Origin of the sequence: Streptosporangium sp. H16, assembly GCF_051918855.1 — a bacterium.
GTDB lineage: Bacteria > Actinomycetota > Actinomycetes > Streptosporangiales > Streptosporangiaceae > Streptosporangium.
Genome location: NZ_JBPXMD010000029.1, coordinates 1 through 56,121, shown reverse-complemented (window position 1 = coordinate 56,121; position 56,121 = coordinate 1). Strand labels below are relative to the sequence as shown.

General features: G+C 72.4%; 50 protein-coding genes (1 of these 50 only partly in view). 18 read left to right on the top strand and 32 right to left on the bottom strand.

The genetic code is table 11. The annotated features are described in order from the left end of the window. Nucleotides 1-445: the 5' end (the start) of an ROK family protein gene (locus ACTOQ2_RS34270; protein ID WP_440104973.1), read on the bottom strand. Its footprint begins 515 nt before the window's first position; 445 of the gene's 960 nt are visible here — the first part of the coding sequence; the start codon lies at nt 443-445; the stop codon falls past the left edge of the window. A gap of 283 nt (nt 446-728) precedes the next feature. On the opposite strand from ACTOQ2_RS34270, the gene pgm reads away from it, so the two are divergent. Continuing rightward, a complete protein-coding gene (gene pgm, locus ACTOQ2_RS34265; RefSeq protein ID WP_440104972.1) occupies nt 729-2,366 on the top strand; it encodes a phosphoglucomutase (alpha-D-glucose-1,6-bisphosphate-dependent) in 1,638 nt (545 codons plus the stop codon). A gap of 96 nt (nt 2,367-2,462) precedes the next feature. Here pgm and ACTOQ2_RS34260 read toward each other — a convergent pair whose 3' ends face one another. The 7 genes from ACTOQ2_RS34260 to ACTOQ2_RS34230 all read right to left on the bottom strand — a co-directional run bounded on the left by ACTOQ2_RS34260 (nt 2,463) and on the right by ACTOQ2_RS34230 (nt 9,301). Then, nucleotides 2,463-3,338, bottom strand: a complete 876-nt coding sequence (locus ACTOQ2_RS34260) for a diacylglycerol/lipid kinase family protein (protein ID WP_440104971.1) — start codon at nt 3,336-3,338, stop codon at nt 2,463-2,465. 23 nt (nt 3,339-3,361) lie between these two features. Next, on the bottom strand, nt 3,362-3,907 hold the full coding sequence (locus ACTOQ2_RS34255) for a hypothetical protein (RefSeq protein ID WP_440104970.1): 546 nt from the start codon (nt 3,905-3,907) through the stop codon (nt 3,362-3,364). A 187-nt stretch (nt 3,908-4,094) separates the two neighbouring features. Beyond that, nucleotides 4,095-4,673: an NADPH-dependent FMN reductase gene (locus ACTOQ2_RS34250; RefSeq protein WP_440104969.1), complete on the bottom strand. Its 579-nt coding sequence runs from the start codon at nt 4,671-4,673 to the stop codon at nt 4,095-4,097. Nucleotides 4,674-5,030: 357 nt separating this feature from the next. Next, nucleotides 5,031-5,723, bottom strand: a complete 693-nt coding sequence (locus ACTOQ2_RS34245; protein ID WP_440104968.1) for a mycothiol-dependent nitroreductase Rv2466c family protein — start codon at nt 5,721-5,723, stop codon at nt 5,031-5,033. Between the two features lie 102 nt (nt 5,724-5,825). Next, the gene (locus tag ACTOQ2_RS34240) at nt 5,826-6,188 is read right to left on the bottom strand and encodes a gamma-glutamylcyclotransferase family protein (protein WP_440104966.1); all 363 of its coding nucleotides are present in this window, start codon (nt 6,186-6,188) and stop codon (nt 5,826-5,828) included. A gap of 304 nt (nt 6,189-6,492) precedes the next feature. Then, a complete protein-coding gene (locus ACTOQ2_RS34235; protein WP_440104964.1) occupies nt 6,493-7,641 on the bottom strand; it encodes an anhydro-N-acetylmuramic acid kinase in 1,149 nt (382 codons plus the stop codon). Between the two features lie 40 nt (nt 7,642-7,681). After that, nucleotides 7,682-9,301, bottom strand: coding sequence for a glycoside hydrolase family 10 protein (locus ACTOQ2_RS34230; protein ID WP_440104962.1), 1,620 nt, complete (start codon nt 9,299-9,301; stop codon nt 7,682-7,684). 366 nt (nt 9,302-9,667) lie between these two features. On the opposite strand from ACTOQ2_RS34230, the gene ACTOQ2_RS34225 reads away from it, so the two are divergent. Together ACTOQ2_RS34225 and ACTOQ2_RS34220 are read left to right on the top strand one after the other, a co-directional pair. Further along, nucleotides 9,668-11,173 carry a glycoside hydrolase family 3 protein gene (locus ACTOQ2_RS34225; RefSeq protein WP_440104960.1) on the top strand — a complete coding sequence of 502 codons (1,506 nt, stop codon included), beginning with the start codon at nt 9,668-9,670 and terminating at the stop codon, nt 11,171-11,173. Nucleotides 11,174-11,200: 27 nt separating this feature from the next. Then, the gene (locus ACTOQ2_RS34220; RefSeq protein WP_440104959.1) at nt 11,201-12,100 is read left to right on the top strand and encodes a MurR/RpiR family transcriptional regulator; all 900 of its coding nucleotides are present in this window, start codon (nt 11,201-11,203) and stop codon (nt 12,098-12,100) included. Nucleotides 12,101-12,314: 214 nt separating this feature from the next. Here the strand turns inward: ACTOQ2_RS34220 and ACTOQ2_RS34215 are convergent, their stop codons facing one another. Both ACTOQ2_RS34215 and ACTOQ2_RS34210 read right to left on the bottom strand, forming a co-directional pair. After that, nucleotides 12,315-13,625, bottom strand: coding sequence for an FAD-binding oxidoreductase (locus ACTOQ2_RS34215; protein ID WP_440104958.1), 1,311 nt, complete (start codon nt 13,623-13,625; stop codon nt 12,315-12,317). Then, nucleotides 13,622-14,521, bottom strand: a complete 900-nt coding sequence (locus ACTOQ2_RS34210) for an LLM class flavin-dependent oxidoreductase (RefSeq protein WP_440104957.1) — start codon at nt 14,519-14,521, stop codon at nt 13,622-13,624. The genes ACTOQ2_RS34215 and ACTOQ2_RS34210 overlap by 4 nt, the downstream gene beginning before the upstream one ends. Before the next feature lie 64 nt (nt 14,522-14,585). On the opposite strand from ACTOQ2_RS34210, the gene ACTOQ2_RS34205 reads away from it, so the two are divergent. Beyond that, nucleotides 14,586-14,969 (top strand): winged helix-turn-helix transcriptional regulator, encoded by a 384-nt coding sequence (locus ACTOQ2_RS34205; RefSeq protein ID WP_440104956.1) that lies wholly within the window; start codon nt 14,586-14,588, stop codon nt 14,967-14,969. 355 nt (nt 14,970-15,324) lie between these two features. Here ACTOQ2_RS34205 and ACTOQ2_RS34200 read toward each other — a convergent pair whose 3' ends face one another. The 8 genes from ACTOQ2_RS34200 to ACTOQ2_RS34165 all read right to left on the bottom strand — a co-directional run bounded on the left by ACTOQ2_RS34200 (nt 15,325) and on the right by ACTOQ2_RS34165 (nt 24,747). After that, the gene (locus ACTOQ2_RS34200; protein WP_440104955.1) at nt 15,325-16,407 is read right to left on the bottom strand and encodes a serine hydrolase domain-containing protein; all 1,083 of its coding nucleotides are present in this window, start codon (nt 16,405-16,407) and stop codon (nt 15,325-15,327) included. 138 nt (nt 16,408-16,545) lie between these two features. Further along, entirely contained in the window at nt 16,546-17,475 is a 930-nt protein-coding gene (gene murQ, locus ACTOQ2_RS34195) for an N-acetylmuramic acid 6-phosphate etherase (protein ID WP_440104953.1), read from the bottom strand. Between the two features lie 127 nt (nt 17,476-17,602). After that, on the bottom strand, nt 17,603-18,523 hold the full coding sequence (locus tag ACTOQ2_RS34190; protein WP_440104952.1) for a GNAT family N-acetyltransferase: 921 nt from the start codon (nt 18,521-18,523) through the stop codon (nt 17,603-17,605). Next, nucleotides 18,520-19,530 carry an ABC transporter ATP-binding protein gene (locus ACTOQ2_RS34185; protein ID WP_440104951.1) on the bottom strand — a complete coding sequence of 337 codons (1,011 nt, stop codon included), beginning with the start codon at nt 19,528-19,530 and terminating at the stop codon, nt 18,520-18,522. Before ACTOQ2_RS34185 ends, ACTOQ2_RS34190 begins: the two co-directional genes overlap by 4 nt. Continuing rightward, on the bottom strand, nt 19,527-20,909 hold the full coding sequence (locus ACTOQ2_RS34180) for an ABC transporter ATP-binding protein (protein ID WP_440104950.1): 1,383 nt from the start codon (nt 20,907-20,909) through the stop codon (nt 19,527-19,529). Before ACTOQ2_RS34180 ends, ACTOQ2_RS34185 begins: the two co-directional genes overlap by 4 nt. A 4-nt stretch (nt 20,910-20,913) precedes the next feature. After that, on the bottom strand, nt 20,914-21,870 hold the full coding sequence (locus tag ACTOQ2_RS34175) for an ABC transporter permease (protein WP_440104949.1): 957 nt from the start codon (nt 21,868-21,870) through the stop codon (nt 20,914-20,916). A gap of 64 nt (nt 21,871-21,934) precedes the next feature. Next, nucleotides 21,935-22,942: an ABC transporter permease gene (locus ACTOQ2_RS34170; protein WP_440104948.1), complete on the bottom strand. Its 1,008-nt coding sequence runs from the start codon at nt 22,940-22,942 to the stop codon at nt 21,935-21,937. Next, a complete protein-coding gene (locus ACTOQ2_RS34165) occupies nt 22,939-24,747 on the bottom strand; it encodes an ABC transporter substrate-binding protein (protein ID WP_440104947.1) in 1,809 nt (602 codons plus the stop codon). Before ACTOQ2_RS34165 ends, ACTOQ2_RS34170 begins: the two co-directional genes overlap by 4 nt. Nucleotides 24,748-25,048: 301 nt before the next feature. Between ACTOQ2_RS34165 and ACTOQ2_RS34160 the strand changes: the two genes are divergently transcribed. Both ACTOQ2_RS34160 and ACTOQ2_RS34155 read left to right on the top strand, forming a co-directional pair. Further along, nucleotides 25,049-26,326 carry a M20/M25/M40 family metallo-hydrolase gene (locus tag ACTOQ2_RS34160; protein WP_440104946.1) on the top strand — a complete coding sequence of 426 codons (1,278 nt, stop codon included), beginning with the start codon at nt 25,049-25,051 and terminating at the stop codon, nt 26,324-26,326. Then, nucleotides 26,323-27,156 (top strand): GNAT family N-acetyltransferase, encoded by an 834-nt coding sequence (locus ACTOQ2_RS34155; RefSeq protein WP_440104944.1) that lies wholly within the window; start codon nt 26,323-26,325, stop codon nt 27,154-27,156. Before ACTOQ2_RS34160 ends, ACTOQ2_RS34155 begins: the two co-directional genes overlap by 4 nt. A gap of 168 nt (nt 27,157-27,324) precedes the next feature. On the opposite strand, the gene ACTOQ2_RS34150 is transcribed toward ACTOQ2_RS34155, so the two are convergent. Then, nucleotides 27,325-28,311: a LysR family transcriptional regulator gene (locus ACTOQ2_RS34150; RefSeq protein ID WP_440104943.1), complete on the bottom strand. Its 987-nt coding sequence runs from the start codon at nt 28,309-28,311 to the stop codon at nt 27,325-27,327. Between the two features lie 114 nt (nt 28,312-28,425). Between ACTOQ2_RS34150 and ACTOQ2_RS34145 the strand changes: the two genes are divergently transcribed. The 3 genes from ACTOQ2_RS34145 (at nt 28,426) to ACTOQ2_RS34135 (ending at nt 29,648) form a co-directional block, all read left to right on the top strand. Then, nucleotides 28,426-28,590 carry a hypothetical protein gene (locus ACTOQ2_RS34145; RefSeq protein ID WP_440104942.1) on the top strand — a complete coding sequence of 55 codons (165 nt, stop codon included), beginning with the start codon at nt 28,426-28,428 and terminating at the stop codon, nt 28,588-28,590. 33 nt (nt 28,591-28,623) lie between these two features. Beyond that, complete coding sequence (locus ACTOQ2_RS34140) at nt 28,624-29,337, top strand: sensor histidine kinase (RefSeq protein ID WP_440104941.1); 714 nt, start codon at nt 28,624-28,626, stop codon at nt 29,335-29,337. Between the two features lie 170 nt (nt 29,338-29,507). Further along, a complete protein-coding gene (locus ACTOQ2_RS34135; protein ID WP_440104940.1) occupies nt 29,508-29,648 on the top strand; it encodes a cellulose binding domain-containing protein in 141 nt (46 codons plus the stop codon). 31 nt (nt 29,649-29,679) lie between these two features. On the opposite strand, the gene ACTOQ2_RS34130 is transcribed toward ACTOQ2_RS34135, so the two are convergent. Beyond that, on the bottom strand, nt 29,680-30,246 hold the full coding sequence (locus tag ACTOQ2_RS34130) for a ferritin-like domain-containing protein (protein ID WP_440070803.1): 567 nt from the start codon (nt 30,244-30,246) through the stop codon (nt 29,680-29,682). 137 nt (nt 30,247-30,383) lie between these two features. Between ACTOQ2_RS34130 and ACTOQ2_RS34125 the strand changes: the two genes are divergently transcribed. Beyond that, a complete protein-coding gene (locus tag ACTOQ2_RS34125; protein ID WP_440104939.1) occupies nt 30,384-31,436 on the top strand; it encodes a YihY/virulence factor BrkB family protein in 1,053 nt (350 codons plus the stop codon). Nucleotides 31,437-31,513: 77 nt separating this feature from the next. On the opposite strand, the gene ACTOQ2_RS34120 is transcribed toward ACTOQ2_RS34125, so the two are convergent. From ACTOQ2_RS34120 to ACTOQ2_RS34100, 5 genes are read right to left on the bottom strand one after another with little or no spacing between them, the layout of a single operon-like run. After that, the gene (locus ACTOQ2_RS34120; RefSeq protein ID WP_440070799.1) at nt 31,514-32,398 is read right to left on the bottom strand and encodes a Gfo/Idh/MocA family protein; all 885 of its coding nucleotides are present in this window, start codon (nt 32,396-32,398) and stop codon (nt 31,514-31,516) included. Further along, nucleotides 32,395-33,621: an ROK family protein gene (locus tag ACTOQ2_RS34115; protein ID WP_440104938.1), complete on the bottom strand. Its 1,227-nt coding sequence runs from the start codon at nt 33,619-33,621 to the stop codon at nt 32,395-32,397. Before ACTOQ2_RS34115 ends, ACTOQ2_RS34120 begins: the two co-directional genes overlap by 4 nt. A 21-nt stretch (nt 33,622-33,642) precedes the next feature. Beyond that, nucleotides 33,643-34,509 carry a carbohydrate ABC transporter permease gene (locus tag ACTOQ2_RS34110; RefSeq protein WP_440070797.1) on the bottom strand — a complete coding sequence of 289 codons (867 nt, stop codon included), beginning with the start codon at nt 34,507-34,509 and terminating at the stop codon, nt 33,643-33,645. Further along, nucleotides 34,506-35,519 carry a carbohydrate ABC transporter permease gene (locus ACTOQ2_RS34105; RefSeq protein ID WP_440070796.1) on the bottom strand — a complete coding sequence of 338 codons (1,014 nt, stop codon included), beginning with the start codon at nt 35,517-35,519 and terminating at the stop codon, nt 34,506-34,508. Before ACTOQ2_RS34105 ends, ACTOQ2_RS34110 begins: the two co-directional genes overlap by 4 nt. 34 nt (nt 35,520-35,553) lie before the next feature. Beyond that, on the bottom strand, nt 35,554-36,954 hold the full coding sequence (locus ACTOQ2_RS34100) for an ABC transporter substrate-binding protein (RefSeq protein WP_440104937.1): 1,401 nt from the start codon (nt 36,952-36,954) through the stop codon (nt 35,554-35,556). Nucleotides 36,955-37,101: 147 nt separating this feature from the next. Between ACTOQ2_RS34100 and ACTOQ2_RS34095 the strand changes: the two genes are divergently transcribed. The 4 genes from ACTOQ2_RS34095 to ACTOQ2_RS34080 are packed head-to-tail and all read left to right on the top strand — an operon-like array spanning nt 37,102 to nt 42,423. Continuing rightward, nucleotides 37,102-38,148, top strand: coding sequence for a zinc-dependent alcohol dehydrogenase (locus tag ACTOQ2_RS34095; protein WP_440104936.1), 1,047 nt, complete (start codon nt 37,102-37,104; stop codon nt 38,146-38,148). A gap of 14 nt (nt 38,149-38,162) precedes the next feature. Then, complete coding sequence (locus tag ACTOQ2_RS34090; protein WP_440104935.1) at nt 38,163-38,981, top strand: TIM barrel protein; 819 nt, start codon at nt 38,163-38,165, stop codon at nt 38,979-38,981. After that, nucleotides 38,978-40,387, top strand: a complete 1,410-nt coding sequence (locus ACTOQ2_RS34085; RefSeq protein WP_440104934.1) for an MGH1-like glycoside hydrolase domain-containing protein — start codon at nt 38,978-38,980, stop codon at nt 40,385-40,387. Before ACTOQ2_RS34090 ends, ACTOQ2_RS34085 begins: the two co-directional genes overlap by 4 nt. After that, nucleotides 40,384-42,423, top strand: a complete 2,040-nt coding sequence (locus ACTOQ2_RS34080; RefSeq protein ID WP_440104933.1) for an amylo-alpha-1,6-glucosidase — start codon at nt 40,384-40,386, stop codon at nt 42,421-42,423. The genes ACTOQ2_RS34085 and ACTOQ2_RS34080 overlap by 4 nt, the downstream gene beginning before the upstream one ends. A 92-nt stretch (nt 42,424-42,515) precedes the next feature. Here the strand turns inward: ACTOQ2_RS34080 and ACTOQ2_RS34075 are convergent, their stop codons facing one another. Further along, entirely contained in the window at nt 42,516-42,974 is a 459-nt protein-coding gene (locus ACTOQ2_RS34075; RefSeq protein ID WP_440104931.1) for a hypothetical protein, read from the bottom strand. 7 nt (nt 42,975-42,981) lie between these two features. Between ACTOQ2_RS34075 and ACTOQ2_RS34070 the strand changes: the two genes are divergently transcribed. The 3 genes from ACTOQ2_RS34070 to ACTOQ2_RS34060 all read left to right on the top strand — a co-directional run bounded on the left by ACTOQ2_RS34070 (nt 42,982) and on the right by ACTOQ2_RS34060 (nt 45,864). After that, nucleotides 42,982-43,146, top strand: a complete 165-nt coding sequence (locus tag ACTOQ2_RS34070) for a hypothetical protein (protein ID WP_440104929.1) — start codon at nt 42,982-42,984, stop codon at nt 43,144-43,146. Between the two features lie 227 nt (nt 43,147-43,373). Continuing rightward, entirely contained in the window at nt 43,374-44,408 is a 1,035-nt protein-coding gene (locus ACTOQ2_RS34065; RefSeq protein ID WP_440104927.1) for a LacI family DNA-binding transcriptional regulator, read from the top strand. A gap of 619 nt (nt 44,409-45,027) precedes the next feature. Then, on the top strand, nt 45,028-45,864 hold the full coding sequence (locus ACTOQ2_RS34060; RefSeq protein WP_440104925.1) for a VOC family protein: 837 nt from the start codon (nt 45,028-45,030) through the stop codon (nt 45,862-45,864). Between the two features lie 93 nt (nt 45,865-45,957). Here ACTOQ2_RS34060 and ACTOQ2_RS34055 read toward each other — a convergent pair whose 3' ends face one another. Beyond that, a complete protein-coding gene (locus tag ACTOQ2_RS34055; RefSeq protein ID WP_440104923.1) occupies nt 45,958-47,574 on the bottom strand; it encodes an FAD-dependent oxidoreductase in 1,617 nt (538 codons plus the stop codon). Between the two features lie 349 nt (nt 47,575-47,923). On the opposite strand from ACTOQ2_RS34055, the gene ACTOQ2_RS34050 reads away from it, so the two are divergent. Beyond that, entirely contained in the window at nt 47,924-48,622 is a 699-nt protein-coding gene (locus tag ACTOQ2_RS34050; protein WP_440104922.1) for a neutral zinc metallopeptidase, read from the top strand. A gap of 332 nt (nt 48,623-48,954) precedes the next feature. Here the strand turns inward: ACTOQ2_RS34050 and ACTOQ2_RS34045 are convergent, their stop codons facing one another. The 5 genes from ACTOQ2_RS34045 to ACTOQ2_RS34025 all read right to left on the bottom strand — a co-directional run bounded on the left by ACTOQ2_RS34045 (nt 48,955) and on the right by ACTOQ2_RS34025 (nt 56,023). Beyond that, complete coding sequence (locus tag ACTOQ2_RS34045) at nt 48,955-49,164, bottom strand: hypothetical protein (protein WP_440104921.1); 210 nt, start codon at nt 49,162-49,164, stop codon at nt 48,955-48,957. A 251-nt stretch (nt 49,165-49,415) separates the two neighbouring features. Beyond that, a complete protein-coding gene (locus tag ACTOQ2_RS34040; protein WP_440104920.1) occupies nt 49,416-50,831 on the bottom strand; it encodes a hypothetical protein in 1,416 nt (471 codons plus the stop codon). A gap of 334 nt (nt 50,832-51,165) precedes the next feature. Beyond that, complete coding sequence (locus ACTOQ2_RS34035) at nt 51,166-51,306, bottom strand: hypothetical protein (protein ID WP_329082214.1); 141 nt, start codon at nt 51,304-51,306, stop codon at nt 51,166-51,168. 209 nt (nt 51,307-51,515) lie between these two features. Further along, nucleotides 51,516-54,275: an AAA family ATPase gene (locus ACTOQ2_RS34030; protein ID WP_440104918.1), complete on the bottom strand. Its 2,760-nt coding sequence runs from the start codon at nt 54,273-54,275 to the stop codon at nt 51,516-51,518. Nucleotides 54,276-55,246: 971 nt separating this feature from the next. Further along, the gene (locus ACTOQ2_RS34025) at nt 55,247-56,023 is read right to left on the bottom strand and encodes an RNA-guided endonuclease TnpB family protein (protein ID WP_440104916.1); all 777 of its coding nucleotides are present in this window, start codon (nt 56,021-56,023) and stop codon (nt 55,247-55,249) included. Between the last annotated feature and the right edge of the window lie 98 nt (nt 56,024-56,121).

Below are 56,121 nucleotides of genomic sequence, written 5' to 3'. Positions count from 1 at the left end.
ACACCACGATGCCCAGCAGGGCCCGGGAGCACGAATGCCCGCCCCGCCACCACTCCCCCAGCGCCATGCACTGCGCGTCTCCCGCGAGCGCGACGGGAAGGCCGGGAAGGAGCTCGCTCACCGCGCCGACCAGCGGGAAGTCACGCCAGGCGGGGATGTTGACCGGGCTGACCGTACCGGCGACGGCGTCGAGGGGACCGGCCGAGCCGATGCCGACCCCGGTCAGATCTCCCAGGTCCCCGGCCTCTCCGGCGGCGCCTGCGCCGGTGGCGCCATCGGTGTCACGAACGCCGGGGACCTCGCGGATGTGCCGGACGAGCGAGACCAGCGTCGCCTCGGGATCCGGGCCGACCGGCAGTTCCGCCCTGCGTGCCACGGTCCCGTCCGGCCGGACCAGCGCCGCGGCGAACTTGGTGCCGCCGATGTCGATCGCGAGGGCGGTCATCGGCCGGCCTTTCCTGCGCGCCGGAACCCGGAGGGACGGCAGGCGGCCACCGGGGCCACCACGCGGCTGTGCAAGGAGATCCTCCGCTGGTCAATGACACAAAGGGTGCGATACCCAAGTATCCGGGCAAACAGGGTGAAGGTATGACGTTTATGACAACGTTGTCAACGGCATACGGGGGGTGCGGGGTCACCGGTCCACCACAAGCCTTCCATGAGTTGTGCAGGCTTATCCGATTTAGGGGCAGATACGGTTAGCTCAGGTGTGATGTGAGGAGACTGCGATGACGCACGAACACGCGGGACAGCCCGCCAGGCCGTCCGACCTTGTCGACGTGGCCCGCCTGGTGACCTCCTACTACGCCCTGCATCCCGACCCGGGCGAGGTGGGCCAGCGGGTGGCGTTCGGGACGTCGGGACACCGGGGCTCCTCGCTGAACGTCGCGTTCAACGAGGACCACATCCTCGCGACCAGCCAGGCCATCGTGGAGTACCGTGCGGCGCAGGGGATCGACGGCCCGCTGTTCCTGGGCGCCGACAGCCACGCGCTGTCGGAACCGGCACAGGTGTCGGCGCTGGAGGTCTTCGCGGCCAACGGGGTGACGGTCATGGTCGACAGCCGGGACGGCTACACCCCGACCCCCGCGGTCTCCCACGCGATCCTGGCCCACAACCGGGGGCGCTCCTCGGGACGGGCCGACGGCGTGGTGGTGACCCCCTCGCACAACCCGCCCGGCGACGGCGGGTTCAAGTACAACCCGCCGCACGGCGGCCCGGCCGACACCGACGCCACCTCGTGGATCCAGGACCGGGCCAACGCGCTGATCGCCGACGGCCTGAAGGAGGTCAGGCGGATCCCGTACGCCAGGGCGCTGGCCGCCGACACGACCGGCCGGTACGGCTTCCTCGGCCACTACGTGGACGACCTGCCCTCGGTGCTGGACCTCGACGCCGTCCGGGAGGCGGGGGTGCGCATCGGCGCCGACCCGCTGGGCGGGGCGAGCGTCGCGTACTGGGGGGAGATCGCCGAGCGGCACCGGCTGGACCTGACGGTGATCAACCCGCTGACCGATCCGACGTGGCGGTTCATGACGCTGGACTGGGACGGCAAGATCCGGATGGACTGCTCGTCGCCGTACGCGATGGCCTCGCTCATCGCGGGCCGCGACGCCTTCGACGTCTCCACGGGCAACGACGCCGACGCCGACCGGCACGGCATCGTCACGCCCGACGGAGGGCTGATGAACCCCAACCACTACCTCGCCGTGGCGATCTCCTACCTCTACTCCCACCGGCCCGGCTGGCCCGCCGCCGCCGGGATCGGCAAGACGCTGGTGAGCAGCGGCATGATCGACCGGGTGGCGGCCGACCTGGGCAGGCGGCTGATGGAGGTCCCCGTCGGGTTCAAGTGGTTCGTGCCGGGCCTGCTGGACGGCTCGCTGGGCTTCGGCGGCGAGGAGAGCGCCGGGGCGTCGTTCCTGCGGCGCGACGGCTCGGTGTGGACCACCGACAAGGACGGCCTGATCCTGGCGCTGCTCGCCTCGGAGATCATCGCGACCACGGGCCGTTCGCCGAGCGAGCACTACGGCGACCTGGTGGCCCGGTTCGGCGACCCCGCCTACGCCCGCGTCGACGCCCCCGCGACCCGGGAGGAGAAGGCGGTGCTCGCCAGGCTCTCGGCCGAGCAGGTCACCGCCGGCAGCCTCGCCGGGGAGGAGATCACCCAGGTGCTCACCTCGGCCCCCGGCAACGGCGCCGCCCTCGGCGGGCTCAAGGTCTCCACCGAGAGCGCCTGGTTCGCCGCCCGCCCCTCGGGCACCGAGGACGTGTACAAGATCTACGCCGAGTCCTTCAAGGGCCCCGAGCACCTGGCGCGGGTGCAGCAGGAGGCGCGCGACCTGGTCTCGGCGTCCCTGGGCTGACGGCGACGGCGCGCGACCGGCGGGCACCTCCCGAAGTGGCCGCCCGCCGGGCGGCCGGGCTCTCGCGAACCGGCCTCGGGCGGAGCGGGAGCGACCTCAGGTGAACATGCGCCAGGCGGCGGGCACGACCGTCCAGCGGCGCCGGGCGATCCGGCCGGTCAGCTCGCCGTCGGCGTTCACCGGGACGGGGCCGCCCTCCACGGTCACCTCCCCGCCGCGAGTGGTGATCACGTCGCGCAGGCCGAGGTGGGTTCCCCTGCGCAGCCGGAGGGCGTAGACGAGCCTGTCCAGCGGACCGGTCATCAGCGAGACGACGACGTCGGCCATGCCGTCGTCGGGCCTGGCCCTGGGGGCCAGCGGGGTGCCGCCGCCGATCGTGACGCCGTTGCCGATCCCCACCATGAGCGCCGGGCGCCCGTCGCCGACGGAGCGGCCGTCCACGGTGACGCGCAGCCGCCAGCCGGGGCTGCGCACACCCGCGAGCAGCGCTCCCACCGCGTAGGCGAGCCGCCCGAGGACCGGCTTGAGCGGCGTGGCGCCCTCGGACGCCTCGGCACCGATGCCGAGGTGGACCATGTTGACGATGACCCCGCCCTCGTCGTCCACCAGGAGGTCGAGCGGCCGGGGCCGTCCGGCGAGCACGACGCGGGCCGCGACCGGCGGCTCCAGCGGGATGCCCAGGCCGCGGGCGAAGTCGTTGCCGGTGCCCAGCGGTACGAGCCCCACCGTGCGGGCGTCCAGCTCGCCGCGCCGGTGCAGGGTGGCGACCACCACGTGCAACGTGCCGTCGCCGCCCAGCACGACCACGTCCCTGCCGGGACAGGCGTCGAGCATCTCGTCCAGGTCCTTCTCCCCGGCGGGCGCCTCGATCACGTCGGCGCCACCGCCGCGCAGCGTCTCGAGGGCGGTGGCCCTGGCCTCGTCGTCGGCGCTCCCCGCGCTCTCGTTGTAGATCGCCAGCAACTCGGCCATGTCGTTCCTCCAGGTGGTCGTCCCTACGGTCCCTGCCCACCGGAATCACGATCACGCGGTTCCCTGTCCATCCGCCACCAGCGCAGCGACACCCAGAGCCCGGTTCCGATGCCGATCAGCGCGGCCAGGACGTACACCGCGCCGATCGTCGTGTCCGAGATGTAGCCGTTGCCGGCCACGAGGACGGCCATGAGCAGCGCGGCCAGCAGCCCCACGCCCGCTCCCCCTGCGAGACCGAGCAGGCCCACCTTCAGCGCGCGTGACAGGCCTCCCGCGCGGCGCGGCACCGGCGTCATGACGGTCATGAGGCGGCCCACGACGAGGGCCGGGTCGTCGTCGACCCCGCCGGCGACGAGCTGGACGGTCACCCCGCCCCGCTCGGGCTCGCTCAGGCAGATCCAGTGGCGTTCCTCGAGGAAGACGGTGGCGCCTCCCGCGCCGGGAACGGTCAGCCACAGGAACGGCGTGCCCTCGGGGAACGTCCTGACGCCGTGCCTGGCCGCCGGGGCGTGCACATCGAGCGCCGCGCCGAGGGCTCGCAGCGCCACCTCCTGGCCGGATCTCCCCACGGCAACCTCCCTTCCTCATCCCTACGCGCCTTCGTGGCGCACGACGCGGCGGTCGCCTCCCGGCGGGGACCGCTCGGCGGGTCGAGGGGCACTCGGAGGATCGGGACCGTACGGCGGGATCGCGGACGCCGTACGGCGGATCCTGAGGACCGGGGCCCGAGGGCCCCGGCGAGCGGTCGGGCGGGCCTCACACGGCGGACCTGCCGAGAGAACCGGCCCCGGCGAGGGACGGGGAACAGATCTCGTCCAGCACGTCGCGGAGCCGGCCCCGGGAGTCCTGGTCGGCGAGCCTGCCGGCGGCGTCGAACCGGTCCGGGGCCGGGGAGACGGCCAGTTCCGCGCCGCACACCACCGCCCCCGCCGCGCCGAGGGCCCTGCGCAGCTGGATCTGCGTCCACATCCCCTCGTGGGCGCGCGGGCAGGCGGTCACCACGCCCACCGGCTTGCCCACCAGGACCGCGCCGCCGCGCGCGGACGAGATCCAGTCGAGCGTGTGTCCCAGCTGTGCCGGGAGCGCGCTGTGCGCCGGCGCGGTGATCAGCACACCGTCCGCGGTGGAGAGGCGGTGCCACAGATCGGCGACCGGCCCCGGGAGCTCGCCGTCCTCGAAGGACGGCACCTGGTCCAGGCCCCGCCAGATCTCGAAGTCCACCGTCGCGGGCAGTTCCCGTGCCGCCGCCTCCAGGAGCCTCCAGACGTACGCCCCCGGGCGAAGGCTTCCCGCGATCCCAACGATCCTCATTCCCGGCCCCATCTCTGTCGCCATACCGCGACGTTACGAGTGAGGGAGGTCCCGCCTTCGGTCACGCGGTCGCGGCCGCCGGCGGGGGCGCTCCCCCGAACTCACCGACAAAAACCGCTACTCGACGCCACCGTGACGCGGAGAGAGTGGTCCGCTCGCGGTACCGGTCGAGCCGCCCCTTTCACGAACCCCGGAACGGCGATCACGCTTCCGCTGGCCGGCACCGCGACGGCGGTGCCGACGAACCTCACGCTCCATCACACTCGGGGGCCTGCCCTCAGCGAGGGGTGACGAACATGATCAAGCGTATCGTTCACGAAAAAAGCGGTTATTTCTCCGTCAAGCGCGGCGAGGACGCCGGCAGGGAGGCCTCGTCCCGCGTTATGGGGCCTGCGGCCAGGTGCGGGGAACCGCCCGGTCGGTGACCCGCTTGAGCTCGAAGAACGCCTCCTCGGTGGCGAGCACCTTGAACGCGTCCCAGAGCCGCCCGGCCCGCTCGCCGGTCGGGATCTCGCTGATGACCGGGCCGAACTGCCCGGCGTGCCCGTTCACCGAGATGGTGGGGACACCGATCAGCGACGGGTTCCGCTTCCCCGCGGGCACCAGGGCGTGCGAGGCGTGGATCGCCTCGTCCCAGGCGCCGTCGGTCCTCGCGGCGAGCAGCCCGGCGGGCAGCCCGGCGTCGGCGAGCGCGGCGGCGATCACCGGTTCCAGGGCCTCCATCACGGCCCGCCGGCCCGCGAGACCGCCGTCCGGCTTCGTGTCGCGGGACCGCTGGAACAGGCCGTCCTCGCCGTGGTAACGGGTGCCGAGCGTGGTGTAGAGGTCGCCGACGGCGGCGTCCCCGGCCGCCGCGCGCGCCGCCGCGAACACCCGCATGGTGCCCCGGCCGATCTCGACGATCTCGCGGTACTCCTCGGGCAGGTCCTGCTTCTCGTTGAGCACCGCCAGGCTCATCTCCCGCCAGTTGACCGTGATGGGACGCACCTCGCGCACTTCCAGGATCCAGCGGGAGGTGATCCAGGCCCAGGGGCAACCGGGATCGAACCAGAAGTCGACCAGATCCTCGCTCATGGGAGTCCTCTTTCCTCGGGGGTCCCCCCAGGATGCGACCTCAACCACGCTCAAGGTCAAGCCCGGGCGGCCACCCGGCCGGGGCACGGTTCCCCCGCCGGTTCAGGAGGCGATGTAGACCCAGGCGCGCACGCCGGAGGCGAGCGTCACCGACACCCGGCTGTAGTCGGCCACCTCGTAGCCGTCGGCGGCGGCCAGCTCCGCGCCGGTGATCTCGAACACCGTTCCCTCGACCCCGTCCGAGGGATCACCGGTGGCCCGCACGATCGGATGGCGATCGGCGCCGCTGACCGCGACGACGTCCGGATCGGTTATCGCCACCGTCGACAGCGTGTGGCCGGGCAGCAGATCCGGCCTGCCGTCCAGTTCCCGGCCGAAGGTGGACAGCTGCACGTCGCGCTGCCGCAGGGTCCCGTAGGAGAACAGGTACGTGCGCCCCTGTGCGACCTGGCCGTCCTCGGACAACGAACACCCCTCCCGCGCGGACGTGGACTCCCTCACCGAAGTCTAGAACGCGCCGGTTCCCGGCCCCCCGGCGGGGAGACCGCCCTGGCGGCCGGTCCGAGGCACAGGCCCTTCGGTGAGCTCCCGCCCGTCCTCACACGTGCCGGCCCTGCGCGGCGGACGGCAGGCGAACGCCGGGTGAGCGGATCCCGCGTTTTACGGGCGTCGTGGCGGGCCCCTTTTCAACCGCCACGACGCCCGCCCCCTCCCCCCCTCCCCCTTCCGGCCCGGGTGCGGCGAGCCACCGGAGGGACGCCTTCACGACCTATCCGGCCGCCCCCGCCGCGGTGAGGCGCAGGCGGCGAGGTCCCTCGTCGAGGGGTTCCGGCAACCTCAGCGCCCCGGCGCCGGGAGTGATCGCGCCGAGGAGGCGGGGGCCGGACGCGCCCGTGCAGCCGGGGACCGTCGCGGGCAGCCCGTGCGCCGCCAGCCAGCCGAGGAGCGAGAAGGCGATCGCCTCCTTGGCGCCGGCGGGGACGCCGAGCTCGTCGCTCGGCACGATGCGCGCACCCCCGGACCGCGCGGCCAGCATCGCCATCAGCACCGGATTGCGCACCCCTCCCCCGGAGACGACCACCGTCTCGAGGCGGTGGCGCCGGATCTCCGCCGCGGCGGTCTCCGCGGTGAGCGCGGCCAGCGTTGCCAGCAGGTCGGGCAGGTCCGGCCCGTACGGCGACGTCTTGCCGTCCAGGTAGCCGGGGTTGAACAGCTCCTTGCCGGTGCTCTTCGGCGGCGGGGCCCGGTAGTACGGCTCGGCCAGCAGGTCCGCCAGCAACCCCTCGTGCACCTGCCCCGAGGCGGCGAGGCGGCCGTCCTCGTCGTAGGACGCGCCCGTGGCGGCCGACACCGCCGCGTCCATCAGCGCCGACGCCGGGCCGGTGTCGTAGGCCGTCCTGGTGTCCCGCACGGTCAGGTTCGCGATCCCGCCGAGGTTGAGCGCGCCGCTCGGCCCCGGCAGCCCGTCCAGGAGCAGCAGGTCGAAATAGGAGACCAGCGGCGCGCCCTGCCCTCCGGCGGCCACGTCCCTGGCCCGCAGGTCGGAGACCACCGGCACGCCGGTCCGCTCGGCGATCCAGGCGGGCTGGCCCAGCTGCAGCGTGCCGCGCACCCGGCCGTCCTCCACCCAGTGGAACATCGTCTGCCCGTGCGAGCAGATGAGATCCACCGGCCCGCACGCCTCGGCGGCGTCGGCGAAGGCCTGGCCGATCAGGGTGTCGAGCCGGCACACCTCGGCCATGTCGGCCGGATTGGGCGGCAGCGCGCCGGCGATGCGCTCGCGCAGCCGTCCCTCGTACGGCCGCGTGCCGGTGTGCTCGACGGCACCGGTGAGCACGTCGCCGTCCGGGGACCAGTCCACGATCGCGCTGTCGATCCCGTCGTGGGACGTTCCCGACATCAACCCCAGCACGCGCATGCCTTCACCCCCTCACGATCCCCCGGATCCCGCCGGGCCGTCACCGCGCGCGGCGGCCGATGCTGGGCGGGCTCAGGCGGCCGGCCCGGTCGACGGCCACCACGTGGTAGTACGCACCCCCGGCACCCCCGGCACCCGCAGTGCCCGCAGTGCCCGCAGTGCCCCCGGTGCCCGCCGGGTCCGTCCAGCGCAGGTCGCGGGCGGCGGGGAGGACCGCGATCAGGTTCCGGGCGTCGGCGAGGTCCCCCGGCCCGGCCGGCCGGTCGAGCCGGAAGACCGCGTACTGGAACGGGACGTGCCGGCCGGTGGCCAGGATCCGCAGCTCGACGCCACCGGGCACCCGGCGCGCCAGGGGGACGAGCGGGCGGCCCGGGGCCCGGCCCGAGGCGAGCCTGGGCAGCAGCGGGGACAGGGCGGGGCGGGTGTAGTGGCCGGTCACCACGGCGCTGATCGAGCCGATCCGGTCGTCGCGGACGTCACCGGAGTTGTACCAGATGTCGCCGCCGACCTCGGGGTGGCCCTCGTTGAGGGTGAGGTGCCTGCTGAGCTCGTCGGGCCGCGACCACTCGGCGGGCTGGCCCGCCGCCCCGGCCTTGTAGGCCGCCTGGCCGATCCACAGCTGGGTGCCCGTGCCCGCCGCCACGTCGGACCACCAGGGGACCAGCTTGGCGTAGTCGGCGTTGGACTGGCCGATGTACCAGTACAGCTGCGGCGCGATGTAGTCGAGCCACCCCTTCTTGACCCAGCCGCGCGTGTCGGCGTGCAGGTTGTCGTAGGACTGGCCGCCGCTGGTCTCCGACCCCAGGGGGTCGGTGGCCCGGTTGCGCCAGATGCCCGAAGGGCTGATGCCCCAGGCGACCTCGGGCTTGACCCGCCGCACCCGCCGCTGCATCTCCCGTACGAGGAGGTCGACGTTCTCGCGCCGCCAGGCCGCGAGGTCGGGGAAGCCGGCACCGTACCGGGCGTAGGCCTCGGCGTCGTCGAAGGCGGTGGTGTTGACCGGGTAGAAGTAGTCGTCGAAGTGCAGGCCGTCGATGTCGTACCTGGTGACCGCGTCCATCATGGCGTCCTGCACGAACGCGCGGACCTCGGGCATGCCGGGGTTGTAGTAGAGCTTGCCTCCGTAGGGGACGATCCAGTCGGGGTGCCTGCGGCCGGGGTGGTCGGGGTGCAGCAGGGCCGGGTCGGCCTGCATCGACACCCGGTAGGGGTTGAACCACGCGTGGAAGGCGAGGCCCCGCCGGTGCGTCTCCGCCACCAGGAAGGCCAGCGGGTCGTAGCCGGGGTCACGTCCCTGCACGCCGGTCAGATACTGCGACCAGGGCTCGTACCGGGAGGGCCAGAAGGCGTCGGCGGTCGGCCGGATCTGCACGAACACCGCGTTGAGCCCTCGGGCCCGCGCCAGGTCGAGCCAGCCGAGATACTCGGCCCGCTGCTGCCCGGCGCTCAGCCCGGTCCTCGACGGCCAGTTGATGTTGGCGACCGAGGCGATCCACATGCCGCGCATCTGGCGCAGCGGCACCCGCCCGGCGCCGGTCCCGTACGAGATCCCGGAGGAGGCGGAGGCGGAGGCCGGGGCCCGGCCGGACAGGGGCACGGCGGTCGCCGCGACGGCGAGGGCGAGGCCGCGCAGGACGGCTCGCCGGCTGGATGAGCTCATGCGGACTCCAGGGGTGTTCGGCCCCAGGCGGCGGGCCGGGGACCGCGGTCCGGACGCCGCCGGGCCGACGCGAGGGCGGGCACCGGGGCGGGCACGAAGGCGAACATGAGGACGGGCAGGACGGACGCGAGGCGGGAACGACGGCGGACGTACGGACGGACATGCGGACGAACGCGGAAATGATCGCGAGACCGGCACGGGATCACAAGGTCACAAGGGCACGGGTTCTCGATCGCGAGAATGACAGAAAGCTACTTCGAAGGCAATGATAATGAAGAAAATTGTCATTGATGTGTAATCTGCCTTGAGACACCTCCTCCCGCCGACCTGTCAGAAGACGCCTGCCTCGATCGAGAAGGTGACCGCATGCCCCATCGCAGCCCCGACCTGGCCCGGCTGGCCATGACCGTCCTCCAGCCGGGTTTCGACGGCACCGAGCCGCCCGGATGGCTGCTCCGCGCGCTCGGCGACGAGGGCCTCGGCGGGACCGTGCTGTTCGCCCGCAACCTCGACGGCCTCGGCCACACCGCGGATCTGGTCGCCCGGCTGCGCGCGGAGAACCCCGCCGCGGTGATCGCGGTGGACGAGGAGGGCGGATCCGTCACCCGCCTGCAGGCCGCGCGGGGCAGCTCGTGGCCGGGCAACCGGGCGCTGGGCGTGGCCGACGACGTCGAGGCGACCCGGCTGGTCGCCCAGGAGATCGGCCGCCTCCTGGCCTCGGCCGACATCACCCTCGACTACGCCCCGGTGGCGGACGTCAACGCCAACCCGGTCAACCCGGTGATCGGCGTCCGCTCCTTCGGCGCCGATCCCGAGCTGGTCTCCCGGCACACCGCCGCCTGGATCTCCGGGCTCCAGGGGGCCGGGGTGGCCGCCTGCGCCAAGCACTTCCCCGGCCACGGCGACACCCACACCGACTCCCACCATGCCCTGCCGACCCTGCACGCCTCCCCGCGGCTCCTCGCCGAGCGTGACCTGCCGCCCTTCCGCACGGCGGTGGCCGCCGGGGTACGGGCCGTCATGTGCGGACACCTGCTGATCCCGGCCCTCGACCCGGAGAACCCCGCCACGCTGAGCCGACGGATCACTACCGGGCTGCTCCGCGAGGAGATGGGGTTCACCGGGATGATCGTCACCGACGCCATCGAGATGCGCGCCGTCGCGGCCCTCCACCCGCCGGGGGAGATCGCGGTCCGCGCCCTGGCGGCCGGGGCCGACGCGATCTGCGCGGGCATCTCCTCCCCCGGGGGCGAGAACGTCCACGAGCTGCGCGACGCCATCGTGGCCGCCGTGCGGGAGGGCAGGCTGGCCGAGGACCGGCTGGCCGAGGCCGCCTCCCGCGTGCTCGCCCTGTCCGGCTGGTACGCCGCGAGCGCCGCCGCGGAGGCGCGGGCGGCGGGGATCGCCGCCCGGGGCCCGGGGGACGAGGGCGAGGAGCTCGGCCTGCGCACCGCGCGGGCGGCCATCCGCGTGACCGCCACGGACGCCCCGGCCGTGCTCTCCGGGCCGCCGCTGGTCGTCGACATCGCCCCCCGGCTGAGCGAGGCGGTCGAGCCGGGCATGCTCACCGGTCTCATCGGCGCCCTCACCGAGGTGCTGCCGGGCACCGTCGGCCACGTCGTCACCGTGGAGGCGCCCGAGCTGCCCGACCTGAGCGACGGGAGCCGGCCGCTGGTGATGGTGGTGCACGACGCCAGGCGCCATCCGTGGGTCGGCGAGCTGCTGGCGCGGGCCGTCGCGCTGCGCCCCGACACCGTGGTGGTCGAGACCGGGATGCCCGGCGAACCCTCGGGGGCCGTGTACGTGACCACGAACGGCATCTCCCGGGCTTCGGCCCGCGCCGTGGCCCGCTGGTTGACCGGCGACCAATAGGCTGCTTTATGACATGAAAGGCGCTTAATGAACGTCCTCGACGGCCCCACCCCCGTGAACCTGGTGGCCACGGTGAGGGCCGTCCTCCCCTCCCTCACCCCCGCGGCCCAGTCCATCGCCCGTCTCATCCTCGACGACCCCGCGGTGGTGGCCCGCAGCACCATCACCGAGTTCAGCGCGGCCTCCGGTACCAGCGAGGCCACGATCGTGCGCACCGCCAGGGCCCTGGGCTTCGCCGGATACTCCCAGCTGCGCTTCGCCCTGGCCGCGGCGGTGGCCAGGAACGAGCCGGAACGGCTGGTCCCCGGCGACCTCGGCCCCGACGACCCGCTGACCGACGTGATCGCGAAGGTGGCCAGGGCCGAGTCGGAGGCGCTGGCCGACACCGCGGCGCAGCTCAACCCCGAGCGGCTGGGCATGGTGGTGGAGGCGGTGGCCGGGGCGCGCAAGGTCGACGTCTACGGGGTCGGCGCCTCCGGGCTGGTGGCGGCCGACATGGTGCAGAAGCTGATGCGGATCGGCCTGCCCGGTCACGCCTACACCGACGCGCACCTCGCGCTGACCAGCGCGGCGCTGGTACGCGACGACGACGTCGCGGTGGCGGTGAGCTGCACCGGCGAGACCCCTGACGTGCTGGCGCCGATGCGCGTCGCGCGGCGGGCGGGCGCGACCACGGTGGCCATCACCAACAACCCCCGCTCCTCCCTGGCCGGGCTCGCCGACCACGTCCTGGTCTCGGCGGGCAGGGAGACCGCCTTCCGCCCGGGGGCGCTGGCCAGCCGGATCAGCCAGCTCCTGATCGTCGACTGCATCTTCGTCGGCGTCGCCCAGCGCACCTTCGAGACCTCGGACGCGGCGCTGCGGGCCACCAGGGACGCCATAGACGGCTTCAGGACCGACTACCGCCGCCGGAGCAGGCCCTCCTAGCAGTGCTTTGTCAGGTGTCAGCCTGTTGTCGACCGGTCGAGATAGCCGGGTGATGGTTCGATGCGGACGTGCCCCCGAACAGCTTGCTCGTATCCGGCGGCAGCTGGAGACGTTCGCCGCTGAGGCGTTCACCCCGCTGATCCGCTCGGATCGGCGGGCCGAGGCAGCCACCTGTCTCCTCCTCCTCTGCGGCAGGTATGGCGAGGTCTTCGCCTTACAGCTGCCACGGGGTCCGGAAGATCCCGTCCGGGTCGTAGCGGTGCCAGAGCCGGCGGACCCGGTCGCCGGTCGCGCCCGGGTAGATCCGCTCGAAGGCGCTCTTGTCCGGGCGGCCCTCGAAGTTGACGTACGTCCCGTCGACCCGTTCGGCCAGGGGCTGCCAGGCGGCGTCCAGTGCCGCGCCGCGTCCCGGAGGAAACACCGTGGCGACCACCAGCGTGCCGTGGCGCCGGTGCGCGTAAGCGGTCGCGTCCGGCGGCACGTCGTTGACCGCCCCGCCCACGGACCGCATCTGGATCATCGGCCGGTGCGGGCCGCGCATGACGGCCGCGATCGTCGCGGCGTCCTGGTCGGTCATGGCCGTCAGCAGCCCGTTGGTGGTCGTGGTGGGCTGCTGGCCGACGTTGGCGTGCAGGTGCGCCGTCGGCACCAGGGCAGAATACGGGACGATTTGCGCATGCTGGTCAAGCGTGGCGCCGATGCGGAGCAGCGGCTCGACCGCCCTCCGCAGCCGTCGCTCGCTCCCGTCGGCGACCACGGCGGTGATGGACGCGACCAGAGAGCGGTCGTCCGGCAGCAGGTTGACGAGGGTGGACAACTCGCGCGGCGCTTCGGCCAGGTAGTCGGCCCAGTGCCGCAGGACGCGGCCGTCCCGGTCGAGCCGCACGGTGATCTGCGCGTACCCGACGTCGCGCAGTTCGGTCGCCTCGATCTCGAAGGCGGTCACGATGCCGACCCCGGCGCCCGCGCCGCGTACGGCCCACAGCAGGTCCGGGTCGTGTTCGGCGTCGGCGCGCACGACGGTGCCGTCGGCCAGGACGACCTCCGCCGCGCGAAGGTGGTCGATGGTCAGCCCGTATTGGCGAACCAGCCAGCCGATGCCGCCGCCGGTGGTCAGGCCGCCGACGCCGACGTTTCCGTAGTCGCCGGAGCTGATCGCCAGCCCGTACGGCGCGAGCTCCTCGGCGACCTGCGCCCAGCGGGCCCCCGCCTGGACCCGGACGAGCCGCGCCGCCCGGTCGAGCACCTCGACGCGGTTCAGCGCGGACAGGTCGACGACCACGCCGCCGTCGTTGGAGGAACGCCCGGACAGGCCGTGCCCGCCGCTTCGCACGGACAGCGGCAGGCCCTGCTCGCGGGCGAACGCCAGCGCGGCGACCACCTCCGAGGTGTTCTCGGGAAGCAGCACGCCGGCCGGGTTGGCCACGGTCGTGTATGTGGAGCGCAGCAGCGGGTACCGCCGGTCTCCGGGGACGACGAGCTTGCCCTCGAGGGCGGCCGGGAGCGGAGACAGTTCGGCGGTCATCGCTGCCCCCGAATCTGGTCGACGCCCTTACGGACGGCCGGGACGACCTCGGCGGCGAACACGTCGAGCTGCGCCCGCGTTTCGGCCACCGGCCAGAAGATGAACGTGTCGAAGCCCAGCTCGACCGCCCATTCGGTGAGCGTGTCCGTCCACAGGCGCACATCCCCCACCAGTCCGGGCCCGCTACGGAGGCCGCCGATCGTGCCGATCACGTTGTAGATCCTCCGGATGTCGGCGGGGTCGCGCCCCGCGATGAGAGCCGCCTCGTCGACGATCTTCTGCTTGGCGGGCACCTGGGCCGGCGTGACGTAGATGTTGAGTGGGGAGATCCAGCCGTCACCGGCGCGGCCGGTCACGCCGAGCATCTTGGGCCCCTGGCTGCCGAGCCACAGCGGAATGGGGAGGGTCGGCACCGGGCCCGCCTCGTACCCCTCGATCGCATGCTGGTCGCTGAGCAGCCGCACGCCGCCGCCGCCCAGCGCGGCCCGCATCACGTGCAGGGACTCCTCGGTGTAGGCGACCATCTCGCCACCGGCGCGGCGCCGACCGCCCATGCCGGCGATGGCGTCGGCGAACGCCCCGCCACCGACGCCGAGGATGGTCCGTCCCCCGGCCAGCACCGCGAGCGAGGCGGCCGCCTTGGCCAGCATGGCCGGTGGGCGCAACTGCAGATCCGCGACATCGGTGAGGAACGAGATGCGCTTCGTCCGCGTGGCCATATGGGTGATCAGGGTCCAGGTGTCCAGGTGCCCGGGTTGGTAGGCGTGATCCTGGACGGCCAGGTAGTCCAGCCCCTTCTCGTCGGCGGCCTTGGCCAACCGCCTGGTCTCGTCAAGCCGGTCGGCTTCTGGATCGAGGCTGAGTCCGAAGGTTAAGGCGTGTCCGTAATCAGTCATGGCTTCATACTCCACATGCCCGCGCCGTTAGACAAAAGCAAGGTTAGTCACTAATTTTTAGTAAGTGAACGCCAAGACGCCGCAGAGTGCACACCCCGTCCGCCCGGCCATCCACGAACCGAGCTGCCGCAGCTTTCAGGGCATCGTCGAGCTCGTCGGCCGCCGGTGGACCAGCGCGATCCTGCTCGCCGGCCTGCGCGGCGCCCGCCGATTCGGCGAGTACCGCCTGTCTGTGCCGGGGATCTCCGATCGGCTGCTCACGCAGCGGTTGAAGGAGCTGGAGTACGAGGGCCTGATCTCCCGCACCGTGATCCCCACCACGCCGGTACAGATCCGCTACGCGCTTTCCCCCGACGGCGAGGATCTGATGAGGATTCTGCAGCCGCTGGTGGATTGGGGCCACCGGCGCGTCGGGGCGGATGCGGATCGATCCGCCGACGCCGTATGAAGCGACGCCCGGCTGCCGCACAAGCCCGGGAATCGAGCCTCGCGCACCTGTGACAAGGGAGAGCCGATGCCCGGACCAGGTGCCTGCGCCGTCCATGCGGAAGAACGCCTTGAGGTCACCCCGGTGTCGAGGACGGCGATGTTGACCGGAACCGACAGCTCGGCTGCCCTCGCGACCCCGGCGGACAACACCCGCTCGGCTTCACTCAACGAGAGATTTGGCATGTCCGTAATTCACGGCATCGCGATCGAGCGCGGAAGGGATGAGTTCGTCCCTCGGAGCGCCCGCACCCTGGGCACGCCGGGGTGGTGGCCGGGCACCATCAGGGCCCGGGCCACAGCGCGTGCGCGCGGGCTCAGGACAGGCGCAGAGCCTCGGCGGCGACGGCGTGGCGCAGGTCGCGGATGCCCGCGCGGCCGCGCAGGGGGTGGACGTTGTTGGTCAGCAGGACGACGGTGAGGGCGCGCCCGGGATCGACGACGAGCGAGGTGCCGGTGAAGCCGGAGTGCCCGTAGGCGTCGGCCAGCGGGCCGACGATCGCGGGGTCGCCGATCCGCACGCCCAGGCCGTGGCGGAAGTCCGCGCCCCGCACGCCGTGGTTGCGGGTGATCTCGGCGACCGCGCCGGGACCCAGCACCGGCGCTCCCCCGGTGCGCAGCGCCTCGGCGAAGCGTACGAGGTCGTCGGCGGTGGAGAAGATCCCGGCGTGCCCGGCGACCCCGCCCAGGCCGTGCGCGGTCTCGTCGTGGACCTCGCCGCGCACGCATCCGGGACCCGGGCGCTCGGGCTTGTGCTCGGTGGCGACGATCCGGGGCAGCAGGGACGCGGCGGGGCGGTAGCCGGTGTCGGGCAGGCCCAGCGGATCGATGACCCGGACGCGGGCGAGCTCGTCCAGGGAGGCCCCGCCGGCGATCTCCGCCACCCGGCCCGCCGTGATCAGCCCGACGTCGGAGTACAGGTAGCGCTCGCCCGCGGGACCGATCGGCGCTGTCGAGAGGATCCGCTCCATGCGCGTGGCGTGGATCTCCGGGCCGTCGCCGGGGATCTCCTCGTGGGCCCTGCGTCCCGGCGGCAGTCCCGCGGTGTGGGTGAGCAGGTGCCTCAGGGTGACCTCGGGGGCGCCGCCGTAGCGGCCGGGCAGCCAGGCCGCGACGGGCTCGTCCAGGCCGAGAAGGCCGTCCTCGGCCAGCGACAGGATGACGGCCGTGGTGAAGAGCTTGGTGATCGAGGCGAGGTCGAAGATCGAGTCACGGAGGGCGCGCGGCCGGTCCGCGGCGAGTTCCTCGGAGGCCGACGCGTAGCGCACGGCCTCCCCGGCCGCGGCGGCTGCCACCGTGACCCCGCCCACGGCGATCGCGGCCACCGCCGCCGAGCAGACGCGCGGCACCGCCGCCCCGAGGATCCCGGCGAGCCGGGCGCCTTCCGTGAAATCGGTCATCGCTCCCGCTCCATCCCCCGGTCCCGGCTCGGATTCCCGCCCCGATACCGGTTCCGCGGCCCTGATCCCGATCCCGATCCCGCTCCTGGTCTCGGCCCCGGGTTCCGCGGCCGGCGCCGGTTCCCTTCCGCGGGAGGTTCAGGCGCCCCTGGCCTGTCCCGCCGCCTCCAGCGCCGCCTCCAACTGGTCGCCGTGCCGCTCCAGCAGGATCCGGGCGCCGGCGGCGTCGAGGCCGTGCTCGATCATCAGCACCGCGACCTTCACGTGCCATCCGGCGGCCTCCAGCGCGGAGCGGGCGGCGGAGAGGGCCGTCCCGGTGATGTCGCTGACCATCCTGGCGGCCCGGTCGGCCAGCTTGGAGTTCATCGCCGACACCTCGATCATGGTGTTGCCGTAGGTACGGCCCAGCTTGACCATCGCGATCGTGGAGATCATGTTGAGGACCAGCTTCTGCGCGGTCCCCGCCTTGAGCCTGGTGGAGCCGGTCACCACCTCCGGGCCGACGATCACCTCGATGGGGTGCAGCGCGGCCGCCGACAGCGGGGTCGCGGCGTTGCACGACAGTCCCACGGTCAGGGCGCCACGGCGGTTCGCCTCGGCGAGCGCGCCGAGCACGAAGGGCGCGCGACCGCTGGCGGAGACGCCCACCACCGCGTCGAGCGCGCCCACCCCCCGTTCCCGGAGGGCCGCCGCTCCCCCGGCGTGGTCGTCCTCCGCGCCCTCGACCGAACGGGTCAGCGCGGGAGTGCCGCCCGCGATGACGCCCTGGACGAGCTCGGGATCGGTGCCGAAGGTCGGCGGGCATTCGGAGGCGTCCAGCACGGCCAGCCGGCCCGACGTCCCCGCGCCCACGTAGAACAGGCGGCCTCCGGCCTTCATCCGGGCCACGATCGCGTCCACCGCCGCCGAGATCTCCGGGATCGCCTCGGCCACCGCCGCGGGCACCGCGGTGTCCGCCGCGTTCATCAGCCGGGCCACCTGGTCGGTGGGAAGCCGGTCGATCCGGCTGTAGCGCGGATCGCTCTGCTCGGTGGACAGCGTGGACAGTGTGGCTAGTTGATCACTCATGACGTCCCATGTCGTTAGTTTTCCTGATCTCACTACCGCTGAGTAGATGATCTTCTGACAGTGAGGCCGTTACAGGCACATACCCGGTGGGAGCCCGCCCATCGGCCCGCCCCGCGGGCGGGGGCCGTCACGGCAGGCCACGGCGGTAGAGCCAGAAGACCCGCTCGGCGCGCGCGCCGACCGCCCTGGCGTAGAAGCGCAGCGGACCCACCCAGCCGATCTGGGTGCTCGACATGCCGGCGGCCCGCTGCTCGGCGAGGCAGCGGCGTACGAGCACGCGGCCTACTCCCAGGCCCCGCGCGGCCGGCGCGGTGCCCATCGGGCCGAACCAGGAGGGCCGCGAACCCCAGGCGGCGAAACCGAGGATCTCGCCCTCCCTGACGGCGTAGTGGCAGCCGGTGGCCTGCTCCGCCTCCCAGGCCCACCTGGCGTTCCACTGCTCCTCGACGAAGGCCGACACGGCGGCGCGCTCCCCGGGGGCGGCGGCGCGCACGGTGACCCCCAAGGCCGCCAGCCGCGCGAGGTCGGCCTCGACGGACAGGTCTCCGGTGAGGTCGGCGGTCATGTTCCAGGCGACCCGGTAGCGCTCGTAGCCGAGGCTCTCGGCCAGGCAGGCGGCCTCGGTGTAGCGCACGTCGATGCCGGGCCAGGCGTAGCAGGGCGGGTTGCCGGCCAGGCGGACCTCGGTCGCCCCCCGGTCGCGCAGCCAGTCCTCGGCCGCGGTTACCAGTGCCCGGCCGAGGCCCCTCCCCCGGGCCTCGGGACGCACCGCGAGCAGGTCGATGTGGCCCGCGCGCGGGTCGCGCGCCGACATGGAGGCGAACGCCACACCGTCGAGGCCGCCTGTCACCAGTGCCGTCCAGGACCGGTGCGCGGGCGGCGTGGCGAGCCTGGCGACCAGGCTCGCGGCCTCCCCCGCGTCATGGGTGAGCGCGGCCCCGGCGATTCCCGCGAGCGCCGCCGAGTCGGCGGCGACGGCCTCGCGGGTCCCGGACGCCGCGCCCGCGCTCCACGGCCCCGCCCCGGGACCGTCTCCCAGCGGGTTCACGGGTGGCCGACCGGCATGGCGACGACGTTGCGGGGAGCGGGATGGAAGCAGGCGTGCTCCTGGGGCGTGCCGCCGCCGTGGCCGAGCAGCGGATGCTCCGACTCGCATCGGCCGGTACGGAACGGGCAGCGCCGGGCGAACAGGCAGCCCGCGTCGAGACGGCTCTCGTCGAGCGCCCCGGTCGGCGTCACCGGCTCCTCACCGGGCCGCTCCAGGCCGTGCAGTACGGGGATCGCCGACAGCAGCGACTGGGTGTACGGGTGCACGGGGCCGGAGATGATCGTCTCGACGTGGCCGCGCTCGACGACCTCGCCCCGGTAGATGACGTACAGCTCGCCGTCGTCGCCGATGTAGCGCGCGGTCGCCACGTCGTGGGTGATGAACAGCACGCTCACCCCGAGGCGCTCGCGGAGGTCCTTGAGCAGGGCGAGGATGCCCAGCCGCAGCGATACGTCGATCATGGAGACGGCCTCGTCGGCGACGAGCATCTCGGGGTCGACGGTGAGGGCGCGGGCGATGACGACCCGCTGGCGCATGCCGCCGGAGAGCTGGTGGGGATAGCGCGACAGCACGTAGCCGGGGTCGAGGCCGACCAGTTCCAGCAGCTCCTGCGCGCGCTCGTCCACCCACGCCCGCGAGCGGCCGGTCTGCGCGGCCCGCAGCGACAGCGGCGCGTCCAGCGTCTGGTGCACCGTGCGGGTCGGGTTGAGCGCCGAGTACGGGTCCTGGTGGATGAGCTGGATACGGCGGAAGTAGGGCTCACGCTGCTTCGGGCGCAGTGACGACATGGGCGTGCCGTCGATGGTGATCTCTCCGGAGTCGTGTTTCTCCAGCCCGGCGATGATCCGCCCGAGCGTCGTCTTGCCGCAGCCCGACTCCCCGATGAACGACGCCGCCCCGCCCTTCGGAATGGCGAAGTCGACGCCGCGCAGCGCCTTCACCTCGCGTCCGGCGAGGAGGCTGCCCCGCTGTTTGAAGGTCTTCGTGATTCCCCGACCAGTGATCACGTTTTCTCCCTCGGTCCGTGTGTCCGGGCGACCCGTCCGGCTCCCCGCGCGACCGCGTCCCGGTCCTCGTACGCGGTCCCGTTCGCGGTCGCGGCCCCGTTCGCGCCACGCGCGGCGTTCCCGGCTCCGGCCCCGCTCCCGTTTCCGTTCGCGTTCCCGTTGCCGTTCGGGGTCCCGTTCCCCTTCCCGGTACGCGCGGCGTTCGCGTCCTCGTCCGCGTGGCGGGCGGCGACGGCGTGGCAGGCCACGATCCACTCACCGCGCGAGACGGCGGGCGGCTCCTCGGTCTCGCAGATGTCCATGCGCAGCTCGCAACGCTCCCTGAAGACGCATCCCCGCGACGGAACGGTCCCAAGCGTCGGCGGGCGGCCGGGCAGCGCCCTGGCCTCCCCGATGTCGCCGATCAGGCGCGGGATGGCCCGGATCAGGCCCTGGGTGTAGGGGTGGCGGGGGCCGCCGAGCACCTCGGTGGTCGGCCCCTGCTCCACCACGCGCCCGCCGTACATGACGGCCAGCCGGTCGGCGACCTCGGCCACCACGCCGAGGTCGTGGGTGATGACGAGCGTGGTGAGCCCGCGCTCCTCGTGGACCTCCCTGACGATCCGCAGGATCGTGGCCTGAGTGATCATGTCGAGGGCGGTCGTGGGCTCGTCCAGGATGACGAGGTGGGCGTTGAGCACCAGCGCGAGCATGATGCCGACCCGCTGGCGCATCCCGCCGGACAGCTCGTGCTGGTGGGAGTCGAGCACGCGCGCGCCGTCCATGCCCATCCTGCCGAGCAGGTCCTTCGCGTCCCTGACCAGCCCCCGCAGGTCCTGGATGTCGTGCGAGCGGCCCAGGTCGAGGAGCTGCTTGCCGACCGTCTTGAGCGGGTTGAGGGAGTTCTGGGCGGCCTGGAAGACGTACCCGATGTGCCGTCCCCGCGCCCGGCGCAGATCGTCGCCCCGCAACCCGACGACATCGCCGAGCCCGTCGATCTCCACGCTGCCCGAGCGGATCCTGCCGGGGGGCTGGACCGCGTTGAGCAGCGACAGCGCCAGGGTGGACTTGCCGGAGCCCGACTCGCCGACCACCCCGGTGATCGTCCCGGGCACCAGCTCGAGATCGATTCCCGACACCGCGGGCAGCTCCCCCGCCGAGGTCCGGTAGACGACGGACAGGCCGTTGACGCGCACTCCCGGCGGGCCGCTCCTTCCGGCCTCGCGGAGGCCCGCAGTGCCTGCTGTGCCTGCTGTGCCCGCTGTGCCTTCGGTGCTCTCGATGTCCCCGATGCCCTCCGTGCGCCTGGTGCCCCAGGCTCCCCAGGCGCGCCGGGGCCGCACGGCGGCGGACCGCCGCTCGCCCGGTGTCACGGACACCTTCTCCGAACGTGTGAACATTTGTTCAGTCCTCCCGCAGCCGGGGGTTGAAGATCTCGTCCATGGCGTCGACGACGAGGACGATGCCCAGGGTGAGCAGCAGGATCGCCAGCAGCGGCGCCAGCATGTACGGCAGCGCGGTGGTCGTCGTCAGCGCGCCGCCGCCGAACACGGCGAGGTTGAGCATGACGCCCCAGTTGTTGGCGTCGAACGGCAGGACGCCCAGGAAGAACAGGCCCACCTGTGCGTACACCGCGCCGGTCACCGCGATGAGCATGTTCATCGCGATGAAGGGGGCCATGCTGGGCAGCAGTTCCCTGCCGATGATGTGCCGGCCGGACAGGCCGAGCCCCCTGGCCGCCTCGATGAAGCCGCGCTCGCGCAGCGAGAGGGTCTGCGACCGTACGGCGCGCGCCACGCCGCCCCAGCCGAGGAGGCCGAGCACCAGGCCCATCTCGATCGCGCTGGTGAACTTCCACACGGTCGACAGGACCAGTAGCAGCGGGAGGGCGGGGATGGTCAGCTTCATGTCGGTGATCCGCATGAGCACGCTGTCCCAGCGCCCGCGCCGGAACCCCGCGAACAGCCCGACGGCGGTGCCGAGGGCGACCGTGATGACGGCGGTGACCAGGGCGGTCATCAGGACGTACCGGGAGCCGGTGACCACCAGGGCGAGCACGTCGGTGCCCTCGAAGTCGGTGCCGAAGGGGTGCGCCAGGCTCGGCGCGGCGTAGAGCGCGTTGTCGTCGCGCGGCAGCCGCGCGGGGTAGAGCAGCGGCCCGAAGATCCCCATGAACGCGAACACGCCCAGGATGGCCACGCCCACGATCCGGCTGGGCTTGCGCCGCAGGACCCGCCAGACGCCGCGCCAGAAGTTGCGCCGCTGCGCCGCGCGGGTGCCGGAGACACCCGGGACGCCCGGGTTACCGGGAGCGCCGGGAGCGCCGGGAGCGCTGCCGGTGGTGATGACCGGCGCCGTCATGCGACCACCTCCGCCACCGGTGTGACCTGCGGGCCGCCTCCTGCGGCTCCCCTGATTCGCCCGGTCATGACGCCTCCTGTCCCGAACGGACCCGTGGGTCGATAGCGGTGTAGAGCATGTCGGCCACGATGTTGGCGATGACGATCGCCACGGTGATCAGCAAAAAGGCCCCGCCCATCAGCGCGTAGTCGCGGTCGGTGATGCTGTTGAGCAGCAGCAGGCCCAGCCCCGGGTAGGTGAAGATCCGCTCGATGAAGATCGCTCCGCCGAACAGCAGGCCCAGCGAGAGCGCCAGGATGGTGAACAGCGGCAGGATGGCGTTGCGCGCCACGTAGCGGAAGATGATCCCGCGCTTCATGCCGCGCAGCTCGGCGGCGAGGATGAAGTCGTCGCCCAGCACGGTGACCACGCTCGACTTCATCGCCAGGATCCAGCCCCCGTACCCGGCCAGCGCGTAGGTCAGGACCGGCAGCGTGGCGTACTGGACCAGCGAGCCGATGTAGGCGGCGTTGAGGCCGGGTTCGAGCGTGACGTCCGCGGTGCCGCTGGAGGGGAAGATCGGCAACAGGGTCGTGAAGACCGCGCTCAGCAGCAGCGCGAGGACGTACTGCGGCAGGCCGTGCAGGAGCGAGCCGGAGACGGCCAGGATGTCCCCCAGCTTGCTCGACCGCTTGATCGCCGCGTAGACGCCCAGGATGATGCCGACCGCGAAGCTGAGCAGGGTGCCGACGAGGACCGGCAGGATCGTCCAGGTGGCCGCCGAGCCGAGCAGGGTGGTCACCTCCGCGCCGGGGACGCTCAGCGACTGGCCGAGGTCGAGGTGGAGCAGGCCCCGCATGTAGTCGAGGTACTGCTCCCACATCGTGCCCTTCGGCATGAACCCGTACAGCACCGCGACGGCCCGCTCGGCCTGGTCGGGCGACATGCCCTGCTCGACCAGCTTCTCGTAGCGGGCCCGCATGGGGTCGCCGGGGATGTTCCTGATGATCACGAAGCTGATCGTGGTGACCACCAGGACCATGGCGAGCCCGCGGGTGAGGTGGCCCGCGAGGCGGCGTGCGATGACCGTCATATCCGGCCCTTCCTCTTGACCATGCCGAGCTGGAGCCAGACCCCGGAGGTGAGGCGCAGCGCGTCGCTGTCATCGCCCGGGAATCCGGTGAACCGGGTGGTGTTGACGACCTGGGTGTTGACGTAGTCCCACAGCTGGATCACCGGGAGGTCCTGGTTGGCGGTCCTGGCGAGGGTCGAGACAATCCGCCGCTGCTCGGCCTCGGGCACGGAGTTCAGCTTCACCGCCAGCTCGCCGGGGTTGACTCTGCCCACGCCCCTGACGTCGATGAGCTCGGCGCCGCCCATCCAGTTCCCCTCCGTGCCGGGGGCGACGTGTTTGAGCCTGCCGCCGAAGAGCTGCCAGCCGTTCTGGGCCCCGTACAGGCGCTGGAAGATGTTGTACGGCGCGGGACCGAGCGCCACCAGCCAGAAGCCGAGGTCGTACTTCCCGGCCGCCATCTCCTCCAGGTAGAGCGGGTAGTCGGCGGTGGTGACGACCTGCGCGTCGATCCCGGCGTCGTTGAGCTGGCTGGTGACGGCCTTGGCGCCGGCCAGCCAGTCGGAGAAGGACGCGGGAACGTTGACGGTCATCTTCCAGGGGCTGCCGTCGGGCATCGTCCACCTGCCGTCGATCTTCCGCATGCCCGCGGCCCGCAGCTCGCTCTCGGCCCTGGCGGGGTCGTGCCGGTACGGCTCCAGGTCGGCGAGGCCGTCGCCCAGCCACGCCTTCGCGGCCTGCTGGTGCAGGCCCGAGGTGGTGACCGAGGCGGTGCCGCCCTCGGGGGAGGCGACCTTGGTGACCTGCCTGCGGTCGATCAGGTAGGCCAGCGCCCGGCGGACGTGCACGTTGTCGTAGGGCTTCCTGGACTGGTTGAACGCCAATCCCTCGCTGACGGGCGAGTATCCCCTGACGACGGCGTTGCCCGAGGTCTCGGTGATCCGCCGCATCACGCCGGCGGGGACCGCGGTGAATGGCGCGCTGTCCAGCCTGCCGGCGACCAGGTAGTTCCAGACCTGCTCGTTGCCGGTGTAGTTGAGGATGCGCACCTGGTCGGCGGCGACGTTGGCCGCGTTGTAGAAGTTCTTGTTCTTGACCAGCAGCGCCTCTCCGGGGTTGACGCGCTTCAGGACGAACGGCCCCGCGGAGACGTCCTTGGCCGGGGCGAAGGAGATGACCTTGTCCGCGAGGCTGGTGATCCCGGCCCGCGCCGCCTCGGCCCCGGGGGCGGTACTCTGCGCGAGCTTCAGCTTCTGCCAGAAGTCGGCGGGCAGCACGCCGCGCCAGACGTGCTCGGGGACGATGACGGTCTCCATGACGCTGCGGACGAAGGAGGAGCTCGGGTTTTTCGCCGCCTGGGTGATCTTGATCGTCCTGTCGTCCACGATCGTGATGTCCGAGGCCGTACCGGCCGCGGAGGGATCGAGGGCGTAGGCGGTGCCGCCCTGGGTGTATGCCAGGCCGATGGAGAACTTCACGTCCTCCGCGGTGATCGGCTCGCCGTCGGACCACTTCCCGCCCGGGCGGAGCCGCAGGGTGATCGAGGACTGGTCGGGGGCGATCCGCCAGCTCTGCGCGACCCCCGGGTAGAACTGGTTCGGGTCGGTCAGGTGGTTCTTGGTCCACCCGAGCCACTCGGCGTTGTAGCCCCGGAAGGCGTTGCCCTTGGGGTTGTACGGGTTGATCGGCGCGTTCGCGTCGATGCCCGGCTTGAGCGCGTCGATCGTGGTGAAGACGCCACCGGCGGAGCTGTCGCCGCCGCCGCCACACGCCGCGGCACCGGCGGCGAGGCAGAGGGAGACCGCTGCCGCTGCTAGTCGCTTCATGAACCGCTCCGTTGGGTGTTCTTCGAGGTCAAGGCACCAATACCGAGGCTTCGGCGTTGTCCGGACAATACGTTCGACCCACCGTTCGCGTCAATTATCTCCACTTCTGTGATACTCCCTGTAACTTTCCTTCACCGACCGGCTGCCCCGGCGGCGGTACGCGCCGGCCATCGCCGGTCGTCGCCGGCCCCGCGCGGGGCGGGCGATCCGGGCCGGACGGCGGAGTGGACGATCTCGGCCTGTCATACGGTCGCGGTAACAACGGATCGGCGGAGAGGCGACCACGGTGAACCTGGACGGCATGCTTGAGGACCTGCGAGAGCTCGTCGCGTGCGAGTCGTTCTCGGCCGACCACCGGGCGGTGACCCGCAGCGCGCGGGTGGTCGCCGACCAGGGGCACCGCCGGCTCGGCGTCAGGGCCGAGACGATCGTGATCGGCGGCGTCACCCACCTGCGGTGGACCTTCGGCACCCCCAGGGTGCTGCTGCTCGGCCACCACGACACCGTCTGGCCGATCGGCTCGCTCCTGGCCCGCCCCTGGTCGGTCGCCGACGGGATCGCCCGGGGTCCCGGGGTGTTCGACATGAAGGCCGGGCTGGTCCAGATGTTCCACGCGCTGGCCGCGCTGCCGTCGCCGGAGGGGGTGTGCGTGCTGGTCACCGGGGACGAGGAGGTCGGGTCTCCGACCTCTCGCGCGCTGGTCGAGGAGTCGGCGCGCGCCTGCGCGGCCGCGTTCGTCCTGGAGGCGAGCGCCGAGGGCGGCGCGCTCAAGATCGCACGCAAGGGCACGTCGATGTACGAGGTCGTGGTGCACGGCCGTGGCGCGCACGCGGGGCTCGACCCCGGCAGGGGCGCGAACGCCGGGGTCGAGCTGGCCCACCAGATCCTCGCCGTCACCGGCATCGCCGAGCGGGTGAACGGCGGCCGGGAGGACGGTGACCGGACGAGCGACGGCCAGGCGGGCAGCGGCCAGAGCCACGACCACCGGACCGGCGGCCGGGAGGACGGCGAGCGGGTGAACGACGGCCGGGCCGACGGCGATCGTACGGACGGCGGCCACACCGGCAGCGGCCGGGCCCCCGGGCACCGGACGGGCGGCGGCCGGGTGACGCGGGGGTCCCTCGGACCGGCCACCGTCACGCCCACCGTGCTGTCGGCCGGGACCACGGCCAACACCGTGCCCGCGCTGGCCCGCCTGGCGGTGGACGCCCGCGTGCCCACCCTCGCCGCGCAGAGGCGGGTGGACGAGCTGATGCGGGCGCTCTCCCCCCGGATCGCCGAGACCCGGCTGGAGATCACCGGCGGCCCGAACCGTCCTCCCCTGGAGCACGCCTCGTCGGCCGGGCTGTTCGCCCTCGCCCAGGAGGTCGCCGCCGATCTGGGGCTCGCCCCCCTCACCGGTGCCGGCGTGGGCGGGGCCTCCGACGGCAACTTCACCGCCGGGGCGGGCTGCCCCACCCTCGACGGGCTCGGCGCGGTGGGCGGCGGCGCCCACGCCGACGACGAGCACGTCGTCGTGGCCGAGATGCCCGGCCGCGCGGCGCTGCTGGCGGGCCTGATCAGGGCGGTGCTCGCGTGAGCGGCGCGGTGTCACCGGCGAACCGGGGGAACGCCCGGGTGAACGACCCGGTGTTGCGCGAGCTGCGCTCCATCGAGGAGTTCGAGGACGTCTTCCGCCTGTTCGACGGCATCTGGCACCCCACCCCCGGCGGCGCGCCCGTCACGGTGGAGCTGATGCGGGCGCTGTCGCACGCGGGCAACTACGTGGCCGGAGCGTACGAGGGCGGCAGGCTGGTGGGCGCGTCGGTCGGCTTCCTGGGCGCTCCGGCAGGGCAGGTGCTGCACTCGCACGTCACCGGCACCCTGGCCGGGCGCGGGATCGGGTTCGCGCTGAAGCTGCACCAGCGGGCGTGGGCGCTGGAGCGCGGCCTGGAGCGGATCACCTGGACCTACGATCCGCTGGTGCGGCGCAACGCGCATTTCAACCTGGCCAAGCTGGGGGCCCGCCCGGAGGAGTACCTGCCGTCCTTCTACGGCGCGATGGGCGACGCGATCAACGCCGGGGACGCCTCGGACCGGGTGCTGGCCGTCTGGCGGCTGACCGAGCCGCACGTCCTGGCCGCCGTCCGGGGGGAGCCGCACCACCCGGTGATCCCGCCGGACGCGGTGAGCGCGCTGATCGAAGGAGACGACGGCAGCCCGGTGCGGGAACCGTCCGAGGCGGCCGGGGCGGGAACGGTGCTGGTCGCCGTACCCCGGGACGTCGAGGCGCTGCGCCGCGCCGATCCGCGGGCCGCCGGGGCGTGGCGGCTGGCCGTGCGCGAGGTGCTGGGCGGCCTGCTGGAGGGCGGCGCCCGCGTGACCGGCTTCCACGACAGGTCCTGCTACGTCGTGGAACGGCCTCCGTGACGTGCCCTCGGAACCGGGCCGCGAACGCGGGACCACCGTGCGCGCACGCCCGGCCCGCGAGAGCGCGCGGCCCGAACCGCGATCGCCCGTACGGCGACGACATCAAGATCACCTCGCAGCCCGCAGCTCGAAGAGAGACGCGGCACGGGCCGCGGACCATCATGAAGATCACCGGTATCGGGTCGCGGCCGGTGGCTCTTTCCCCGCCGAGGGTGGCCGGGGCCCCGGACCCGCCGGCCCTGCGGTGCGGAACGGGTCGCCGGCCGGCAGCCACGCCCCCTCGTCGTCCAGACCGAGGCCGCCGACGTCGCGGGTCAGCGTTTCGACGGTGGCCAGCACGGCCTTGCGGGTCTCGTCGCGCCGGGAGACGAGGGCCCATGTCCAGTACGGTGCCGGGTCGACCACCGTGCGCCGGTGGAGGTCCGGCGGCACCGGCGCGCTCCGGCCCTTCACCGAGTTGACGACGGGGCGGCGAAGCCGGCGTACGTGGTCGAAGAAGGCCCGGCCGGTGATGCCGCCGCCGTCGATGCGCACGAGGCGGGCGCCGGTGTCGCGGGCGAACGCCTCGGCGTAGCGGTTCCACGAGTTCCAGGTGGCGGTGTCGGCATCCACCAGCACCGCGGTGTCCCTGGCCTGGACGGCGGACGTCTCGGTGCCGGCGGAGACCGCGAAGAGCCGGTCCGCGCCGATCAGCCGGGCCTCGAGGCCGTGACCGGCCAGGTCGTCGGCCTGCACGCCGCAGATGGCCAGGTCGATGCTGCCGTCGGCGACCCGGCCGGCCTGGACGTGCGACGGCATGACCCACGCGTCGACGTGCAGTTGCGCGACGCCGGACGCGCGGGCGGCCAGGTCGGGCGGCATCCAGCCGACGTGGCCGAGCTGGACCGGCTCGGTGGCGGACAGGCCGGTCGCGGAACGGCGCAGCTCGTCGGCCTGTTCGAGCACCGTCCGAGCCTGGGCGAGCAGGGCCCGCCCTGAGGGGGTCATCGCGACCGAGCGGCGGTCCCGGTCGAACAGGCGCACGCCCAGATCCCGTTCCAGCCCCTTGATCTGCTGGGAGAGCGACGGGCCGGCGATGCGCAATCTGGCCGCGGCGCGGCCGAAGTGCAGCTCCTCGGCCACCGCGACGAAGTAGCGCAGCTGGCGCAGCTCCATCCACGCATCATAACCCTGTAGGAGGTTTTACCTAACAGCAGAGAGCGAACCGGTCGTGGCGAGATGGCGCCGGGTGGACCCACGATGGGTGCACGAAAAACGGGGAAGGTCGCGATGCCGGCACGTCTGACCGGCGTACTGGCCGCGCTGCCGGAGGCCGGTACGCCGCTGCCGCCGGCCGAGCCGACGCTCGACGCGCCGGGGCTCGGCGTACGGCGATCCGGCTTCCGCGAACCCCCTGAGGTGTCCGGATCCCGCCCTGTTCGAACGAGCCGGTGATGCCGGCGGCCGAAACCTTCCGAAAGAGTGAACATGAACGCAGCCCAGGCGGCCCTGGCCGCTGAAAGGGATCTGGTTCAGCGCCGGTTCGCCGCCGCCGCCGCCCACGAGCTCCGCACGCCCCTCGCCGGGCTCAGGGCCGAGTTCGAGGAGGCCCGGTTGCATCCCGGCCAGACCGATCTGCCCCGGCTCCTCGACGCGGCGCTTCGCGGCGTCGAGCGGCTCGAAGCGATCACCGCTGACCTTCTGCTGCTCACGCGGATCGCGGAGGCGACACACGGACGGCGGCAGCCGGTCGACCTTTCCGCCGTGGCCCGCGCCCACGTGGCCGAGACGACCGGGGGCCCGGACACCCCCGACATCCGGCTGCGGGCCGCGGCCTCGGTCGTCGTCGACGCGGTGCCCGCGCTCCTGGACAGGCTGGTGGCCAACCTGCTCGACAACGCCCGCCGGCACGCCCGGCACTCGATACAGATCCAGGTGCTCCGGCACGAGACCACGGCCGAGCTCGTCGTCGCCGACGACGGGCCCGGCATCCCCGTCTCGGACCGCGAACGCGTCTTCGAGTGCTTCTCCCGGCTCGACAGCGCCCGCTGCCGGCACCGCGGCGGTACCGGCCTGGGTTTGGCCATCGCTCGCGACATCGCCCACGCTCACAACGGCACCCTGAGCGTCGAGGACGCCGACTCAGGAGCGCGCTTCGTGCTTCGCCTCCCCATCGCCAGGAACGCCGCCGGCCGGCCATGACCATTCTCACGTGCCTTCATCCGCCTTCCCGCCCCCGGAAAGAGAAGGAAGAAGCGCATGAACACACCGGAGGTCGCCGTGGTCGCCGGGTCTCCTCGCCGGCCGGCCGAAAGGCGCAGGCCGAGCTTCCTGCGAGAGCGCGGCACGGATGCCGGCCCCGCCCCACCCCGGTGACCCAGTCGGGAGCCGCCGTCTCGGCGCGGAACGCCGCCTGGAACGGCTCCCTGGCTCCCGGCGCGACCGTGACCTTCGGCTTCCTCGCCTCGGGGACGGGCTCCCCGGCTCCCGAGGTGTCCTGTACGACCGGCTGACCGGCCGCGCCGCGCGGCCCGCGCCCGCCGCTCAGCCCTGCCCCTGGGAATCCCCGCCGGCCAGGGCGCCGGGAAGTCTCTCCAGCAGGCCCTTGAGATCGTCGGCGTGCTCCTCCTCCTGGGCCAGCAGGTCCTCGAAGACGCGTCTGGTGGTCACGTCGTCGTTGCCCAGCCAGTTGATGATCTCGGTGTAGGAGGCGATCGCGATCCGCTCGGCGACCAGGTCCTCCTTGACCATCTCGATCAGGTCGAGGCTGTCGTCGTACTCGGCGTGCGAGCGCGTGGCCAGCGTCTCGGGGTTGAAGTCCGGCTCGCCGCCGAGCTGGACGATGCGCTGGGCGAGACGGTCGGCGTGCTCCTGCTCCTCGGCGGCGTGCTCCAGGAACTCCGCGGCCACCAACCCGGCGTGGAGGCCCGAGGCGGTGTAGTAGTGCCGCTTGTAGCGGAGCACGCAGACCAGCTCGGTCGCCAGGGCCTCGTTGCACACCTGGATCACCCGGGGCAGATCCGCGCCGTAGGCCGACGTGATGGGACCCTTGTCGATCTCCTGGCGCGCCCGCGCCCGAAGCTCCTTGATATCTGTGAGGAATTCAGCCATGAGGCTGCACTACCCAGAATCGGCCTCTTATCCAGTGTCCTCGGCCACAGTCGGAGGCGTTTTGTTCGTGACGTCGTTCACGGGGTAGCGGGTCCGGCGATATGGGAACAGCGACGAAGGTCCCGCAGACGCGGACCATGAACGGCGAAGAGCTCTCCGCCGACCACGCGTGGACGACCCTGCGCAAATACGGCCGCTGGCACCTGGTCCGCGACTCCGTCGCCAGGTTCAGGTACGGCGAGGGCATGACCAACGCCCGGGCTCTGGCCTTCCAGATCTGCCTGTCGATCATCCCCGGCGCCATCGCGCTGGTCGGGCTGAGTTCGGTGATCAACCAGGAGCATCTCGGCGAGGTGCTGGAGCTGGTCCTGAGCCGGCTCGCGCCGGGGGCGGGGGTGGACGCGGTCAAGGACGTGCTCGCCGACAGCCACCGGCAGGCGGGCCGTACCGGGGGTGCCCTCGCGCTCTGGTTCGGCCTCGTCACCGCCCTGTTCTCGCTGACCAGCGCCATGGCCCAGGTGGAGCGGGGGGCGAACCGCATCTACGGCGTCGAGCGGGACCGGCCGTTCCATCGCAAGTACGGCAGGGCCCTGGTGATGGCCCTGACGGCCGGAGCCTTCATGACCGCCGGTTTCGTGGTGATGGTCGGCGGCGGTGCCATCAGCAGGGCCCTGGCGCAGGTCTACGACTGGAACGACGGGGCCACGGAGGCGTTCAACCTGGTGCGCTGGCCGCTCGGTTTCCTCCTCGCGCTGCTGTCGACCTCGGTGCTGTTCCGCGCCGCTCCGCGCAGGAGGCAGCCCGGTCACACCTGGCTGGCGTTCGGCGCCCTGGTCTCGCTCACCCTGTGGACGGTCTTCACCCTCCTGCTGGCCTTCTACACCGAGAGCAGCGGCACCTTCGGCGCCACGTACGGGCCGCTCACGGCCGTCATGGCGCTGTTGCTGTGGTCGTTCCTCAGCTCGATCGCCCTCTTCCTGGGGCTGGCGTTCGCCGCGCAGATGGAGGCCGTCCGCGCGGGGCGGGCCGGCCCCATCCACCCCGACCCGGGCCCCACCGCCGCCGAGGAGCGGGAACCCCTGGTCGGAGCGGCGGGCGCGGCGACCGTCGCGGTCGCCAGGACACTCGTGAAGTCCCTGCGCAGGCGCCGGACCGCAACCGGGCCGGCCCGGCGGGCCGGGAAACGGTAAGAGGCGATGGAAACGCCGGCCGGAGCGGTGACGGCCGGCGAAGCCGTGGGCGGCGCGGCGCGGTCACCGTGACAGGATCAGCGCGACAGGGTCAGCGTCGCGGCGTCGATCAGTTCCTGCAGGCGCAGGCCCCGGGCCGCGTCCAGCTCACCCGGGCGGCCCGACCGCACGGCGGCGGCGAACTCGGCGCGCAGGACGGGCCAGCACTCCTCGTGGTCGATCCCGGAGGTGTCGAAGACGAGCTCCCCCTCCGGACCGAGCAGCTCGATCCGGGTGCGCGCCCTGGGCAGCAGGACGCTGCCCGACAGGGACGCCTGGCTGACGGCGCCGTTCTCGTGCTCGCAGGTCAGCTCCACCCAGCGGCGCGGGTCGCCGGTCGCCCGGATGCCGGTGATGGGACCGACCGCGGCGTCCAGCAGGTCCAGCAGGTGCGGGCCGAGGTCGAGCAGGGCTCCCTGTTCCAGCCGCCAGCCGGTGGCGAACTCCCCGCCGAGGAAGGCGCCGTGCAGGTAGCACGAGCGGGCGCCGGTCGTCTCCAGTCGCGCCGCGCGGCGCAGGAACTCGCGGGTGGCGGGGTGGTAGCGCTTGGTCAGCACCATCTGCGAGACGACGCCCGCCTCGGCGACGGCCTCCGCCACCGCGCGCGCCGACGCGAGGTCGGGCCCCAGCGGCTTCTCCAGCAGCACGGCCTTGCCCGCCTTGGCCGCGCGCACGGCGAGTTCCGCCTGGACGGCGGGGGGCACGGCGAAGGCGACGGCCTCGCACCGGTCGAACAGTTCCTCCGGCGTGCCGGCGACGACCGCCCCGTACGGCTCGGCGATCTCCTGGGCCGCGGGGGCGCGGCGCGCCCAGACGGCGGAGAGGCGGGTCTCCGGGCCCGTGGCCAGCATCCGGGCGTGCATGGTGCGGGCCCACGGGCCGGCTCCGATCAGGCCGACCTCGACGGGTGTGGTGGTGTTCACGATTCGACTCCGGCGGGTGAGCGGCGGGGCGGACGGGCCGGCGCCGTCAGGCGGGCGTCGGCCTGGTCGGGGGCGTACAGGTGCTCGACCACCATCGCGGTGGCCCCGGCGAGCGCGGCGCGGTCGCCGAGCCGGGAGGTGACGACCTGCAGGTTGCGCGTGGCCCGGGGCAGGGCGCGCTGGTAGAGCAGCTCGCGCACCCCGGTGACGAAGTGGGTCTCCGCCAGTTCTCCGGCGATCATCAGCACGCCGGGATTGAGCAGGGTGACGACGGTGACGAGCACCTCCCCGCAGCGCCGTCCGGCCTCGCGGGCCAGGCGTCCCGCGTCGGGGGAGCCCGCGTCGAGGTGGGCGCGTACGTCGGCGCCCGACTGGGCGGGCACGCCGAGGGCGGCGAGCTGTCCGGCCAGGGCGCGGCCACTGGCGACGGCGGCCAGGCAGCCGTACGAGCCGCACATGCAGCGGGCCTCCGACTGGTCGTGCAGGCGGATGTGGCCGAGGTCGCCGGCGCCGCCGTCGATGCCGCGGAAGACCTTGCCGTCGACGACGACGCCGGCGCCGATGCCGGTGGAGACCTTGACCAGGACGAACGCGGAGCAGTCGGCGAAGGCATGGCGCTGCTCGCCCAGACCCATCAGGTTGGCGTCGTTGTCGACCAGGACCGGGACGGCGACGTCCACCCCGGCGTGCCGGGCGAGCGAGCTCTGCGTCCGCCAGGGAACCGGGTAGCCGTCCCAGCCCGGCATGATCGGCGGTCGTACGACCCGTCCCGACGAGGAGTCGACGGGCCCGGGGAGCGACAGGCCCACCCCGCAGACCGCCTCCGGAGCGGTTCCGGCCGCGGCCAGCAGGCCGGCGAACCAGAGACCGAGCCGGTCCAGGACGACCTCCGGGCCGTCCTCGATCGGCAGCGCCTCGGTGCGCTCGGCCAGGACTCCGCCCGCCAGGTCCATCACCGCGGCGCGGGCGTGAGTGACGTCCAGGTCGGCGGCGAGGACCACAGCGTGGCCGGTGTCGAACTCCAGCAGGTTGGAGGGGCGTCCCCCGGTCGACTGCCCGCCGGGGACGGCGCGCAGCCAACCGGCGTCGAAGAGCTGGTCGAGCCGCTGGCCGACGGTGGAGCGGGACAGGCCGGTGACGCGCTGGAGCTCGCCCCGGGTGCGCGCCTGCCCGGTGCGGATCAGTTCCAGAAGGTGGCCTGCGGTGCTCCAGGGCGTTGCCATCCGGTGTGTCTCTCCTCGGCTCTAGCTCTTGTCCGCACCGCTGGTGAGACCCTCGGTAAGGAGTCGCTCCGCGGCGTAGAAAAGAACTACCACGGGAATCGTGAGGACCACCGACCCCGCCATGAGAACCGTCTTGGGAACCTCGATGCCGTTGGCAAGTTGCTGCAGGCCCAGCGAGACCGTCCACTGGTCGGGGGCGGCGGCGAGGAAGAGCAGCGCGAACAGGAACTCGTTCCAGGCGATCATGAAGACGTACAGGCCGGTCGCCATGAGCGAGGGCGCGGCCAGGGGCAGCACGATCCGGCGCAGGATCTGCGCCCGCGAGCAGCCGTCGAGCGCCGCGGCCTCCTCGACGCTCTTGGGGATGGTGACGAAGTAGTTCTTCAGCATGTAGATGGAGACGGGCACGGTCTGCGCGATGTAGACGATGACGAGCCCGGTCAGGCTGCCCTGCAGGCCGATCTTGGCGAACATCACGAACAGCGGGACCGCCAGCAGGGTGGACGGGAAGAGATAGACGGCGAGGAACACCGCGCTGACCTGGCGGCCGCCGAGGAACCGCAGGCGGCTGACCGCGTAGGCGCCGGGCACCGAGGCCAGCAGGGTGAGCGCCACGGTGGCGAGGGCGACGAGCGCGGAGTTGCCGAGCATCCGCAGGAAGCCCTGGCCGCCGTCCTCGACCGACTGCAGGACGTTGCGGTACGTGTCGAACGTGAGCTCCGAGAGGGTCACCCACAGCCGGCCGGGGTCGAGCAGCAGCTGGTCGATGGGCTTCACCGACAGCAGCAGCATGTAGTAGAAGGGGAAGAGCGTGATGACCGCGAGAAAGGCGATCACGACCCACCGCAGGACGGCGAAGGTCCTCTCCTCGACCTGTGCGCGGCTCATGACGCCTCCTCCTGGACCCTCTTGGCGAAGAACTTGAAGTAGATGCCGAGCAGCACGGCGAGGACGAGCGCGAGGACCAGGGCCTGCGCGGCCGCCGCCCCCACGTCGTAGCGGGCGGTGAGGAAGTCGTAGACCCGCACCGCGACGACGTCGGTGCCCGAGCCGCCCCCGGTGAGCAGGTAGACGTCGTCGAACTTGTTGAACGTCATGATGAACCGCAGCACCGACAGCAGCGCGATCACCGGCATCAGCTGGGGCAGCAGGATGTGGCGGAAGCGCTGGGTGAGCGTGGCGCCGTCCACCGTGGCGGCCTCCTCTATCCCGGCGGGCACGGCCTGCAGGCGGGCGAGCAGGAACAGGAAGGCGAACGGGAAGTACCGCCAGATCTCGAAGGCGATGACGGTGAGCAGGGCGAGCGGCAGCTCCACCTGCCAGCCGAGGAGGGAGACCTCGTGGGAGCGGGTCGCCAGGAAGGCGATCGGCTTCTCCCAGCCGAGCAGCCGGGTGCCCAGCTCGTTGACGATGCCGAACTGCGGGCTGAGGGCGATCTCCCAGACGAACGTGACGGCCACCACGGGCGCGACGTAGGGCAGCAGCATCGACCCGCGCATCAGGGCCCGGCCGCGGAAGGGCCGGCGCAGGGCGAGGGCGGCGACCAGCCCGAGGGCGATCGACCCGGCGGTGCTGCCGGCGGTGTAGACCAGGGTGGTCCACAGCGAGGTCCAGAAGCCGGGCGAGGTGAAGACCTCGGCGAAGTTCTCCCAGGTCCAGTTGGACAGCAGGCCCATGCCCTGGATGTCGATCAGCCGCGCCCGCTGGAAGGCGAGCAGCACGGTCCAGGCGATGGGCAGGATGACGACGACCAGGACCACGAGCACGGTGGGCGTCACGAAGCCCAGCCCGGTCCTGTTCTCGCGCTGGGCCAGGGTGAGGGTCCTGTCCCGCCGGGCCTCGGGTTCCGGGCTCGTCTCGGGGGGTCGGCGCCGCTCGGCGCCCTGTGTGGTGCTCATCGTGGGTTCCTCGGGGGGACGGGGCCGCGGGGGCTCACTGGAGGGACTTCTGCAGGGCCGTGACTTCCTCGTCGGCCTCCCTGGCGGCCTCTTCCGGGGATATCTGGCCGGAGGTCATGGCGCCGACCGCCTTCGGGATGGGAAGCTCGCCGAGCGTCGCGCCGACCAGCGCGCCCTGACCCTCGGTGAGGCCCCAGCGCCGCATGTCGCTCACGCCGGAGGCGAGCTGGTCGAGGAACTCGGCGGAGAAGACCGACTTCATCGGCTTCTTCGTGTCGACGCCGACGTCGCTGGCGCGCCAGGCCTCGCGGTATCTGCCGGGATCCTCGGCCGTGCCGTCGCGAACCGGGATCTTGCCCTCGGGAGCCATCCCGAACCAGTCCTCGTACCCGGTGCTCATCATGTACCTGACGAACTTCTCCGAGGCCGCGGTCTCGGCGGTCCGGGTGACCACCCAGGAGGAGATCTCGCCGAACTGGGCGGGCTCGGCGGCGCCGGGGCCCTTCAGGGCCGTGACGATCCCGCTGTTGTCCGAGAGGAAGGCGGGATCCTGGGCGCACTGCGCGCAGCTGGGCAGCGCGTCGGCGCGCAGGCCGGCCAGCTCGTCCAGCAGGAAGGTGGACCAGACGATCATCGCGGAGCGGCCGGCGAAGTAGGTGGCGCGGGTCGAGTCCACGCTCTGCGTGCCCGGGGCCCCGTAGTCGGCGGCGAGCTGGTGGTAGGTGGCGAAGGCCTGCCGGCACTGGGGGCTGTCGAGGCCGACGTCGCCGCCGGGGCCGACGAGGCCGCAGCCGTTGGCGAGCGCGAGGTCCTCGAAGCTCTGCTGGGTGAAGACGTCGCTCGGGTCGGTGGCGAGTGACATGCCGCTGACCTCACCGCCGTTCAGGGTCTTCGCGGCCCGCAGCATGGTGTCGTAGGAGTCGGGGACGGAGAGCCCCGCCTTGGCGAACAGGTCCTTGCGGTAGACGAGGATCTGCATCCAGGCGTCGCTGGGAACGCTGAGGCGGGTGGCCTTGTCGCCGGTCAGCGTCAGCGCGTTGCGGTTGAAGGTGCCGGCGCCGAGCCCCTCGACGATCCTGCCCGCCGCGGCGGTGTCGAGCAGGCCGTTGGTGTACATCTGCCAGACGGGGGCGAGCGGGACGGCGCCGAGGACGTCGGGGAGGGTGCCCGCGGCGGCCGCGGACATGATCAGCTGTGGCAGCTGGCCCTCGTCGATCCCGACCAGGTCCACCTGGACGCCGCTCTCCTTCTCGAAAGCCTCGACGATCTTCTTGGTCACCTCCATGCGGGGGGTGAGGTTCTCCAGGCTCCAGACCGTGATCCTGTTGTCCGGAGCGCTCTCACCCCGCGCGCCGCAACCGGACGTCAGCCCGATTCCCAGCGCGACGGCCACAGCGGCCGCCAGTGCCCTCGACCTTCGAGACCGCCTGCGCATAGATCTTCCTCACTGCCGCCGTGTTACGTACGTGTTGCATCAGAGCACCACTTTTGCTTATTGACAAGACCTAAGTTTGGGATATCTTCGACACAAGTTAGCGGTATTTGTCCAACCGATACACAAAAATGATCTTCCGGAGCTCCTGTGGAACGTGTCGTCCAGTTCACCGGCCCCCGTCAGGTGGAGATCGCCACCGGCGAGTCACTCCCCCTGCCACCTGGCCATCTGCGCGTCCGGACCCTGTACTCCGGCATCTCCGCGGGCACCGAACTCACCGCCTACCGGGGGACCAACCCCTACCTGACCCGCACCTGGGACCCCGAGGCCAGGATCTTCCGCGACGCGGGGCCCGGCATCTCCTACCCCGTGGCGGGCTGGGGATACTCGGAGGTCGGCGAGGTCGTCGAGGTCTCCCCCGAACTCGCGGGCACGCCCGGGCTGCCCGAGGCCGGCGAGACGGTGTGGGGCATCTGGGGGCACCGCGGCGAGGGTCTCGTCCCCGCCGAGCGGATGATCGGCCACACGCTCCCCGAGGGGCTCGCCCCGCTCGCGGGCGCCTTCGCCAGGGTCGGGGCCATCGCGTACAACGCCGTCCTCGCCGCAGACATCCACCTCGGCGAGGACGTCGCCGTCTTCGGCCAGGGCGTGATCGGCCTGCTCACCACCCGGCTGGCGGAGCTGAGCGGCGCCCGCGTCACCGCCGTCGACGCGCTCGACTCCCGGCTCGCCAAGGCCGCGGAGTACGGTGCCGCACGCACCCTGAACGCGCGCACCGACGCCGTCGCGGAGCGGATCCGCGAGGCCACCGGTGGGCTCGGCGCCGACGTCGCCATCGAGATCAGCGGCGCCCACCCGGCCCTGCACGAGGCCATCCGCTCGGTCACCGTGGGCGGGCGCGTCGTCGCCTCCGGCTTCTACCAGGGAGACGGCGTGGGGCTGCGGCTCGGAGACGAGTTCCACCACAACCGCGTGCAGCTCGTCTCCTCCCAGATCGGCGGGGTCCCTCCGCAGCTCGCCGGGCGCTGGAGCGTGGAGCGCCTGCAGCGGACCTTCCTGCGGCTCGTCGCCGACGGCCACGTCGACGTGAAGTCCCTGGTGAGCCATGTCGTCCCGGTCGCCGACGCGGCCGAGGCATACGTCCTCCTGGATGAGCGTCCCGCCGACGCGCTCCAGGTCGTCCTGGAGTTCTGAGAGGCTGACGAACGATGCTCAAGATCGCCTGCCAGGAGCAGCTGCTCCCCGGCGAGACGCTCCAGGAGAAGTGGGAGTTCGCGCAGAACGCCGGCTACGACGCCATCGAGCTGCGCGGCAAGGGGGCCTTCCACTTCCGCGACCGGCTGCCCGAGCTGCGCAAGGCCCTCGCCGACGGCGTCGTCATGCCGACCGTGTGCGTGGACATGCTCCACTTCCTCGGCGCCTTCGACGACGACCTGCGCCGCGACGCCCTCGAGCAGATGAAGTCGCAGCTGTCCGTCATCGGCGAGCTCGGCGGGCTCGGTGCCCAGACGCCCGCCTCCTACGGCATGTTCTCGCGCCGGCTGCCGCCGTTCGAGCCGCCGCGCAGCGAGGAGCGGGACCGCGAGGTGCTGCTCGAGGGTCTCACCGAGCTGGGCGAGCACGCCCGCGGAGAGGGCGTCACGCTCTTCCTCGAGCCGCTCAACCGCTACGAGGACCACATGGTCAACCGGCTGGAGCAGGCCGCCGACCTGATCCGCGCCGTCGGCCTGGACTCGGTCCGCATCGGCGTCGACAGCTACCACATGAACATCGAGGAGACCGACCCCGCGGCCGCCGTCCTCGCCGCCGCGTCCCTGGTCGGCCACGCGCAGGTCAGCGACTCCAACCGCATGCAGCCCGGAGCGGGCCACCTCGACTGGCCCGCCTGGCTGGGCGCCCTGGACGCCATCGGCTACGACGGCTACCTGGCCGTCGAGTGCAGGCTCACCGGAGACCCGGTCCGGGCCGTACGCTCGATCCCGCCCTTCCTGCGGCGCGCCTCCTTCCCGCACCGGCCGGCCGGATGACCGCCGTCCTCGAAGCGGCCGCCACCTCTGGCACCGGCCGCCGGGCCCACCTGCGCCGGGCCGCCACGCACGTCCTGCTCGGCAACTGGACCGGGGCGGCGACCGTTCCCTCGCGTGCGCTGTACCCGCACCAGTGGAGCTGGGACTCGGCCTTCGTCGCCATCGGGCTGCGCCACCTCTCCCCGCGCCGGGCCCAGCGCGAGCTGGAGACGCTGCTGGGCGCGCAGTGGGGCGACGGCCGGATCCCGCACATCATCTTCAACCCGTCCGTACCGCTCGGGGCCTACTTCCCCAGCCCCGACTTCTGGCGCTCCTCGGGCACGGACCGCGAGGCGGGCGCGCCCTCCACCGTCGAGACCTCCGGAATCGTCCAGCCGCCCGTTCACGCCCTGGCCGCCTGGCTGGTGCACCTCGCCGACCCGGCCGAGTCGCGGCGCCGCGGTTTCCTGCCGCGCGTCTACCCCCGGCTCGCCGCCTGGCACCGCTACCTGGCCGTCTCCAGGGACCTGGGCGGCGGCGGGCTGGCCGCGGTGACGCACCCGTGGGAGCCGGGACTGGACAACAGCCCGAGCTGGGACGTGGCCCTGGCCAGGGTCGAGCCCGCGCCGCGGGACTCCTTCCGCCGGGCCGACCTCGACCACGGCTCCCCCGCCGACCGGCCCACCGACCTGGACTACGCGCGGTACGTGCGCCTGGCCGCGACCTACCGCGACCACGGCTACGACGACGCGCGCACCCCGCACGCCTTCGCCGTCGAGGACCCCTCCTTCAACGCCCTGCTCATCGCCTCCGAGCACGCCCTCGCCGCGATCGCCCGGGTGGCCGGCGCGGACGAGGGGACGCACCGGCGGCGGGCCGAGGCGGCGACCGGCGCCCTGCTCGACCGGCTGTGGGACCCGGCCGCCGGTGTCTTCCTCCCCCGCGACCTGGTGACGGACGAGCCCATCGCCGGGTACGGCGTGTCGGGGCTCGTCCCGCTGATCGTCCCCGGCCTGCCGGAGGACGTCGCGGCGGCCCTGGTGCGGACCGCCCGCGGACCGCGCTTCCGCCTGGGAGAGGTCCGGCTCGTGCCCAGCTACGACCTCACGGCGGAGGAGTTCGACGGCAACCGCTACTGGCGCGGTCCCAGCTGGTTCAACATGGCCTGGCTGGTCCACCGCGGCCTGGTGCGGCACGGCGACGCGAGGGCGGCGGGCCGGCTGCGCGCGCAGGTCCTGGACGCGGCCCACAGCACGGGGTTCGCCGAGTATCTGGAGCCGTACACCGGGGAGGGGCGCGGCGTCCGGCGCTTCAGCTGGACCGCAGCCCTGGCCCTGGACCTGCTCCACGCCTCCGACTCCTCTGGAAGCGTGTCCGAGGGCGACGCGTCCGGAGGCGGATCCGGCGAGGAGGGCTCCGCCCGATGAGCGCCGGCCGCCTGCTGGTCAACAGCGGCACCTTCGCCGCCGTGACCGCCCACGGGGACGTCCACGGCACCAGGGGCACCGCGACGGACGGGCTGTTCGTCAGGGACGCCCGGCATCTGAGCCGGTGGCTGCTGACCGCGGGCGGCGCGGCATCGTTCCCGCCGGACGCACCGGCCCTGCCGGCCTTGCCGACCCCGCTGACCCTGCTGACCTCCTCCGGCGACGGCTGCGTGCTCACCCCGGCCGGCACCCGCGACCACCCTCCCGCCTACACCGTCTTCCGGCGGCAGGCGGTGGCCGAGGGCGCCCTCACCGAGCACGTCCGCCTGGTGAGCAACAGCGGCGAACCCACCGTCGTGGAGCTCGAACTCCACGTGGACGCCGACTTCGCCGACCAGTTCGAGCTACGCGCCGACCACCGCGCGTACGAGAAACCCGGCGCGCGCCGCACCGCGCACGACACCCCGGACGGGGTCGCCTTCCACTACCGGCGCGGGGAGAGCTGGTCCTCGCGGACCACCGTCACCGCCTCGCCGCCGCCGCACCGGACCCGCCCCGCCGACGGAGAGGGCGAGGGCGAGGGTACCGCCCGCGTCCTGACCTGGCGGTTCGCGCTGCCCGCCCACGGCACGGCGGATCTGCGGCTCACCGCCCTGGCCGTCCCGCACGGTACGGGGGAACCGTCCCCACCCGGCTCCCCCGGCACCGTGCGGGAACGGCTGGAGGCCGACACCGGCGAGTTCGCCGGCGCGCGGCCCCGCCCCCGCGACCTCACCTCCTGGGAGGAACTGGCCCGGGCCTGCGAGCAGGGGCTGGCCGACCTGGCGCGGCTGCGCGTCCCCACCTCGGGCCCCGCCGGCGAGGCGCTGCGGGTGCCCGCGGCCGGCGTCCCCTGGTTCCTCGGCCTGTTCGGCCGCGACTCCCTGCTGACCTCGCTCTTCGCCCTGCCGTACCGGCCCGCGCTGGCCGCCGACACCCTGCTCGCGCTCGCCGCCGTACAGGGGACGCGGAACGACCCCTCCCGCCTGGAGCAGCCGGGCAGGATCGTGCACGAGGTGCGGCACGGCGAGCTCGCGCACTTCCGGCAGGTCCCCTACGGCCGCTACTACGGGAGCGTCGACGCCACCCCGCTCTTCCTGGTGCTGCTGGAGGCCCACGCCGCGGCCACCGGCGACCCGGCGCTGGCCGGGCGCCTCGAACCGCAGGCGCGCGCGGCGGTGGAGTGGATGTTTCGCGACGGTGGCCTCGGCGGGAACGGATACCTCCGCTACACCTCCGACGCGGCGGGCGGCGGCCTGGTCAACCAGAACTGGAAGGACTCCGCCGACGCCATCCGCTTCTCCGACGGCGCGCGGGCCGAGGGCGCCCTGGCGGTCTGCGAGGTCCAGGGGTACGCCTACGACGCCCTGGTCCGCACGGCCCGGCTCGCCCGCACGGTGTGGGGCGACCCGCGCTGGGCCGGCTTCCTGGAGGAGGCCGCCGCCGACCTGCGAGACCGCTTCCGCCGCGACTTCTGGATGCCCGAGCACGCCTTCCCCGCGCTCGCCCTGGACGGTGAGGACCGGCGGGTCGACACGCTCGCCTCGGACGCCGGGCACCTGCTGTGGTCCGGCATCCTCGCCCCGGAGGAGGAGCTGGCGGTGGGCCGGCGGCTGCTGCGGCCCGACTTCTTCTCCGGCTTCGGCATCCGCACGCTCGCCGCGGGCCAGGTCCCCTATCATCCGCTCTCCTACCACCTGGGCAGCATCTGGCCGCACGACAACGCCGTCATCGTGCTCGGCCTGGCGCGCCGCGGGCTTGCCGAGGAGGCCAGGACCGTCGCCCACGGCCTGGTCCGGGCGGCGGCCGGGCACGGCTGGCGACTGCCGGAGGTCATGGCCGGGTACGGGCGCGACGAGCATCCGGACCCGGTGCCCTACCCGCACTCGTCCTCCCCCCAGGCCTGGGCGGCCGCGACACCGCTCGCCCTCCTCACCGCCCTGCGGGAGGCGGGCACGGCTTCCGGGCCGCTCTCCTCCGCCGTAGCGCACCGTTGACGTGCCCCCACCCTGTAGGTGGGGGTTCCCGCCCGTGCCGCCCGGTTTCGTACGGCACCTCGTCCGGGCACGTCACCGGGACATGCGGGTGATCAGTCCTTCGGCGGATTGGCCCCCCTGCTCTCCAGCCGCCGCTTGGAGCCGCGCACCTCTTTGCGCACGTCGGCGGGCAGCCTGTGGCGCAGGATCGGCTCCAGCGGCCGGCGCAGGAAGGGCGCGAAGTCGATCGAGATCATGCGCCTCACCCTGGAGACGCCGTCCGCGACGGCCTCCGCCTCGAAAGAGGCGCTGAAGCGGGACAGCCGGTGGTTCAGCCGGTTGCGGGGCAGGGGGGCGTACTGGACGTCGACGCGCCGGCCCGGCGTCAGGCGCATCTGAGAGACCAGCTTGGGCGCGGGTCCCGGGATGCCCGGCAGAACGGGGCGGAACTTGAACTCCACGAGGTTGTCGACGCGGCGTACCCAGTCGATCGAGCCGATCTTGTCGTCGATCTCGGCATAGCGCCCGGCGTCCATGACGAACTCCAGGTATTCGTCCGACCCGGAAGCCACGGCCGCCGTGCTCCTCTCGTCGCTGACCTACCTCCCGCTGCTGGAACTCCTCATCGGCCACACGCCGGGTGAGCTGGGCCGGGAGGTGTTCCTCACGGCGTGGACCGAACACGCGGCCCGCACGCTGGCCCTGCGAACGAACCCGAGCCCGAACCCGTCAGCGGCGGACTGAGCGGCCGCCGCGAGAAGCCCGGGCGTCCGTGGAAGCGCGCGTTGGCGCTCACAACCGCGATACGAGCCGGTGAACATTTCTCTCGACCACAAAAATTTTTCCGTCCGGGGTTCGCAGAAAACGTTCAAGCGCGGGTGGCGTACCGCGCGAGAGCTCCACAGAGGAGGAAGAAACGTATTCCCAGGCCACCGGGCACACTCCGAAAGGTTTCGGATATGCTGCCGGGCATGCCAGGTAAGCCCCGGGTGACGATCGCCCGTATCGCCGAGGAGGCGGGCGTCTCAGCCCCCACGGTCTCCAAGGTGATCAACGGTAGGTCCGAGGTGTCGCCGGAGACCCGCAGGCGGGTCGAGCGTCTCCTGCGCGAGCACGGTTACATCCGGCGCGCGACCGGCACCGACGGCCCGGCGGGCCTGATCGACCTGATCTTCGCCGAGCTGGAGAGCCCGTGGGCGATGGAGCTCATCCGCGGTGCGGAGAAGGCGGCCGCGGAGGCCGAGGCCAGCATCGTGATCTCCGTCCTGCACACCCACGAGGGTCCCGGCCGCGACTGGCTCGACCGGCTCGCCGCCCGCCGCACCGACGGTGTGATCATCGTCGGCTCCCGGCTCTCGGCACAGCGGTACGACCGGCTCAACTCCCGCTCGATCCCCTTCGTGGTCGTCGACCCCGAGGGCGAGCCGGCCCCCGGCGTGGCCTCGGTGGGCGCGACCAACTGGCAGGGCGGCCTGACCGCCACCCGGCATCTCCTGGAACTCGGCCACCGCAGGATCGGCATGATCGGCGGCCCGCCCGACGTGCTGTGCAGCCGCGCCCGCATCGACGGCTACCGGGCCGCGCTGGAGACGGCGGGGGTCGAGGTCGACCCCTCGCTGATCCTGCACGGTGACTTCCTCGTCGGCTCCGGCCACGACCACGGCCACACCCTGCTCTCGCTGCCCGACCGGCCCACCGCCATCTTCGCCGGCAGCGACCTGCAGGCCTTCGGCGTCTTCGAGGTGGCCAGGCAGCGCGGGCTGCGCGTCCCCGACGACCTGAGCGTCGTCGGCTTCGACGACCTGCCCCTGTCCAGGTCCGCCTGGCCGCCGCTCACCACGGTCCGCCAGCCCCTGGAGGAGATGGCCTTCCTCGCCACCCGGATGGCCCTGGGCATCTCCCGTGGCGAGTCACCCGAGCCGCGCCGGGTCGAGCTCTCCACCGACCTCGTCGTCCGCGAGAGCTCCGCTCCCCCGGCTGCCCAGTACTCCGGCGTCAGTTCGTGATCGGCGGCTGTCTTCGCCGGTAGTGGCCGATCTTTGCGGCGTAGCGGTGACGGCGGCGCCGGCGGGACCACTCCCGGATCCGGTCGAGGTCAGGTGGGCTTGTGATCATGTGTGCCGGCAGACACCGGATCTCTCCCCTCGGGAGGGGACAAGGCCGTCCCGACAACAGGTGCCGTCGCGCGAGGTGCCGACCGCAGGGACCGGTTCCGCTCTCGGCTCCGATGCGGGTGAGCTTCACATGGAATTCTCGCAACCACCACCCGAATTCAGGCAGAGCTTTCTTGCACGACGGTCGCCCTCGGCCGACGAAAGAAGTGAGATGACCGGGGAAACGAGTATCAAGGCGTAGCCGAATGGGAATCCCCGTCATCGGCGTGAACACCAAGAAAAGATGATCATGCGCCGCGTGCACGCGGCCTCGCCGACTTCACACTGCTCCGCCACTGTCCTCCTGGCCTGACGATCCGTGACGGGGTTCGGCAGGTGAAGACCCATACCGTTCAAGAGAAGGGAGTTCACGTCGATGCGGAGCGCTTTTTCAGAAAGACTATAGTGATTGGAGTGCTGCCCCGTTAGCCATGCCGTCTTTATTAAAACGGAGGGCCAGAGAGGTGCATAAATGGGAAAAGAAGCCTACGGCACGCCGTCCCGCCGTGACGTCATCCGAGCGGCCGCAGCGGGCGCCGCCGTCACGGTGGCCGGGAGCGGTGCGGCGGAGGCCGCGGTTCCCTCCGCGACCTCCGGCGGGGGACCGCGCGACCGCGCCGCACTCGGCCTGCGGCTGCAGGGGGTGCAACACTTCGGGCTGACCGTCCAGGACATGGAGCGCGCCTTCGAGTTCTACACGCAGGTGCTCGGCGGTACCGAGGTGTTGCGGGACGGCGACTTCCACGGCCAGGCGATTCACGACACTCTGCTGACCGACCAGGAGATCCTGGCAGCCGAGGAGGGCATCAGCCCCGCCACGATCGGTGTGCCCGATCTCGCCGGTGGGACACAGCGGCTGGACGTCCGGTTCGTGCACTTCGGGAACGTGGTGATCGAGCTTCTCCAGTACCGGGACGCGACGCAACCCTCCGGCACGGGCCACAGCTTCGCCGAGCCACGTGATCACATGAGCCCGGCCTATCCGCGGTCGATGCACATCTGTTTCCACATCCGCGACGACGTGGACCCCGACAAGTTCATCGCCGACCTTGAGGCCGAGAGCGCACGGCGCGGCATGACCCAGGTCAAGGCCAACCGAGTGGTCACCGTCCGCACCGAGGCGACTCGCCGGGCCGCGCCGAGGAGCTCCAACACCAACAAGATCCGGGAGGGCAAGTCGAACGGCTGGACCCTGATCTACTGCAAGGGTCCGGAGGGGGAGCAGCTCGAGTTCGTCCAGGCTCTCGATCCGATCAAGAGGACCTTCGCTGAAGCCCGGCGGCGCCACCTCGACAAAACCGGCAGATGACCGTCGTGTCACCGGACGACGAGCAGGCCGGGCCGCCCAGTCGAGCAAGGGGTCGTCTGGACTTCAGCGCCGGTCCGGGCCGCGAGGCCCGCCTCAGCCGCCGAGAACCGCGTGGACCGAGGAGACGGCGCCCGCGCCCTCTCCGACCGCGGTGGCCACCCGCTTGGTCGAACTCGAACGGACATCGCCCACCGCGAAGACGTGGCGCGCACTGGTCTGGAACGGCAGCGGTGCCTCGTGCGTCCCCGGGGGCAGGCGGCTGTCCGTGACGACGAAGCCGTGGTCGTCCTTCGCGATGTCCTTCATCCAGTCCGACTCCGGTGTGGCGCCGATGAAGCAGAACAGCCCTCGGCAGTCCAGCCGCTCCGACTCGCCGGCGGCGTCTGTCACGACGATCGACGTGAGGGTCTCGTCCCCGTCGAGGTGCCGCACCGTGCTTCCGGTCCGGACGTGGATCCGGGGATGGGCCAGGATCCGGTCTGCCAGGTACGCCGACATCTTCGCCCCGAGGTCGGCGGTTCGCACCACCAGGTTCACCGTGCAACCGCGAGCGGCCAGAGACAGGGCCGCCTGCCCGGCCGAGTTGGCACCGCCGACCACTGCCACCGGCTGTGACTCGTACCTGAGGACCTCCAGCTCGGTCGCCGCGTACCGGATGCAGCCTCTTTCCTCGAACTCCGCCCATCGCGGGATGTCGAGGCGCCGGTAGTGCGCTCCGGTGGCGACGATCACCGTGGAGGTTTCGATGCGGGAGCCGTCCTTGAGCTCCACCGCCGGTCGCCTCTCGTCGGAGAGGTCCAGGCCGACGACCTTGCAGGGGGAGAAGATCTGGACGCCGAACTTGAGCGCCTGGATCATCGCCAGCCGGGTCAGCTCCTCACCACTGACCCCCTGCGGGAAGCCGAGATAGTTCTCGATCCGGGCGCTCTTCGCGGCCTGGCCTCCGATCCCGCAGCCGTCCAGCAGCACGGTGGCGAGGCCCTCGGAGGCACCGTAGACCGCCGCTGCCAGACCGGCCGGTCCGGCGCCGACGACGACGAGATCGGGGATGCACTCCGTGGCGTGATAGGTCAGGCCGAGCGCCTCGGCGACCGTTCCCGGGGTGGCGCGGCGCAGCACCAGGCCGTTCGTCACCGCGATCGGGAGATCGTCCTCGCCGGTGCCGGTCGACCTCAACAGCGCGCGCCCTGACAGTGACGTCGCGTCGAGCCATGCGTGCGGCAGGAGCATCTGCGTCACGTACGTGCGCAGGCAAAGCGTCTCGGCGGTATCCGGCCGGCCGACGATCTCCAGCGCGCTGCCGGCCGCGGACCGCATGAGCTCGCGCCGTGCCCGGAACGTCTCGATCAGCACGTCGGCGATGTCGACCTGCTCGGCGAGGACCCGGCGCAGGGCGTGCGCCGGGATCCGGACGACGGTTCCGGCGGTCGCGACGCGGGCCGTCAGATAGACCTGCTGACCGGTCAGCAGGTTGAGCTCGCCGAGGAACTCGCCCGGCCCGCGCCGGTAGATCAGGCGTTCCGGCTCGATCGCCGTCGCGTCCCTGACGACATCCACCGTCGCCGTCCGCAGCAGGAAAAGGTCGTAGGCGGTGTCACCTGAGGAATACAGGTTCTGCCCCTCCCGGACATCCTCCGCCTCGCCGTACCCCGCGAGGCGGTCCAACTGCTCCTCGTCGAGGAGGGTGCTTTTGCCGTCGCCGGTTTCCATGCTCGGCATGATAGGGCGCGCTTGTTGACGAAGACTTCACGACGCACGGCGGGAGGCCTTTCCAGGTGACTCGGCTGATCGGCGTGGCCGTCACGATCGTCCCCGCCCGGGAATCGGGTACGCCGTCGGCACCGGAGAGCCCTCCGGCGCCCGCTCCCGCTTCGCCCTGATTTACGACGCGCCTCTAATCCTCCGGATCCAGCGACTAATTAACGCGATATTCCATACGATCTCGCGATAGCGCTTCTCTCGTATTACCTTTCCCCATATGGTGACCGTGCTCTGCGAAAAAACCCTGCGATAAACCATTGCATCCGGTATGTGGCCGCCAGCGACAGGGGAGAAGCCCATGGCCGCTTCACGACGGAGAACCACTCGTCTCGCACTCGTCGCGCTGCTCGTCGGCGCGCTGATCGCGGTCCCCACCGGCACCGCGGCCGCCACGACGAGCGGGAACGCCCCGGTGGGACCCGCCGCCGCGAGGAGCCTCGACGACATCAACGAGGACATTCGCAGTGCCCAATACGCCATCAACCGGTTCTGGGCGACGCACTGGTCGGAGTTCTTCCCCGGCAGGTATTCACCCCCGCGCGTTCTCGGCGCGTACGACGGCGCGTGGGGCAACGCGCCGACGTGCCAGGGATATCCCCTTCCCGATGACAACGCCCTGTACTGCTGGCCGCCCTACGACTTCGTCGCGTGGGACGTCGACCTCATGCGAATGGGATACCGGCAGGGGGACGCCTGGGTCTATCTGATCATCGCGCACGAATGGGCCCACGCCGTCCAGGCCCGCCTTCCCGAGAGGCTGCTGTCCCGGCAGCTCGAACTCCAGGCCGACTGCCTCGCCGGGGCGGCGCTCTTCGGAGCCGCCGATGACGGCATCCTGTACTTCGAGACCGGTGACACCGCGGAGATCTCGGCGGCTCTGCGAGAACACGCCGACGACACTCCCTGGACCGATGTGAGCGACCACGGCACCGCCGCGCAACGCCTGGGCGCCTTCAACCGGGGCGCGCGCCAGGGCGTGGGCGGATGCTTCGCGTGACGAGGGCGGTCCCGGCGCGCGACCGCACCCGCGATCCTGCTCGCGACCACACTCACGAGCGCGCCCGCGACCGCCAGAGCACCCGGCCCACCGCCGGGTAGGACCCCGGCCTGGGTGATGGAGGGGTCACCCGGGCCGGGGTCACGAACCCCGATCGCCGGCCGAGGCCGCGCGCCTGCTCATGGCCCGCGCGCGGGTCTCCCCTCCCGCACGCGGGCCCCGGCCCGCGCGAGTCCCCTCCTCCCGCGCGGGACGCGGATCTCGCCCTCACCTCCGTGTTCACCTCTCCGTACGGGAGCTGCAGCCGACCAGCCCGTACGGGAAGCGGAGGCTCAGACGCGGCTGCTTCCCGAACGTTCCATCAGGGCGGCCAGGCGGTTCGCCCGTTCGGTGTCGCCGGCGTGCAGGGAGGCGGTTCTGGCGATCTCCAGTGGCTCCTCGCTCGCGGCGAGCGCCTCCTCGTGGCGTCCGGCGGCCGCGAGCTCGCTGGAGCGACGGCTCAGCGACAGGGCCAGGCGGCGCTCGCGGTCCGCGCCCCTCACCGGGGCCTCACCCCGGCGTCCCGGCCCGCGGACCAGAAAGGGATGGCGTTCATCCGTTCTCCTCGAGAGTGGGAACTCTGCTTGGGCGGTGTCAACGGGATCCCTCTCGCCTCCTCTCACCGAACCTCCTCTCACCGAACTCTCAACACCTCTCGCCGGCCTGGCCCCGTCGAGGGCGACGACCAGGTCGGCCGATGTTTTGGAACGCTCCCGCTCGCGGGGTGACGAGACCCGGAGAAGGCCTCGCGCGGTCAGACGAAGCTGCGCGCCGACGCCCACCTCGTCCCGGCGGCGAACCCCCTGCCCTGGAGGTCGAGAACGGCGTCGGAGTCCTTCCTCCTGGAAAGCGGTTCGGCGCCCAGCGGGCCGTCGGGCAGCACCTGCCAGACGGGATCGCACTGGATGACCGGCCGGTCCCGTTCGGGTTCCCCCTCGGAGAGGGGTGTCCAGAGCGTGCGGTCGCCGTGCTCGTTGACGAGCCTCAGGTGGGTACGGCACCCGGGGCAGCGGATTCCTCCGGTGCCGAGGTCCTCGCGCCGCGCGGTGAAGTAGCCGTAGTGGTCCACTCCCCGCTCGTCCCACGACAGGTCCAGGTGCCGGTCCCAGCCGACCTTCGCGGCGGCCCTGCCCCGGGGGGCGCAGACCGGGCAGGGCACCCGCATCTCGTCCCAGAACCGTGAGGCCGCCAGTTCGGGATCGTGCCGGCCGGCCCGCTTGACCGTCTCGGTGACGGCCTCCCCCCGGCCCGCCGGAGGCCTGCGGACCCGCGGGACGGTGGTGATCGGGTCGGAGTTGTTGATGAGCCTGGCGAAGCGGTCGGCGTAGGCGTCGCCCAGCAGGGGGACGCCCAGGACGGCACGGGCGGTGAGGTGCTCCAGCCGCCGGATGCCGCCCGAGGGCCGGGCGGCGTACGCGGAGGTGATCATGGGCGGCGTGGAACCGCGCGGCAGCAGCCACAGCGTGGCCAGCAGCTCGCTCACCGTCCAGAACGACGAGAAGTAGTCGGGCGCGGGATGGACGATGGCCCTCCCCGTCGCGATGATCTCGTACATCAGCCGCGCCACGCCCTCCCACATCTGCTGCCGGGTGACCACCTCGGCCGGGTAGGAGTACTCGCGGGGCGGCACCATCCGCACGGTGACCGAGTGGGCCTTCTCGAAGCCCGCGCGCCACTCCCCCGCGTCCTGCCGGTGGTCGCCGTGGAAGCTGAGGAAGTAGTCGGCCGGGTTGTCGAACATCCAGTAGTGCTCCCGGGGCGCGGGCAGGCGCGGCGCGGGCGTGCGGACCATGCCCAGCACGCGGCGCAGGCGCCGCTCCAGCCACTCGCCCAGTTCCGGGTTGCCCAGGGTCTCGCCGTGCACGGGGGCGTGGCTGGCGCGGGTCAGCACGTTGCGGGGCAGCGGGGTGCGGCTGAGGACGATGCTGCCGGGGTCGAGTTTGGCGCGCATGTTGAAGGCCGCGTAGACGTCCTCAGGTCCTTCGACCGAGCAGTCCCACACGACGAAGGTCGACGCCCGCTGCGCCGCGAGCGCGGTGCTCTGGCCGGCGCCGGGAAGAGCGACCGCCAGGCGGACCCCCAGCCTCGCGCAGATCGGCCGTATCCAGTTGTCCAGCAGGTCGTGGCCGCTCTCGGTCGGCGGTACGAAGACCGTCATGGTGGCGTTCACGTGGCGGCCCCGGCCGATCCCGCGCGGCCGTTCCACCCGGCCCGTACGACCGGAACGCCCCGCATGTCCGGCGCGCCCTGCCTGCCCGGCGCGGTCCTCACGGCCCTTACAGCCCTCACGGCCCTTACAGCCCTCACGGCCCTTACGGCCCGCGGGACCGTCACGACCGGCGGCCGGTGGTACGCCCGGCCCGTCGCCGGCCGGCGACGGTGTTCCCTCCCGTGTTCCCTCCCGAGGTGGGACGTGGTGCCCATCTGATGCTCTCCCCCCTGGCGTGACACTCCGTGGACGACTGCCTCCCGCGCCGGCGGGCACGCGGCACCCTCTCGCGCGATCATCCGTCCAGGTGGGTTTCCAGGAGGGTGACCAGCTCGATGACACCGTGGAAGGGGACGGGCGGCGCGGAGTCATCGGATTCGACCGTCCCGGCGATGTGACCGGTGGCGGTCCTCTGGACGTCGATGGTCAACCGCATTCCGGCCTCCTGTCGGCGGCACCGCTCTCCCGGCGCTCTGGCAGTCGCTCACGGTAGTGGCCGGAGACCGGGAAAGCGTCCAGGTACCACCCCTACGGATGGCACGACAAACCCCGACATGTCCGTTTCCTGTACGCCGGCGTGGCCGCGGCGACGTTCCGCGCGAGCCGGATGCCGGCCCTCCGCCTCACCGCCTTATTCGTCATTCGTCATTCGTCGGGGTCGGACAGGACCGCGCGGAGCTCGACCCGGCTGGTGACGTTCAGCTTCGCGTAGATGCGGTTCAGCTGCGTCTCCACGGTGCTGATCGCCACCAGGCGCTTCTGCGCGATCTGACGGGTGGTCATGCCCTCGCAGACCATCGCCACGACCTCGCGCTCGGCCCCGGTGAGACTACTGAAGGCGGCGTTGGGGCCGTCCACGGAAAGCCTGAGCTCCCCGGCCGTCTTCAGGGCGAGGGCGGCGTAGGCCGCGGCGCCGGTACGGTTGAAGGCGACCAGCGCCCGCCTCAGCAGCCGTTCCGCCTCGGCGTGGCGGCCCCGGGCGTGCTGGGAGCGCGTCATCACCAGGTCGATCCTGCCGGCCTCGATCGGCAGGCCCACCTCGCGGGCCAGGGAGAGGGCTTCCTCGCACTCCCGTACGGCGCCCGCGTGGTCGCCCCGGACGGCGGCGATCTGGCCCCGCACCCTGGCGATGGACATCAGGGTCGAGCGGCGCCCGCTCGACGCGGCCCTGTCGCTGAAGACGCCCAGCGCGACGTCCGCCTCGTCGGCCCGGCCGAGCTGGGAGAGCGCGTCGGCGCCGATCGGGCCGAACAGGTGGGTGCCCGGCTCCAGGGAGTCGTAGTGCAGCTCGATCGCCTCGGCCGCGCTGAGCAGCCGCTGGGCGTCGCCCCGGGCCTGGGCGACCGCCGCGCGCGCCCCCGCCGCGTAGGCGAGGCTCGCCCTGCTCTCGACGAGCGGCGCCCACTCCGTGGCCTGGCGGGCGTGCTCGCGCGCCAGGTCCCACTCTCCCCGGGCCGCGCGGGGGAAGCACGCCAGGGAGTGCAGGAGCGCGTAGTCCCAGACCCGCTCGTTCTCCTCGGCGTCGCCGACGGCGAGCCGGGTGAACTGCACGGCGTCGTCGAGCCTGCCCCGCCGGTACTCGACCTCGCCCAGGAAGCCGAGTGCCTGGCCGACCCGCAGCGCCTCGCCGCGCGTGGCCCGCGCGACGCTCTCCCGCAGGTCGGCGGACGCGCCCTCCAGGTCGTCGGTCCACAGCCGGATCATCCCCCTGGCCACCAGCCCGTCCAGCCCGGCCACCGAACCCGGCAGGTCGGCGTCCGCCAGGGACGCCAGCGCCTCCTCGGCCCGTCCGGCCAGGGTCCAGCCCAGGGACTGGGCGAACCAGGCGAACGCGCGCACCCACGGCTCGTGGCTGCCCGCCGCGACGGCCGCCGTGCCGTACTCGACCATCTCGGGGTAGGAGATCTCGACCACCCCGATGATCGCGAGCTGGGCCGCGATGCGCGCCCGCAGGTCCGCGGGCGCGTGCGGGCTCTCCGCCCTGTCGCGCCCGGCGGCGCCCAGCGCCTGGACCAGCAGCAGCTTGGCCTCCGCGACGCGCCCGGAGATCAGGGCCTGGTAACCGGCGACGTAGTCGCGCCAGGGGCCTCGCGGCGCCGCGAGGATCTCGCTCTCGTAGCGCCGGGCGACGGTGGCGTCACCGGAGACCAGCAGGGTCTCCACGGCCGTCAGCAGGCGGGCCACCCTGTCCGGTCCCGGCGGGGTCAGCTCCGCGGCGTGGCGGGCGTACACCGCCGCCAGTGGGAGCCTGCCGCGCGACAGCAGGGACTGGGCCTCCTCCTGCGCCAGCGCGGCGAGCTCACCGTCCGTACCGCCGCCGGACGCCGCGATCCCGTGCCACAACGCGCCGGGACCGCCGAGCATGGCGGCGTTGCGGTGCAGGGCACGGCGGCGCTCGACGCCGGAGTCGTAGTAGATGCGGTCCCAGACGAGCAGGGTGGTGAACGCGAACTCCTGCCCCGCCGTCCCGGGAATCTCCTTGACCAGCCCGGCGTCGACGGCCTCCGCGAGAGGCGTCGTGGCGTCGTCGACGCCGGAGAGCGCGCGCAGGTCGGCCAGGCCGAAGCGGCGGCCGAGCACCGCCGCCGCGCCGACGACCTCGCGGGTACAGCGGCCGCACGACGCCAGCCGCGCCACGACTGCCTGCGTCATGCCGCGGGGGGCGGGCAGCGGGCCGTTGCCGAAGTTGATCGAGTGCATCTCCACCTGGTCCAGCAGGAGAACCGAGTGCAGCGCGTTGCCGTCGGTGTGCTCGTGCAGCCTCCTGGCGCCGGAGGGGGTGAGCCCGTCGTGGCCGGTCGCGACGGCGAGCCTCACGAGGTCGTCGGCGGAGAGCCCCTCGACCTGGAGCAGGCGCCCCTGCGCCGAGTCGAAGATCCGTTCCCATCCCTCGTGGAGCTCCAGGCGGGGAGCGTCCGGCGCCGCTCCCGTCGCGTACCCGGGGGCCTGGTGCACGACCAGGAGCATGACCTGGGCGTTGCGCAGGCGCCGGGCCGCCAGGCGGAGCGCGGCCATCGACTGCCGGTCGCCGCAGTGCGCGTCGTCGACGACCACGATCAGCGCGTCCGCGGCGGTGAACTCCGCCGCGAGGGCCTGTCCGACGAAGGCCGCCTCCGACTGGCCCGACAGCGTCCTGACGAGCGCCGGGGTCGGCAACTGCTCGGCGATCTGTTCCAGCACCCCCCACGGGTGGGCGAGGGCGTCCTCGTCGCCGAAGGCGCGGACGACCCGCACGCCGGGCACGGTACGCAGGAAGCGCTCGACCAGCTCGGTCTTGCCCATCCCCGACGCCCCCCGGACACCCACGATCCGCGCGTCACGGCGTCTGGCCTCGCCCCACGCCTCCCCGAGGAAGTCGAGTTCCCGCTTCCGGCCGATGAACAGCGGAGAGGTTCTGCCGTGCAACGCAGCGCTCCCTTTTCACGATCCCCATGTTCTTGACGGCGATTATGGGTCAGGAATCAGCCTATCGGCATGGATTTCATCTGAAGATTCTTCACGAAACGGATCCGAATGAATTTCACATCAGCCGGGCACCCTCCGGATTCCCTCGTTCGCGGAACGCTCCGGACGCGGACCGCGACCGCCCGGACACGCGGAAAACCCGCCCGGGAGGCTCGCGACGCCCACTCCCACCTGGTGTTCTCCGGAGTCCAAGCGGGTTTTCCCGGAATGGGACCGATCCACTCACGCCAACACATAGGGCGGTTCACGAATGCGGCCGGCGGCGAAGAGGCCGTGGCCGTTGATTGCCGCACGTGCGACCGGATTTCGCGCAATTGACGATTTCTGCGCTCGGTAAGTATCCGGTGACACGAAGTGTGCAATACCTCGCACATTACGCGAGAAAGTACACGGCGGATACCGAGTGCGATTTCCCGACCACGGTCCGAGGTGTTCGCTCAGCGCTCCAGCCGGGGCCGGTGAGTACCTCCCCTCGCACCTTCCTGGCCGCGTCGCGCGGAAAGCCCGTCGACGGCGAACACCCGGAGGGCCTCGGTGGCCCGCGACCCGCCCGGAGCGGAGGCGGGTCACGTCCTCGCCGGTCACGGCGGCTCCCCGGGAGCCGCGGACGGCCCGCCGGGTCCGGCCCCCCACGAGCCGGACCCGGACGGACGATGACCGGGCGGGCCCGGCCTGGACACCTCGGAGCCCGGCGTCCCGGAGTCCGGCGTCGCGGAACCGGGTGTCCCCGAGCCCTGCGGGGCGGGGGTCGCCATGCCGCGAAGTCCGTACCGGGAGCCGTCCCGCGCGGCGGGGTGGCCCGGTCGTAGTATTCCAGCCATTCGGTCACCGTCCCGTCCGCCACGCTCAGCGCGCCGCCGAGAGGGACAGGGTGCTCCGTTGCTTGTGAGTGTGCTGTGGTGAGCGCGCTCTCAGGCAGCTTCCGGCTTGCGCCGGAGCGTTCCCCGTTTCCGGGGTTCCCGTTTCGCCGGTGCGCGCCCGGCACGGGTGCCGGGTCCTACCGCTCCTCCACGGGCGTTTCGCGTCTCCCCGCAACTCTGGGCGACGTCGGCCGCGAGCGCGGCCAGATTCAGCGCGGCATTGAGATCCCGCCCCAGGGCAAGGCCGCACTCGGCGCAGGCGTAGGTGCGTTCGGACAGGGCGAGCTTGGCTTTCACCACGCCGCAACCCGAACAGGTCTTACTACTGGGGAACCACCGGTCGGCAACAATGAGCCGCCCGCCGCTCCGGCCGGTTTTGTAAGACAGCTGCCGCCGCACCTCGGCCATGCCGACATCGGAGACGGCGCGGGCCAGGCGACGGTTACGGACCATCCCGGAGATGGTGAGGTCTTCGACCACCACGGTGCCCCAGGTGGCCGCCAAGCGGCTGGTGAGCTTATGCAGGCCGTCGCGCCGCTGGTTGGCCACCCGCGCGTGTGCCGTGCCGAGCGCGGCCTTGGTCGTGGTCCAGCGGGCGGAGGGCTCGCGCCTGCCACCGTCGGGGGCGCGCGGCCCGGTTCGGCGGGCGAGTTGCTTGTTCAACCGGCGTAGCCGCTTGAGCGCCGAGCGGTGATGCCTGGGATTGGCGACGACCTCGCCGGTGGACAACACCGCGAGGTCCTTGCCCCCGAGATTCACCCCGACGACGACGGCGCCCGGCCGGGCCGGGGCGCGGTCGGCGCGGTCGAGCTCGCAGGTGAACGCCACGAACCACCGCCCCCCTCACCGCGGACGGTGGCCGACAGGATCCGCCCCGTGCCGCGCTCCACGTGCCGGGCCAGTTTCCGGGTCGACTCACCCGTACG

What these genes read in the sequence shown, in the direction of transcription:
- ACTOQ2_RS34100 (WP_440104937.1), bottom strand. Translation starts at nt 36,954, where the DNA reads ATGCGCAGGCGGTCTCGAAGGTCGAGGGCACTGGCGGCCGCTGTGGCC.
- ACTOQ2_RS34125 (WP_440104939.1), top strand. Translation starts at nt 30,384, where the DNA reads ATGAACGGCGAAGAGCTCTCCGCCGACCACGCGTGGACGACCCTGCGC.
- ACTOQ2_RS34160 (WP_440104946.1), top strand. Translation starts at nt 25,049, where the DNA reads ATGCTTGAGGACCTGCGAGAGCTCGTCGCGTGCGAGTCGTTCTCGGCC.
- ACTOQ2_RS34065 (WP_440104927.1), top strand. Translation starts at nt 43,374, where the DNA reads ATGCCAGGTAAGCCCCGGGTGACGATCGCCCGTATCGCCGAGGAGGCG.
- ACTOQ2_RS34210 (WP_440104957.1), bottom strand. Translation starts at nt 14,521, where the DNA reads ATGACTGATTACGGACACGCCTTAACCTTCGGACTCAGCCTCGATCCA.
- ACTOQ2_RS34105 (WP_440070796.1), bottom strand. Translation starts at nt 35,519, where the DNA reads ATGAGCACCACACAGGGCGCCGAGCGGCGCCGACCCCCCGAGACGAGC.
- ACTOQ2_RS34175 (WP_440104949.1), bottom strand. Translation starts at nt 21,870, where the DNA reads ATGACGGCGCCGGTCATCACCACCGGCAGCGCTCCCGGCGCTCCCGGC.
- ACTOQ2_RS34115 (WP_440104938.1), bottom strand. Translation starts at nt 33,621, where the DNA reads ATGGCAACGCCCTGGAGCACCGCAGGCCACCTTCTGGAACTGATCCGC.
- ACTOQ2_RS34090 (WP_440104935.1), top strand. Translation starts at nt 38,163, where the DNA reads ATGCTCAAGATCGCCTGCCAGGAGCAGCTGCTCCCCGGCGAGACGCTC.
- ACTOQ2_RS34165 (WP_440104947.1), bottom strand. Translation starts at nt 24,747, where the DNA reads ATGAAGCGACTAGCAGCGGCAGCGGTCTCCCTCTGCCTCGCCGCCGGT.
- ACTOQ2_RS34225 (WP_440104960.1), top strand. Translation starts at nt 9,668, where the DNA reads ATGCCCCATCGCAGCCCCGACCTGGCCCGGCTGGCCATGACCGTCCTC.
- ACTOQ2_RS34080 (WP_440104933.1), top strand. Translation starts at nt 40,384, where the DNA reads ATGAGCGCCGGCCGCCTGCTGGTCAACAGCGGCACCTTCGCCGCCGTG.
- ACTOQ2_RS34215 (WP_440104958.1), bottom strand. Translation starts at nt 13,625, where the DNA reads ATGACCGCCGAACTGTCTCCGCTCCCGGCCGCCCTCGAGGGCAAGCTC.
- ACTOQ2_RS34260 (WP_440104971.1), bottom strand. Translation starts at nt 3,338, where the DNA reads ATGGCCGAGTTGCTGGCGATCTACAACGAGAGCGCGGGGAGCGCCGAC.
- ACTOQ2_RS34050 (WP_440104922.1), top strand. Translation starts at nt 47,924, where the DNA reads ATGGCCGCTTCACGACGGAGAACCACTCGTCTCGCACTCGTCGCGCTG.
- ACTOQ2_RS34140 (WP_440104941.1), top strand. Translation starts at nt 28,624, where the DNA reads ATGAACGCAGCCCAGGCGGCCCTGGCCGCTGAAAGGGATCTGGTTCAG.
- ACTOQ2_RS34250 (WP_440104969.1), bottom strand. Translation starts at nt 4,673, where the DNA reads ATGGCGACAGAGATGGGGCCGGGAATGAGGATCGTTGGGATCGCGGGA.
- ACTOQ2_RS34085 (WP_440104934.1), top strand. Translation starts at nt 38,978, where the DNA reads ATGACCGCCGTCCTCGAAGCGGCCGCCACCTCTGGCACCGGCCGCCGG.
- ACTOQ2_RS34110 (WP_440070797.1), bottom strand. Translation starts at nt 34,509, where the DNA reads ATGAGCCGCGCACAGGTCGAGGAGAGGACCTTCGCCGTCCTGCGGTGG.
- ACTOQ2_RS34145 (WP_440104942.1), top strand. Translation starts at nt 28,426, where the DNA reads ATGCCGGCACGTCTGACCGGCGTACTGGCCGCGCTGCCGGAGGCCGGT.
- ACTOQ2_RS34055 (WP_440104923.1), bottom strand. Translation starts at nt 47,574, where the DNA reads ATGGAAACCGGCGACGGCAAAAGCACCCTCCTCGACGAGGAGCAGTTG.
- ACTOQ2_RS34180 (WP_440104950.1), bottom strand. Translation starts at nt 20,909, where the DNA reads ATGTTCACACGTTCGGAGAAGGTGTCCGTGACACCGGGCGAGCGGCGG.
- ACTOQ2_RS34200 (WP_440104955.1), bottom strand. Translation starts at nt 16,407, where the DNA reads ATGACCGATTTCACGGAAGGCGCCCGGCTCGCCGGGATCCTCGGGGCG.
- ACTOQ2_RS34235 (WP_440104964.1), bottom strand. Translation starts at nt 7,641, where the DNA reads ATGCGCGTGCTGGGGTTGATGTCGGGAACGTCCCACGACGGGATCGAC.
- ACTOQ2_RS34220 (WP_440104959.1), top strand. Translation starts at nt 11,201, where the DNA reads ATGAACGTCCTCGACGGCCCCACCCCCGTGAACCTGGTGGCCACGGTG.
- ACTOQ2_RS34245 (WP_440104968.1), bottom strand. Translation starts at nt 5,723, where the DNA reads ATGAGCGAGGATCTGGTCGACTTCTGGTTCGATCCCGGTTGCCCCTGG.
- pgm (WP_440104972.1), top strand. Translation starts at nt 729, where the DNA reads ATGACGCACGAACACGCGGGACAGCCCGCCAGGCCGTCCGACCTTGTC.
- ACTOQ2_RS34035 (WP_329082214.1), bottom strand. Translation starts at nt 51,306, where the DNA reads ATGCGGTTGACCATCGACGTCCAGAGGACCGCCACCGGTCACATCGCC.
- ACTOQ2_RS34150 (WP_440104943.1), bottom strand. Translation starts at nt 28,311, where the DNA reads ATGGAGCTGCGCCAGCTGCGCTACTTCGTCGCGGTGGCCGAGGAGCTG.
- ACTOQ2_RS34060 (WP_440104925.1), top strand. Translation starts at nt 45,028, where the DNA reads ATGGGAAAAGAAGCCTACGGCACGCCGTCCCGCCGTGACGTCATCCGA.
- ACTOQ2_RS34230 (WP_440104962.1), bottom strand. Translation starts at nt 9,301, where the DNA reads ATGAGCTCATCCAGCCGGCGAGCCGTCCTGCGCGGCCTCGCCCTCGCC.
- ACTOQ2_RS34170 (WP_440104948.1), bottom strand. Translation starts at nt 22,942, where the DNA reads ATGACGGTCATCGCACGCCGCCTCGCGGGCCACCTCACCCGCGGGCTC.
- murQ (WP_440104953.1), bottom strand. Translation starts at nt 17,475, where the DNA reads ATGAGTGATCAACTAGCCACACTGTCCACGCTGTCCACCGAGCAGAGC.
- ACTOQ2_RS34130 (WP_440070803.1), bottom strand. Translation starts at nt 30,246, where the DNA reads ATGGCTGAATTCCTCACAGATATCAAGGAGCTTCGGGCGCGGGCGCGC.